Annotated in this window: 45 protein-coding genes, 1 tRNA gene and 1 riboswitch; of the genes, 26 read left to right on the top strand and 20 right to left on the bottom strand. The window is 64.8% G+C overall.

Going from position 1 to position 48375, the window contains the following annotated elements; translation table 11 throughout:
* Positions 1 to 149 precede the first annotated feature (149 nt).
* Complete coding sequence (locus AB4136_RS12350) at positions 150 to 878, top strand: Crp/Fnr family transcriptional regulator (RefSeq protein ID WP_024922590.1); 729 nt, start codon at positions 150 to 152, stop codon at positions 876 to 878.
* Positions 879 to 1016: 138 nt separating this feature from the next.
* Here AB4136_RS12350 and AB4136_RS12355 read toward each other — a convergent pair whose 3' ends face one another.
* Positions 1017 to 1424, bottom strand: a complete 408-nt coding sequence (locus tag AB4136_RS12355) for a hemerythrin domain-containing protein (protein WP_024922591.1) — start codon at positions 1422 to 1424, stop codon at positions 1017 to 1019.
* A gap of 265 nt (positions 1425 to 1689) precedes the next feature.
* Here AB4136_RS12355 and ccoN point away from each other — a divergent pair, with 265 nt between their 5' ends.
* From ccoN to ccoS, 8 genes are all read left to right on the top strand, one after another.
* A complete protein-coding gene (gene ccoN / locus AB4136_RS12360) occupies positions 1690 to 3300 on the top strand; it encodes a cytochrome-c oxidase, cbb3-type subunit I (protein ID WP_137900291.1) in 1611 nt (536 codons plus the stop codon).
* A 12-nt stretch (positions 3301 to 3312) separates the two neighbouring features.
* Positions 3313 to 4044: a cytochrome-c oxidase, cbb3-type subunit II gene (ccoO, locus tag AB4136_RS12365; RefSeq protein ID WP_024922593.1), complete on the top strand. Its 732-nt coding sequence runs from the start codon at positions 3313 to 3315 to the stop codon at positions 4042 to 4044.
* Positions 4045 to 4056: 12 nt separating this feature from the next.
* Entirely contained in the window at positions 4057 to 4215 is a 159-nt protein-coding gene (locus tag AB4136_RS12370) for a CcoQ/FixQ family Cbb3-type cytochrome c oxidase assembly chaperone (protein ID WP_024922594.1), read from the top strand.
* On the top strand, positions 4212 to 5075 hold the full coding sequence (ccoP, locus tag AB4136_RS12375) for a cytochrome-c oxidase, cbb3-type subunit III (protein WP_024922595.1): 864 nt from the start codon (positions 4212 to 4214) through the stop codon (positions 5073 to 5075). Before AB4136_RS12370 ends, ccoP begins: the two co-directional genes overlap by 4 nt.
* A 161-nt stretch (positions 5076 to 5236) precedes the next feature.
* Positions 5237 to 6796 carry a cytochrome c oxidase accessory protein CcoG gene (gene ccoG / locus AB4136_RS12380; protein ID WP_024922596.1) on the top strand — a complete coding sequence of 520 codons (1560 nt, stop codon included), beginning with the start codon at positions 5237 to 5239 and terminating at the stop codon, positions 6794 to 6796.
* A complete protein-coding gene (locus AB4136_RS12385; protein WP_024922597.1) occupies positions 6793 to 7290 on the top strand; it encodes a FixH family protein in 498 nt (165 codons plus the stop codon). The genes ccoG and AB4136_RS12385 overlap by 4 nt, the downstream gene beginning before the upstream one ends.
* Complete coding sequence (locus AB4136_RS12390; RefSeq protein ID WP_024922598.1) at positions 7287 to 9569, top strand: cation-translocating P-type ATPase; 2283 nt, start codon at positions 7287 to 7289, stop codon at positions 9567 to 9569. The genes AB4136_RS12385 and AB4136_RS12390 overlap by 4 nt, the downstream gene beginning before the upstream one ends.
* On the top strand, positions 9566 to 9721 hold the full coding sequence (gene ccoS, locus AB4136_RS12395) for a cbb3-type cytochrome oxidase assembly protein CcoS (RefSeq protein WP_024922599.1): 156 nt from the start codon (positions 9566 to 9568) through the stop codon (positions 9719 to 9721). The genes AB4136_RS12390 and ccoS overlap by 4 nt, the downstream gene beginning before the upstream one ends.
* A gap of 72 nt (positions 9722 to 9793) precedes the next feature.
* Here the strand turns inward: ccoS and AB4136_RS12400 are convergent, their stop codons facing one another.
* Positions 9794 to 10690 carry a D-alanyl-D-alanine carboxypeptidase family protein gene (locus AB4136_RS12400; RefSeq protein ID WP_024922600.1) on the bottom strand — a complete coding sequence of 299 codons (897 nt, stop codon included), beginning with the start codon at positions 10688 to 10690 and terminating at the stop codon, positions 9794 to 9796.
* 306 nt (positions 10691 to 10996) lie between these two features.
* Here AB4136_RS12400 and dnaK point away from each other — a divergent pair, with 306 nt between their 5' ends.
* The 6 genes from dnaK to AB4136_RS12430 all read left to right on the top strand — a co-directional run bounded on the left by dnaK (position 10997) and on the right by AB4136_RS12430 (position 16761).
* Complete coding sequence (gene dnaK, locus AB4136_RS12405; RefSeq protein ID WP_024922601.1) at positions 10997 to 12919, top strand: molecular chaperone DnaK; 1923 nt, start codon at positions 10997 to 10999, stop codon at positions 12917 to 12919.
* Positions 12920 to 13139: 220 nt separating this feature from the next.
* Complete coding sequence (dnaJ, locus tag AB4136_RS12410; RefSeq protein WP_024922602.1) at positions 13140 to 14270, top strand: molecular chaperone DnaJ; 1131 nt, start codon at positions 13140 to 13142, stop codon at positions 14268 to 14270.
* Positions 14271 to 14388: 118 nt separating this feature from the next.
* Positions 14389 to 14997: a phospholipid N-methyltransferase PmtA gene (pmtA, locus tag AB4136_RS12415; protein ID WP_024922603.1), complete on the top strand. Its 609-nt coding sequence runs from the start codon at positions 14389 to 14391 to the stop codon at positions 14995 to 14997.
* A 64-nt stretch (positions 14998 to 15061) separates the two neighbouring features.
* Positions 15062 to 15652 (top strand): NADPH-dependent FMN reductase, encoded by a 591-nt coding sequence (locus AB4136_RS12420; RefSeq protein WP_024922604.1) that lies wholly within the window; start codon positions 15062 to 15064, stop codon positions 15650 to 15652.
* Positions 15649 to 16341 carry an orotidine-5'-phosphate decarboxylase gene (pyrF, locus tag AB4136_RS12425; RefSeq protein ID WP_024922605.1) on the top strand — a complete coding sequence of 231 codons (693 nt, stop codon included), beginning with the start codon at positions 15649 to 15651 and terminating at the stop codon, positions 16339 to 16341. Before AB4136_RS12420 ends, pyrF begins: the two co-directional genes overlap by 4 nt.
* Before the next feature lie 132 nt (positions 16342 to 16473).
* Positions 16474 to 16761: a DUF1330 domain-containing protein gene (locus tag AB4136_RS12430; RefSeq protein ID WP_024922606.1), complete on the top strand. Its 288-nt coding sequence runs from the start codon at positions 16474 to 16476 to the stop codon at positions 16759 to 16761.
* A gap of 12 nt (positions 16762 to 16773) precedes the next feature.
* Here the strand turns inward: AB4136_RS12430 and AB4136_RS12435 are convergent, their stop codons facing one another.
* On the bottom strand, positions 16774 to 17862 hold the full coding sequence (locus tag AB4136_RS12435; RefSeq protein WP_024922607.1) for a citrate synthase/methylcitrate synthase: 1089 nt from the start codon (positions 17860 to 17862) through the stop codon (positions 16774 to 16776).
* A gap of 78 nt (positions 17863 to 17940) precedes the next feature.
* Here AB4136_RS12435 and AB4136_RS12440 point away from each other — a divergent pair, with 78 nt between their 5' ends.
* Positions 17941 to 19080, top strand: a complete 1140-nt coding sequence (locus tag AB4136_RS12440; protein ID WP_024922608.1) for a citrate synthase — start codon at positions 17941 to 17943, stop codon at positions 19078 to 19080.
* Between the two features lie 2 nt (positions 19081 to 19082).
* On the opposite strand, the gene AB4136_RS12445 is transcribed toward AB4136_RS12440, so the two are convergent.
* The 7 genes from AB4136_RS12445 to AB4136_RS12475 form a co-directional block, all read right to left on the bottom strand.
* The gene (locus tag AB4136_RS12445) at positions 19083 to 20129 is read right to left on the bottom strand and encodes a polysaccharide deacetylase family protein (protein ID WP_024922609.1); all 1047 of its coding nucleotides are present in this window, start codon (positions 20127 to 20129) and stop codon (positions 19083 to 19085) included.
* A 232-nt stretch (positions 20130 to 20361) separates the two neighbouring features.
* On the bottom strand, positions 20362 to 20835 hold the full coding sequence (locus AB4136_RS12450; RefSeq protein ID WP_024922610.1) for a hypothetical protein: 474 nt from the start codon (positions 20833 to 20835) through the stop codon (positions 20362 to 20364).
* Between the two features lie 34 nt (positions 20836 to 20869).
* Positions 20870 to 21940 (bottom strand): D-TA family PLP-dependent enzyme, encoded by a 1071-nt coding sequence (locus AB4136_RS12455; RefSeq protein ID WP_024922611.1) that lies wholly within the window; start codon positions 21938 to 21940, stop codon positions 20870 to 20872.
* A 38-nt stretch (positions 21941 to 21978) separates the two neighbouring features.
* Positions 21979 to 23403: a GH1 family beta-glucosidase gene (locus AB4136_RS12460; RefSeq protein ID WP_024922612.1), complete on the bottom strand. Its 1425-nt coding sequence runs from the start codon at positions 23401 to 23403 to the stop codon at positions 21979 to 21981.
* Positions 23404 to 23405: 2 nt separating this feature from the next.
* A complete protein-coding gene (locus tag AB4136_RS12465) occupies positions 23406 to 24287 on the bottom strand; it encodes a MurR/RpiR family transcriptional regulator (RefSeq protein WP_024922613.1) in 882 nt (293 codons plus the stop codon).
* Positions 24284 to 25345 carry an ABC transporter ATP-binding protein gene (locus AB4136_RS12470; protein ID WP_024922614.1) on the bottom strand — a complete coding sequence of 354 codons (1062 nt, stop codon included), beginning with the start codon at positions 25343 to 25345 and terminating at the stop codon, positions 24284 to 24286. The genes AB4136_RS12465 and AB4136_RS12470 overlap by 4 nt, the downstream gene beginning before the upstream one ends.
* A gap of 6 nt (positions 25346 to 25351) precedes the next feature.
* On the bottom strand, positions 25352 to 26119 hold the full coding sequence (locus AB4136_RS12475) for an SDR family oxidoreductase (RefSeq protein WP_024922615.1): 768 nt from the start codon (positions 26117 to 26119) through the stop codon (positions 25352 to 25354).
* A 180-nt stretch (positions 26120 to 26299) separates the two neighbouring features.
* Between AB4136_RS12475 and AB4136_RS12480 the strand changes: the two genes are divergently transcribed.
* The 6 genes from AB4136_RS12480 (at position 26300) to AB4136_RS12505 (ending at position 32341) form a co-directional block, all read left to right on the top strand.
* A complete protein-coding gene (locus AB4136_RS12480; protein ID WP_024922616.1) occupies positions 26300 to 27529 on the top strand; it encodes an ABC transporter substrate-binding protein in 1230 nt (409 codons plus the stop codon).
* 284 nt (positions 27530 to 27813) lie between these two features.
* The gene (locus AB4136_RS12485; RefSeq protein WP_024922618.1) at positions 27814 to 28683 is read left to right on the top strand and encodes a carbohydrate ABC transporter permease; all 870 of its coding nucleotides are present in this window, start codon (positions 27814 to 27816) and stop codon (positions 28681 to 28683) included.
* Positions 28680 to 29507 carry a carbohydrate ABC transporter permease gene (locus tag AB4136_RS12490; RefSeq protein ID WP_024922619.1) on the top strand — a complete coding sequence of 276 codons (828 nt, stop codon included), beginning with the start codon at positions 28680 to 28682 and terminating at the stop codon, positions 29505 to 29507. The genes AB4136_RS12485 and AB4136_RS12490 overlap by 4 nt, the downstream gene beginning before the upstream one ends.
* Positions 29508 to 29524: 17 nt before the next feature.
* Positions 29525 to 29896 (top strand): RidA family protein, encoded by a 372-nt coding sequence (locus AB4136_RS12495; protein ID WP_024922620.1) that lies wholly within the window; start codon positions 29525 to 29527, stop codon positions 29894 to 29896.
* 72 nt (positions 29897 to 29968) lie between these two features.
* A complete protein-coding gene (locus tag AB4136_RS12500; RefSeq protein ID WP_137900290.1) occupies positions 29969 to 31453 on the top strand; it encodes a M81 family metallopeptidase in 1485 nt (494 codons plus the stop codon).
* A 336-nt stretch (positions 31454 to 31789) separates the two neighbouring features.
* Positions 31790 to 32341: an invasion associated locus B family protein gene (locus AB4136_RS12505; protein ID WP_244431155.1), complete on the top strand. Its 552-nt coding sequence runs from the start codon at positions 31790 to 31792 to the stop codon at positions 32339 to 32341.
* Positions 32342 to 32452: 111 nt separating this feature from the next.
* Here the strand turns inward: AB4136_RS12505 and AB4136_RS12510 are convergent, their stop codons facing one another.
* From AB4136_RS12510 to AB4136_RS12535, 6 genes are all read right to left on the bottom strand, one after another.
* Positions 32453 to 33484 carry a DUF6925 family protein gene (locus AB4136_RS12510; protein WP_024927244.1) on the bottom strand — a complete coding sequence of 344 codons (1032 nt, stop codon included), beginning with the start codon at positions 33482 to 33484 and terminating at the stop codon, positions 32453 to 32455.
* Positions 33471 to 34280 carry an ABC transporter ATP-binding protein gene (locus AB4136_RS12515; RefSeq protein ID WP_024924415.1) on the bottom strand — a complete coding sequence of 270 codons (810 nt, stop codon included), beginning with the start codon at positions 34278 to 34280 and terminating at the stop codon, positions 33471 to 33473. Before AB4136_RS12515 ends, AB4136_RS12510 begins: the two co-directional genes overlap by 14 nt.
* Positions 34277 to 35278 carry a FecCD family ABC transporter permease gene (locus AB4136_RS12520; RefSeq protein WP_024924416.1) on the bottom strand — a complete coding sequence of 334 codons (1002 nt, stop codon included), beginning with the start codon at positions 35276 to 35278 and terminating at the stop codon, positions 34277 to 34279. The genes AB4136_RS12515 and AB4136_RS12520 overlap by 4 nt, the downstream gene beginning before the upstream one ends.
* Positions 35275 to 36162, bottom strand: coding sequence for an ABC transporter substrate-binding protein (locus tag AB4136_RS12525; RefSeq protein ID WP_137900289.1), 888 nt, complete (start codon positions 36160 to 36162; stop codon positions 35275 to 35277). The genes AB4136_RS12520 and AB4136_RS12525 overlap by 4 nt, the downstream gene beginning before the upstream one ends.
* Positions 36163 to 36182: 20 nt before the next feature.
* The gene (locus AB4136_RS12530) at positions 36183 to 38045 is read right to left on the bottom strand and encodes a TonB-dependent receptor domain-containing protein (protein WP_441931241.1); all 1863 of its coding nucleotides are present in this window, start codon (positions 38043 to 38045) and stop codon (positions 36183 to 36185) included.
* A gap of 184 nt (positions 38046 to 38229) precedes the next feature.
* A riboswitch (cobalamin riboswitch) is annotated at positions 38230 to 38434 on the bottom strand.
* Positions 38435 to 38502: 68 nt separating this feature from the next.
* Positions 38503 to 38796, bottom strand: coding sequence for a PilZ domain-containing protein (locus AB4136_RS12535; RefSeq protein WP_137900288.1), 294 nt, complete (start codon positions 38794 to 38796; stop codon positions 38503 to 38505).
* A gap of 549 nt (positions 38797 to 39345) precedes the next feature.
* Here AB4136_RS12535 and AB4136_RS12540 point away from each other — a divergent pair.
* Both AB4136_RS12540 and AB4136_RS12545 read left to right on the top strand, forming a co-directional pair.
* Positions 39346 to 40017 (top strand): response regulator transcription factor, encoded by a 672-nt coding sequence (locus AB4136_RS12540; protein ID WP_137900287.1) that lies wholly within the window; start codon positions 39346 to 39348, stop codon positions 40015 to 40017.
* Positions 40014 to 41438, top strand: coding sequence for a sensor histidine kinase (locus tag AB4136_RS12545; RefSeq protein ID WP_137900286.1), 1425 nt, complete (start codon positions 40014 to 40016; stop codon positions 41436 to 41438). The genes AB4136_RS12540 and AB4136_RS12545 overlap by 4 nt, the downstream gene beginning before the upstream one ends.
* A 72-nt stretch (positions 41439 to 41510) precedes the next feature.
* Here the strand turns inward: AB4136_RS12545 and AB4136_RS12550 are convergent.
* Positions 41511 to 41586 (bottom strand) — tRNA-Thr (locus AB4136_RS12550).
* 106 nt (positions 41587 to 41692) lie between these two features.
* On the bottom strand, positions 41693 to 42640 hold the full coding sequence (locus AB4136_RS12555) for an NAD(P)H-dependent flavin oxidoreductase (protein ID WP_137900285.1): 948 nt from the start codon (positions 42638 to 42640) through the stop codon (positions 41693 to 41695).
* A gap of 229 nt (positions 42641 to 42869) precedes the next feature.
* On the opposite strand from AB4136_RS12555, the gene AB4136_RS12560 reads away from it, so the two are divergent.
* Positions 42870 to 44003, top strand: a complete 1134-nt coding sequence (locus tag AB4136_RS12560) for a hypothetical protein (RefSeq protein ID WP_137900284.1) — start codon at positions 42870 to 42872, stop codon at positions 44001 to 44003.
* Between the two features lie 6 nt (positions 44004 to 44009).
* Here the strand turns inward: AB4136_RS12560 and AB4136_RS12565 are convergent, their stop codons facing one another.
* Positions 44010 to 45605: a cisplatin damage response ATP-dependent DNA ligase gene (locus AB4136_RS12565; RefSeq protein ID WP_137900283.1), complete on the bottom strand. Its 1596-nt coding sequence runs from the start codon at positions 45603 to 45605 to the stop codon at positions 44010 to 44012.
* Positions 45602 to 46612, bottom strand: a complete 1011-nt coding sequence (locus tag AB4136_RS12570) for a ligase-associated DNA damage response exonuclease (RefSeq protein WP_024924429.1) — start codon at positions 46610 to 46612, stop codon at positions 45602 to 45604. Before AB4136_RS12570 ends, AB4136_RS12565 begins: the two co-directional genes overlap by 4 nt.
* A 203-nt stretch (positions 46613 to 46815) precedes the next feature.
* Between AB4136_RS12570 and AB4136_RS12575 the strand changes: the two genes are divergently transcribed.
* Entirely contained in the window at positions 46816 to 47721 is a 906-nt protein-coding gene (locus AB4136_RS12575) for a class I SAM-dependent DNA methyltransferase (RefSeq protein WP_024924430.1), read from the top strand.
* Positions 47722 to 48375: the final 654 nt, after the last annotated feature.

The following is a 48375-nucleotide window of genomic DNA, read 5'->3' on the forward strand; positions in this document are numbered from 1 at the left end:
ATCATGAGTTCGACACGCTGGCAACAATGGCGCATTGGCCGGCATTGGCCTTTGACCCAGATCAACTTGCGGTGGAGACAAACTGACGCGGGATTTCTCGAGCCGGAGGGGATAGAACAAGGGCATAGGCAAGGCGGGGTGCGAGTGGCATGAACCTGCGAGAAGATGTTCATACGGCGGGAATTCCGGTCCTGTGCCAGGCATGCGAGGCCCGGCATCGCGGTGTCTGCGGCGCGCTCGATCCGAACCAACTGGTGACGCTGGCGAAAGCCTCCTCGAAACAGACGATCGAAGCCGGAGCCGAACTGGTCGGCGATATGGAAACGGTCGATCACTATTCCAATGTGCTCGCCGGCGTGGTGAAGCTGACCAAGACCTTGTCCGACGGCCGCCAGCAGATTGTCGGCCTGCAATTCGCGCCGGACTTCCTCGGCCGCCCGTTCAAGTCGGAAAGTGCGGTCAATGCCGAAGCGGCGACGAATGTGTCGCTGTGCTCGTTTCCCAAAGGCGCCATCGAGCGGATGATGCGGGAGAGCCCGGGACTGGAGAACCGGCTGCTGCGGCAGACACTGAAAGAACTGGACGAGGCCCGGGACTGGATGGTGACGCTTGGCCGCAAGACCGCGGCGGAGAAAGTGGCCAGTTTCCTCCTGCTCATCGCAAATCATATTGATCCGAGCTCGGGCGACGAGGGGCGCGCGACAACGTTCGACCTGCCGCTGACCCGCGCGGCTATCGCCGACTTCCTCGGCCTGACCATCGAGACCGTCTCGCGGCAATTGTCCAAGCTGCGCGCCGAAGGTGTCATCTCGATCGAAAACAACCGCCATGTCAGCGTGGCGCGGCGCGATCGGCTGGAGGCAAGGGCCGGGCATTAAGGGGCGGGATAAAGTGGTCGGGGTAGATCGATAAACCGCAGCCTTCCCTAAGCGGCGTCCGCGTTTTGGAGCCTTTCCGCTCAACCCAGATCGCTTTCCAGCGAACAGCGACGATGCCAGAACCGGCCCAAGAACGCACTAGTCCCCCACAATCACCGGCAGTACATGCTCGCGTTCGAAGGCGATGTGGCGCCGCAGCGTTTCGAACAGGCCGCGCAACATGAAGCCGAACGCTTCGGGGTTCTCGATCGGCTTGCCGTGGCCGACCGCCAGCAGCACCTCCGTCACTTCGTCGGCAAAACTTTCGTCCTCGACATGTTCGACGCGTAGCCGGTGAAGGGTGGGGTCGGTGTCGCTCCGCCCGGTCGCACTGGCAAAGGCGGGGAAGATGACGTCGCCCTCGTAGTTGTGCGCGTCGCGCAGCATCGGCACCAGGATACTGGCGATACGCAGGCATTCGAGCCGGCACACAGCATCCGGCAAGGTGTCGGCGATCGTTTCCAGCGCCGCGCACAGCGTGAGCTTGTCTTCATGGATGCGCTGCATCTCCAAAGCGGGATGTCTCGACCGGTCTTGCCCCGGTATGGCCGCGAGCGGGCCAGGCGACGGGCCGACCGCGATGGATTTCAGGAATTGCTCGCACCGCACAGGTCAGCCTCTCCGCCTCTCGCCAGTCACGAAGGCTGACAAATCGAACCTCGGAAGGCTTTGACCTGGATCAAGGCAAAGCGTCGCGCGCTGGTGGAGATGAAGGCGTCAAGGAACGCATGGGGATGCGGGATCCGAAGCAACCAATCCATGGGGTCGCCCAATGAGATACGGCGCTGAAATTGTCTGGATGAGCCTGGCGACGTTCCTGGCGTTGCTGGGTGCCGGCTTTGCCGCCGACGATCTGTTCAGAGCGCATATGTGGGTGCTGTTCGCCGTATTGGCGATCGGCACGATCGTTCTGTTGCGCAATGTCAGTTTCGAGCCGGAGCAGCCGGTCGATCCGTCCACCTACATGGACGGGCCGATACGCTACGGCTCGGTCGCGACGGTGTTGTGGGCGGTCGTCGGCCTTCTGGCCGGCCTGGTCATTGCCATGCAGCTCGCCTATCCCGACCTCAATCTCGAGCCCTGGTTCAATTTCGGCCGCATGCGGCCGCTGCACACTTCGGCGGTCGTCTTCGCCTTCGGCGGCAACGCGCTGATGGCGACATCCTTCTATGTCGTGCAGCGTACCTGCCGCGCGCGCCTCTTCGGCGGCAATCTCGCCTGGTATGTGTTCTGGGGCTACCAGCTGTTCATCGTGATGGCGGCCACTGGTTACCTGCTCGGCATCACCCAGAGCCGCGAATATGCCGAGCCCGAATGGTATGTCGACGTGTTCCTCACCGTCGTCTGGGTCGCCTATCTCGTTGTGTTCCTGGGCACGATCCTGAAGCGCAAGGAACCGCATATCTACGTCGCCAACTGGTTCTATCTGTCCTTCATCGTCACCATCGCGATGCTGCATGTGGTCAACAATCTGGCGGTGCCGGTCTCCTTCGTCGGATCGAAAAGCTATTCGCTGTTTTCGGGTGTGCAGGACGCGCTGACCCAATGGTGGTACGGCCACAACGCGGTGGGCTTCTTCCTGACCGCCGGCTTCCTAGGGATGATGTATTATTTCATCCCCAAGCAGGTGAACCGGCCGGTCTATTCCTACCGGCTGTCGATCATCCACTTCTGGGCGCTGATCTTCCTCTATATCTGGGCGGGTCCGCACCATCTCCATTACACCGCGCTGCCTGACTGGGCGCAGACGCTGGGCATGGTCTTTTCGATCATGCTGTGGATGCCGTCCTGGGGCGGCATGATCAACGGCCTGATGACGCTGTCGGGCGCCTGGGACAAGCTGCGCACCGACCCGATCGTGCGCATGATGGTGACGGCGGTCGCCTTCTACGGCATGTCGACCTTCGAGGGGCCGATGATGTCGATCAAGGCGGTCAACTCGCTGTCCCACTACACCGACTGGACCATCGGCCACGTGCATTCCGCCGCCCTTGGCTGGGTCGGGCTGATCTCCTTCGGGGCGGTCTATTTCATGGTGCCGCGCCTGTGGAACCGCGAGCGGCTCTATTCGGTGCGCATGGTCAACTGGCACTTCTGGCTGGCGACGCTGGGCATCGTTGTCTACGCGGCCGTCATGTGGGTGTCGGGCATCATGCAGGGCCTGATGTGGCGCGAATACGACGAGCAGGGCTTCCTGGTCTATTCCTTCGCCGAGTCCGTCGCAGCCATGCACCCCTATTACGTGATGCGCGCACTCGGCGGCGGGCTCTATCTGGCCGGCGCGCTGGTGATGGCCTGGAACATCTTCATGACCATACGCGGCCATCTGCGCGAGGAAGCCCCGACGACGGGCGTCGCTCCCGCTTTGCAGCCGGCCGAATAGGAGTTCCCAAAAATGTCTCTCCTGGACAAACACGCCCTCATCGAGCGCAACGCCACGCTCCTGCTCGTCGGCTCCTTCCTGGTCGTCACCATCGGCGGCATCGTCGAGATCGCCCCGCTGTTCTATCTCCAGAACACCATCGAGAAGGTCGAGGGCATGCGCCCCTACTCGCCGCTGGAGCTGGCGGGGCGCAACATCTACGTCCGCGAAGGCTGCTATCTGTGCCACAGTCAGATGATCCGCCCCTTCCGCGACGAGGTCGAGCGCTACGGGCATTACAGCCTGGCCGCGGAGTCCATGTACGACCATCCCTTCCAATGGGGATCGAAGCGAACCGGTCCGGATCTCGCCCGCGTCGGCGACCGCTATTCCAACGAATGGCATGTCCAGCATCTGAGCGACCCGCGCTCGGTGGTGCCGGAATCGATCATGCCCCGCTACGCCTTCCTGAAGGACGTGCCGCTGTCGCCGAAGGGCTTCTCCACGCAACTGGTTGCCAATGTCGATGTCGGCGTTCCCTACACCAAGGACATGATTGCCAATGCCGAGGCCGACCTGATCGCGCAGGCCGATCCGAACGCCGATACGTCGGGCCTCACCAAGCGCTATCCGAAGGTGAAGGTTGGCGATTTCGACGGCAATCGAAGCCAGGTGACCGAGATGGACGCGCTGGTTGCCTATCTGCAGATGCTCGGCACGCTGGTCGATTTCTCGACCTATGACGATGCCGCCGGTTACCGCTGACGGAGTCGCACCATGGAAACCTACACCGCCATGCGTCATTTCGCCGACAGCTGGGGCCTGCTGGCCATGGCCGTATTCTTCGTCGGCGCCGTGCTCTTCACCCTTCGTCCGGGCAGCCGAAAGCAGGCTGATGCCGCCGCCAGGATCCCACTCGAGGACGACACGCCATGACCGACAAGCACATAGATGATGTCTCCGGCGTCGCCACCACCGGCCACGAATGGGACGGCATTCGCGAACTCGACAATCCGATGCCGCGCTGGTGGCTGTGGACCTTCTACGCCACCATTGTCTGGGCGATCGCCTACACGGTCGCTTATCCGGCATGGCCGCTGCTGACCTCCGCAACCAAGGGCGTGCTCAACTATTCGAGCCGCGGCGAGATCAAACAGGAAATGGCCGCGGCCGGCGCCGCCCAGGAAAAATACCTGGCCGCGATCCAGTCGAAGACGGTCGCCGAGATCGATGCCGACGAGAAGCTGCGGGAATTCGCTTCGGCGGCGGGCGCCGCTACATTTCGCGTCAACTGCGTCCAGTGCCACGGCTCGGGCGCGCAAGGCTCACCGGGCTTCCCCAACCTCAATGACGACGAGTGGCTATGGGGCGGTTCCGCCGAACAGATCTACAAGACGATCACCCACGGCATCCGCTTTGCCGACGATTCCGACACCCACACCTCCGAGATGCCGCCATTCGGCGACGTGCTCAATGCCGGGCAGATCACTGATGTCAGCATCTATGTCGCGAGCCTGTCCGGGCCGGTCAGCGATGCGTCCCGGGTGGCCGACGGTGCCAAGGTCTACACCGACAATTGCGCGGCCTGCCATGGCGGCGATGCCAGGGGCAACCGCGATCTCGGCGCGCCGAACCTGACCGACGCGATCTGGCTCTACGGCTCCGGCGAGCGGGCGATCGCCGCGCAGGTGCGGGCGCCGAAGAATGGCGTCATGCCGGCCTGGGGCGCTCGCCTCGGCGACGTCAAGGTCAAGGAATTGTCGGTCTACGTGCATTCGCTGGGCGGCGGAGAATAGAGACTTGCAAAGGGGGACATTCTCCCCGCCCGGCGACGGGGCCCGTCTCATGGCGGCGGGCCCCGACATGCATCGAGCGGGCCCGGTCTTGACCTGGGTCAAGGCGGGTCGCGCCTCGAAGATGCAAGTACGATTGCTGGAACAGCAAACGAGCGCATGTCATGCTTGATATCGGGCAGGTTGAAACGCTGGAGGCGGAGGCGGTCAATTCCGCCAAGGTCCGCCAGCCCCTCTATGCGTCGCGCAGGAAGATATTTCCCAAGCGCGCTGCCGGGCGTTTCCGCTCCTTCAAATGGATCGTCATGGCGGTCACGCTGGGCATCTATTATCTGACGCCGTGGCTGCGCTGGGACCGTGGTCCCTACGCGCCCGACCAGGCCGTTCTGATCGACCTCGCCAACCGTCGCTTCTATTTCTTCTTTATCGAAATCTGGCCGCAGGAATTCTTCTTCGTAGCCGGCCTTTTGGTGATGGCGGGCATCGGCCTGTTTCTCATCACCTCCACCGTCGGCCGCGCCTGGTGTGGCTACGCCTGCCCGCAGACCGTCTGGGTCGACCTCTTCCTCGTGGTCGAGCGCGCCGTCGAGGGCGACCGCAATGCGCGCATCAAACTCGACGAGAGCCCGTGGACGGCCCGCAAATCGGTGCTGCGGCTGACCAAGCACGCCATCTGGCTGTTGATCGCGGTCGCCACCGGCGGCGCCTGGATCTTCTATTTCGCCGATGCGCCGACGCTGTTGGCCGACGTCGTGACCGGTCAGGCCGCGGCCGTTGCCTACATCACCGTCGCCGTTCTCACCGCCACGACTTATGTCTTCGGCGGGCTGATGCGTGAGCAGGTCTGCACCTATATGTGCCCGTGGCCGCGCATCCAGGCGGCGATGCTCGACGAGAATTCGCTGACAGTCACCTATAATGACTGGCGCGGCGAGCCGCGTTCGCGCCATGCCAAGAAGGCGGCCGCCGCCGGCCACAGCATCGGCGACTGCGTCGACTGCAACGCCTGCGTCGCCGTCTGCCCGATGGGCATCGATATTCGCGACGGCCAGCAGCTCGAATGCATCACCTGCGCGTTGTGCATCGACGCTTGCGACGGCGTCATGGACAAGATCGGCAAGGAACGCGGCCTGATCTCCTATGCGACGCTGAACGACTACAACGCCAATATGGCGCTCGCCACCGGCAACGGCGCGCATGTGCCCGATCCGGCTTCGATACGGCAGGCTGACGGGCGCCTGTCTGAAAAGGTCGCGCAGTTCCATCCCGGCAAGATCTTCAGGCCGCGCACCTTCATCTACACCGCCGTCTGGGCGCTGATCGGCCTTGCCATGCTCTACGCGCTCATGACCCGCGAGCGGTTGCAGCTCAATGTCCTGCACGACCGCAACCCGCAATTCGTCGTTTTGTCGGATGGGGCGATCCGCAACGGCTACACGGTGAAACTGCTCAACATGATCCCCGAGCCGCGCACCATCCAGCTCTCGGTCGACGGCTTGCCGGATGCTGCCATCACCGCGGTCGGTGTCGAGCAGATCGAGGCGGAACCGCTGGCGATCGAGGTCGAACCGGACAGGTTGAGATCGGTCAAGGTCTATGTGCGGCTGCCGCGCGATCGCGTCGCCGGCACGAACACCGTCTTCCGGTTCGTCGCCAAGGATGCCGCCGGCGCCGAAACAGCCAGCTACGCCGCCACTTTCATCGCTCCGGAGGCATCAAGATGACGACGCGCCGCCATTCGCCTCGCGAGTTCACCGGCTACCACATGCTGGCACTCATCCTCGCCTTCTTCGGCGTCATCATCGCCGTCAATCTGACGATGGCGACGCTGGCGCGGACGAGCTGGACGGGACTGGTCGTGCAAAACACCTATGTCGCCAGCCAGGAGTTCAACCGCAAGGCCGAGGAGGGACGCGCGCAGGCGGCGCTGCATTGGCAGGGCAAGCTGACGCTGGCGGACGGCACCCTTCGCTACGAACTTGCCGACGCCGCGGGCAAGGCGATCTTGCCCACGGGCGTGAAAGTGGCATTCCGCCATCCCGCCTATGACGCGGAAGACCGGGTGATCGACCTCGTTCGCCAGGCGGATGGAGGCTTCAGTTCGCAACAGACCATAAGCGACGGCGTCTGGATCGTTGAGGTCGACGCCCAAACCGGGCGCGAGCGTCCCTATCGGCAGGTGCGGCGTGTGATCGTGCGCAACGGAGCGATCGAATGAGCTGCTGTGCGCCGGGCGCCGAATCCGCGCTCGATCTGGATCGCGACGCCAGTGCCGACCCGTCGGACGATGAGATCAGGCTGGCCAGCCGCTCACTTGGCGGCGGGCTGTCGCAGGTCGATCTCGCCGTTCCCGGCGTGCATTGCGCCGCCTGCATCCGTTCGGTCGAAGGCGGCCTGCGGAAACTGCCGGGAGTGGTTGGCGCGCGCGTCAATTTGTCGACCCGGCGTGTATCGGTTCGCTTTCGCGAGGGTGAGGTGCCGCCTCTAGTGGCGTCGCTCGCCGGGCTGGGCTACGAAGCGCATCTGTTCGATGCCGAAGGCGGCGACGGCAAGGACCCTATCCTTGCCGAACTCATCCGCGCCGTCGCCGTGGCCGGTTTCGCCGCCGGCAACATCATGCTTTTGTCGGTTTCGGTGTGGTCCGGAGCGACGGACGCCACGCGCGACCTGTTCCACTGGATCTCGGCGTTGATCGCCATTCCCGTTCTGGTCTTTGCCGGCCGCATCTATTTCCGCTCGGCCTGGAACGCGCTTCGCCATGGCCGCATGAACATGGATGTGCCGATCGCCGTCGGCGTCGGCCTCGCCTATGGCATGAGCCTTTACGAAACGATCAATCACGGCCCGCACGCCTATTTCGACGCCTCGGTATCGTTGCTGTTCTTCCTGCTAATCGGCCGCACGCTCGACCATGTCATGCGCGAAAAGGCACGCACCGCCGTTTCCGGCCTGAGGCGGCTGGCCGCGCGCGGCGCCATGGTGATCGCCAAGGACGGCAGCCACATTTATGTGCCGGTCGAGGAGATCGCCGAGGGTGACATGCTTCTTTTGGCAGCGGGCGAACGCGTGCCGGTCGACGCGCGTGTCGTGAAAGGTGCCTCCGAGGTCGATCGCTCGCTGGTCAGTGGCGAAAGCGAGCCGGAAGCGGTGCGCGAGGGTTCGCTGCTGCAGGCGGGCGCGCTCAATCTTACCGGCGCTTTGACCGTGGAAGCGATCGCCGCCGCAAAGGATTCCTTCCTGGCCGAGATGGTGCGCCTGATGGAGGTCGCCGAAGGTGGCCGCGCGCGCTACCGCCGCATCGCCGACCGCGCGTCGGCGCTCTATTCGCCCGTGGTCCATTTGACGGCGCTGTTGACCTTCGCCGGCTGGATGCTGGCCTCCGGCGACTGGCACCGCTCGATCACCATCGCCATTGCCGTCCTCATCATCACCTGCCCCTGCGCGCTTGGCCTCGCCGTGCCGATCGTGCAGGTGGTGGCGGCGCGCCGGCTGTTCGAGAACGGCATCATGGTCAAGGACGGTTCGGCGATGGAACGGCTCGCCGTCATCGACACGGTCGTCTTCGACAAGACCGGGACGCTGACCCTAGGCGCGCTGCGGCTGACCAATGGCGGCGAGATCGCGCCGGTCGACATGACTGTCGCGGCGCAGCTGGTGGCGCATTCCCGCCATCCCGTCGCGCGCGCCATCGTGCAGGCCAATCAAGACGGCTCCCCGCGGTCCGGTCCATTCGATACGGTCACCGAAGTTCCCGGCTACGGGCTGGAGGCGCAAATCGACGGTTCGGTCTGGCGGTTGGGCCGCGCGCAATGGGCGCTTGGCGATGCGGCAGGCGCGGCGGACGATGGCACCGTGCTTGCCCGCGACGGTGTCCTGCGGGCGCGCTTTGTCTGCGAGGACCAGCTGCGCGCCGGCGCCACAGGCACGGTGAGTGACCTGTTGGGCCAAGGCCTCGCGGTCGAGATGCTGACCGGCGACCATCGGCGTAACGCCGAAGCGACTGCAGCACAGGCCGGCATCGCCAACTATCGTTTCGGCATGCTGCCCGGCGAGAAAGTGGCGCGGATCGCCGAACTCGCGAAGGATGGCCACGAGGTGCTGATGGTGGGTGACGGCTTGAACGATGCCCCCGCGCTCGCTGCTGCCCGCGTCTCGATGGCGCCGGCCACCGCCGCCGATGTCGGTCGCAACGCTGCTGATTTCGTTTTCCTGCGCGAAAGCCTGTCGGCGATCCCCTTCGCGCTGGACATCTCTCGTAAGGCCGGCCGGTTGATCCGCCTGAATCTCGCTTTCGCCATCGCCTATAATTTCGTTGCCGTGCCCATCGCCGTGCTCGGCTATGTCACGCCGCTGATCGCGGCGATCGCCATGTCGTTGTCGTCGATCATCGTCGTCGCCAACGCCATGCGGTTGCATGGCGGGCGTTCGGTTGTCGCGGGCGAGGGGCGGACCGCTGCTCCGGCGATGGTCGGATTGGCCGAAAGGTCCGCCTCATGAGCAACCTTGTCGTGCTGATCCCGGTTGCGCTCTTTCTCGGCGGGCTCGGCCTTGCCGCCTTCCTGTGGGCGCTGCGCAGCGGTCAGTACGACGATATCGAGGGCAGCGCCGAACGCATCCTCATCGATGAGGATGGTGCCGATCGGAGCTAACGACAGGTGCCGGACGCGCCCGTTTGGCCCGTCACAGGCGAAGATACGGAGGCTCAGATGTTGCGTCAGGCGCTATTGCGCGCCGTTGAACACCAGCTTCGCCTTGTCGGACGAAGGGGAAAGGGCCCGTTGCAACAGGGTTTCGACATGGGCGTTGCGCTGGCGTGCGGTATCGGCCCCCATCACCACGATGACGAAGCGTTTGCCGTCGGCGTCGTAGGAGGTGACGATGTTGAAGCCGGAGGCGCGGATATAGCCGGTCTTGATGCCGTCGACGCCGCGCACACGCCCCAGCATGTCGTTGTGGCCGCGCACCAGCTTGCCACGGAACATGAAGTCGGAGGCGGAGAAGTAGTGATAGTGCTGCGGGAAACGCGCCCTGAGCGCCAGTCCCAGCACCGCCATGTCGCGCGCCGTGGTCTGCTGGCCATCGTCAGGCAGGCCCGATGCATTGCGGAATGTGGTCGCACGCATGCCGATCTGGCGCGCCTTGGCGGTCATGGTGCCGGCGAAAGCTTCTTCGCTGCCGCCCAGATATTCCGCCACCGAGACGGCGACGTCATTGGCGGATTTCACCACCAGCGCCCGGATGGCGGAATCGACGTCGATCGTCTCGCCCGGCCGGAAGCGCAGCTTGGTCGGCGGCTGCGAGGCGGCATTGGCCGAGACCGGTATCTGCGTCTGCTTGGTGACGCGGCCGCTCTCCAAGGCTTCGAACAGCAAATAGAGCGTCATCATCTTGGTCAGCGAGGCCGGAAAACGCGGCGTCGTCGAATTGGCCTCGAACAGCGTGCCGCCGGTTTTGGCGTCGACCACGATGGCGGCATATTTTTGCGCGGGAGCCGGCACGGCCAGCAGCTGTTCGGGCGGCGTCGCCGTCGTACAGCCGGCCACGAACGTCACGATGGCGAGCGCGTAGATGCATTTCTGGGCGAGGGCGAACAGGCGCGAAACGGGCTGGGAGGGCATTTCCAAGGGCGGGAAGACGTTGCTGAGATCGCCGGACCCTATCCTAGCCCGTTGTCCACGTCCATTTGGTTTGCTGGGTTATCACCGGCCGTTGTATGGTGAGGGCGGTATCTTTCCGGCCGCGACAGGCAGTGGAAAAGCCACAACGCAGAATGCTTGCGTGCCGGGCGACCTGTTCTTATATACGCCGCAACCGTGCGGCCCGCCCCTGAAGGCGGTCTGGCGCGGAATTTCTGTGAACAGGGGCTTTCGCCGGAACGCCTGACAGGGTCCTTGAAAGCCTGCTTAGTGGAGAGACTAGACAAGATGGCAAAAGTAATCGGCATCGACCTGGGAACAACCAATTCCTGCGTCGCCGTCATGGACGGCAAGGACGCCAAGGTCATTGAAAACGCGGAAGGCGCGCGCACCACGCCTTCGATCGTCGCCTTCAGCGGCGACGGCGAACGCCTCGTCGGCCAGCCGGCCAAGCGCCAGGCGGTCACCAACCCTGAAAACACCGTCTTCGCGGTCAAGCGCCTGATCGGCCGTCGCTACGACGATCCGGTCACCGCCAAGGACAAGAAGCTCGTCCCCTACGAGATCGTCAATGGCGACAACGGCGACGCCTGGGTCCATGCCGGCGGCAAGAACCAGTCGCCCAGCCAGATCTCGGCAATGATCCTGCAGAAGATGAAGGAAACGGCGGAAGCCTATCTCGGCGAGAAGGTCGAGAAGGCGGTCATCACCGTTCCGGCCTATTTCAACGACGCCCAGCGCCAGGCCACCAAGGATGCCGGCAAGATCGCCGGCCTGGAAGTGCTGCGCATCATCAACGAGCCGACCGCGGCAGCCCTTGCCTACGGCCTCGACAAGAAGGACGGCAAGACCATCGCCGTCTACGACCTTGGCGGCGGCACCTTCGATATCTCCGTGCTCGAAATCGGCGATGGCGTCTTCGAGGTGAAGTCGACCAATGGTGACACCTTCCTCGGCGGCGAAGACTTCGACATGCGCCTGGTCGAATACCTGGCGGCCGAGTTCAAGAAGGAACAGGGCATCGACCTGAAGAACGACAAGCTTGCCCTGCAGCGCCTCAAGGAAGCCGCTGAAAAGGCCAAGATCGAGCTGTCGTCCTCGGCCCAGACCGAAATCAACCTGCCCTTCATCACCGCCGATGCTTCCGGTCCGAAGCACCTGACCTTGAAGCTGACCCGCGCCAAGTTCGAATCGCTCGTGGATGATCTCATCCAGCGCACCGTCGAGCCGCTCAAGGCGGCGCTGAAGGATGCGGGCCTCAAGGCCGGCGAGATTGACGAGGTCGTTCTGGTCGGCGGCATGACCCGCATGCCGAAGGTCCAGGAAGTTGTGAAGCAGTTCTTCGGCAAGGAGCCGCACAAGGGCGTCAACCCGGATGAAGTCGTCGCTCTCGGCGCCGCCATCCAGGCCGGCGTTCTGCAGGGCGACGTCAAGGACGTGCTGTTGCTCGACGTGACCCCGCTGTCGCTGGGCATCGAGACGCTGGGTGGCGTGTTCACCCGCCTGATCGAGCGCAACACCACGATCCCAACCAAGAAGAGCCAGGTGTTCTCGACCGCCGAGGATTCGCAGAGCGCGGTGACCATCCGCGTCTTCCAGGGCGAGCGTGAAATGGCGGCCGACAACAAGATGCTCGGCCAGTTCGACCTGGTCGGCATTCCGCCGGCGCCGCGTGGCGTGCCGCAGATCGAGGTGACCTTCGACATCGACGCCAACGGCATCGTCAACGTCTCGGCCAAGGACAAGGGCACCGGCAAGGAGCACCAGATCCGCATCCAGGCATCTGGCGGTCTCTCCGACGCCGACATCGAGAAGATGGTCAAGGACGCCGAGGCCAATGCCGAGAGCGACAAGAAGCGCAAGGCGCTGGTGGAAGCCCGCAACCAGGCCGAAGCCCTGGTCCATTCGGCTGAGAAGTCGCTGAAGGATTATGGCGATAAGGTTTCGGAGGCAGACCGCACCGCGATCGCCGACGCCATCGCCGCGCTGAAGACCGCCGCCGAAGGCGACGACGCCGCCGAGATCGAAGCCAAGAGCCAGACGCTCACCGAAGCCTCGATGAAGCTCGGCCAGGCCATGTACGAGGCTTCGCAGAAGGAAGCCGCCGAGGCCGACGCCAAGGCGGACGCTGCCAAGGACTCGGATGTAGTCGACGCCGATTTCGAGGAAATCGACGAGAACGACGACAAGAACAAGAAGAAGTCGGCCTAAGTGGCCTGACGGCCCAAAATTCAGAAAAGCCCGGCGCCAAGCCGGGCTTTTTTGCAACCATGCACTGGAAAATTGCGGCGTCTCCTTGCCGGTACTGGCATTGCCACCGCATCGTTACTAAATCGGAGATCAGTCTTCTTTAGTTGACTGGTCAAAACAATGCGCAAGGACGTTGGCTGTTGCTTGAGCCATTAGTCAGCGGGATTGGAACAGGCTCTCGATGAAAGCTGATTTCTACGAAACGCTCGGCGTGCAAAAAAGCGCCGACGAGAAGGAACTCAAGAGCGCCTTCCGCAAGCTCGCTATGCAGTTCCATCCCGATCGCAACCCGGGCGATGCGGCTTGCGAGCACAAGTTCAAGGAAATCAACGAAGCCTACGAGACGCTGAAGGACCCGCAGAAGCGCGCGGCCTATGACCGTTTCGGCCACGCCGCCTTCGAAAATGGCGGCATGAATGGCGCCGGTGCCGGCTTTGGAGCCGGCGGCTTCGCCGACATCTTCGAGGATATCTTCGGCGAGATGATGGGCGGCGGCCGCCGTCGCTCGTCCGGCGGGCGCGAGCGTGGCGCCGACCTGCGCTACAATATGGAAATCAGCCTGGAAGAGGCCTTTGCCGGCAAGACCGCGCAGATCCGCGTGCCGACATCGCTGTCCTGCACCGATTGTTCGGGTACGGGCGCCAAGCCCGGCACGCAGCCGGTCACCTGTTCGATGTGCCACGGCCACGGCAAGGTGCGGGCGAGCCAGGGCTTCTTCTCGATCGAACGCACCTGCCCGCAGTGCCAGGGCCGCGGCCAGACTATCAAGGACCCGTGCCCGAAATGCGCCGGCCAGGGCCGTGTCACCGAGGAGCGCTCGCTGTCGGTCAACATCCCGGCCGGTATCGAGGACGGCACCCGCATCCGGTTGGCCGGCGAAGGCGAGGCCGGGCTGCGCGGCGGTCCGACGGGCGATCTCTACATTTTCCTCGCCATCAAGCCGCATGAATTCTTCCAGCGCGACGGCGCCGACCTCTATTGCAAGGTGCCGATCTCGATGACGACGGCCGCCCTCGGCGGCTCCTTCGAGGTGGCGACGCTTGACGGTTCGCAGACCCGCGTGAAAGTGCCGGAAGGCACCCAGAACGGCCGCCAGTTCCGGCTCAAGGGCAAGGGCATGCCAGTGCTGCGCCAGACGCAGATCGGCGACCTCTATATCCAGACAGCGGTCGAGACGCCGCAGAGCCTGACCCGGCGCCAGCGAGAACTGCTCGAGGAGTTCGAACAGCTTTCGTCCAAGGAGAACAGCCCGCAGTCGAGCGGCTTCTTCACGCGGATGAAGGATTTCTTCGAATCCTTCAGCGAGCGTTGAGGGCGACAAATTCTGTCTTGTCCACGACATTGGTGGGCGGATACCTTGTCTACCCCGGCGTAACTGGTAAGTAGCGTCTGAACAGTGGGTTCCGGGGGGAGCCGGTCGGGAGAGCTTGATGGGAAGAGGTCCGGGACTGAGGAAGTCGCTCGCTGAAAAGTTCGACGACGAGCTGAAATTCTTCAAAGGGTGGATCGACAAGCCGAAAACCGTCGGTTCCATCGTGCCGACCAGTTCGGTCACCGCGCGCAAGATGGCCTCGATCGTCAATCCGGACTCCGGGCTGCCGGTGCTCGAGGTCGGGCCTGGCACCGGTGTCATCACCCGCGCCATCCTGGCGCGCGGGATCAAGCCGCAGAACCTCTACGCCGTTGAATATTCGACCGATTTCGTGCGCCATCTGCGCACGCTCTATCCCGGCGTGAACGTCATCGAGGGCGATGCCTTCAATCTCGACGCGACGCTGGGCGAGCACAAGGACGTTGTCTTCGATTCGGTGGTGACGGGCGTGCCGCTGCTCAATTTCCCGGTCGACCAGCGCATCCGCTACATCGAGAGCCTGCTCGACCGCATCCCGGCCGGCCGGCCGATCGTGCAACTGTGCTATGGCCCGCTGTCGCCGATCCCGCCCGGTCGCGGCAACTACACGGTGGAGCACTTCCATTTCGTGCTGCGCAACATTCCGCCGACCCGGCTCTGGATCTACCGCCGTCCGGCCAGGAACTGAGATCGGTCTTGGCGTTGATTTGTGCCTCGCTTCGCCATAGGAAGGCGAAGGAGGCAGTCGCCTGATGATCCCCAAAATTCTCGTCTTCGCGGGTTCGGTCCGTAGCGGCGCGTTCAGCGGCAGGACCGCCGACGCAGCGCAGAAGGCGCTGGCCTTGCAGGGCGCCGACGTGACCCGCATTTCGCTGGCTGATTATCCGATGCCGATCTTCGACGAGGATCTGGAGCGGGAAGAGGGCATCCCCGAAAACGTCATGAAGCTGGCGCGCATGATTGGCGCGCATGACGGGCTGCTCATCGCCACGCCGGAATATAACGGGTCGCTGCCGCCGCTGCTCAAGAATGCCATCGACTGGGTAAGCGTGGTCAGGCATGACGGCGGCCGGCAGTTGAAGCCGCTGGCCGGCAAGGCGGTGGCGCTGTGCTCGTCGTCAAAGGGCCAACATGCCGGCGTGCGCGCCATCAACCATCTGCGCGCGGTGCTGGTACGCTGCCATATGGAGATCGTGACGCCGGAATGCTCGGTGCCGAACGGGGGCAGCGCTTTCGATGCAGAAGGCGGTTTCGCCGACGAGCGGTTGCGCCATGCCATGGATATCGTTGCGCAGGTTCTGATCGAACGCGCCCGAATGCTGTCAGCCAGGGGAGACATATGAGCGATATGCGCGACAAGCTGATCGTCGGCCTCGACCTTCCGACCCTGACCGAGGCCGAGAAGGCGGTGCGCGAACTGGGCGACACCGTCTCCTTCTACAAGATCGGCTACCAGCTCGCCTTTGCCGGCGGGCTCGACTTCGCCCGCGAGCTTGCCGAGGACGGCAAGAAGATCTTCCTCGACATGAAGCTGCTCGACATCGACAACACCGTGGCCAAGGGCGTCGAGAACATCGTCAAGATGGGCATGACCATGCTGACGCTTCACGCCTACCCCAAGGCCATGCGCGCGGCGGTGGAGGCGGCCAAGGGCAGCAATCTGTGCCTGCTGGCGGTGACGGTGCTGACCTCGATGAACGAGCAGGACGTCATCGACGCCGGTTATGAATATGACCCGCATACGCTTGTGCTGCGCCGCGCCGAACAGGCGCTGACCGCCGGCATGGGTGGCATTGTCTGCTCGGCCGAGGAAGCATCGGCGGTGCGCAAGATCGTCGGTCCGGCGATGGCGGTGGTGACGCCGGGCATCCGCCCCGTGGGCTCCGACCGTGGCGACCAGAAGCGCGTGGTGACGCCGGCGGATGCGATCCGCAACGGCTCCAGCCATCTCGTCGTGGCACGCCCGATCGTCGCGGCATCGAACCGCAAGGCCGCGGCCGAGGCGATCCTGGCGGAGATGCGCTCGGCCTGAGCCTTTGGCCCACAAACTTGGCGACGAAGTGGATCACCGCTTTGACGCAAGGGCTTGCGCAACGGCGGTAACTCGGCTCTGACTTGGATGAAACCGCATCTGGACGGCGCGGCGGAGAGCGAGGAGAAGCAGATGCCCAAGGGATATTGGATCGCCCGCGTCGATGTGCGCGATGCGGAGGGTTACAAGGCCTATGTCGAGGCCTCGAAGCTTGCCTTCGACCGGTTTGGCGCGAAGTTCCTGGCGCGCGGCGGCCAGCACGAAAAGGCCGAAGGGCAGGGCCGCGGCCGCAATGTCATCATCGAATTCGAATCGCTGCAGGTAGCGCATGACTGCTACCATTCGCCCGAATATCAGCGTGCCGTGGCCATCCGCCAAAAGGTGGCGGACGGCGAGATCGTTCTGGTCGAAGGGGTCTGACGCCGTCGCCGGTCAGGCGACAAGGTCCGGCACAGGCCCGATATAACGCGATTGCGGGCGCATCAGACGGCCCGTCGCCAGCTGTTCGCGCGCATGCGCGATCCAGCCGGCCGTGCGTCCGGCCGCGAAGACGCAGGTAAAAGCCTCTTCCGGGAACCCCGCCGCCTCGAGCAGCAGCGCGGTGTAGAACTCGACATTGGTCTGCAGGACACGATCGGGCTTGGCGCGCTTCAGCGCGGCAAGCGCTGCCTGCTCGACCGTTTCGGCGAAAGCCAGGCGGCGTCCGGCCTCGCCATCGGGACCGAGCCGGCGCACCACGCTCTTCAGCACGTCGGCGCGCGGGTCGCGTACACGGTAGATGCGGTGGCCAAAGCCCATGATGCGGCGGCCTGCGGCCAGTTCCTTTGAGATCCAGCCGGCGGCGTCGCCGGAGGCGGCGATGGCATCCAGCATGGCGATGACCGGGCCGGGCGCGCCGCCATGCAGAGGGCCTTTCAAGGCGCCAAGCCCCGCGAGTGTCGCGGAGGTCAGGCCGGCCTGGGTCGAGGCCACCACGCGCGCGGCAAAGGTCGAGGCGTTGAGGCCATGATCGCAGACCGTGACGAGATAGGCGTCGAGCGCAGCCGCCAGTTCCGGTTTCGCCGGTTTGCCGGCCAGCATGCGCAGCATGTCGGCGGCATGGGAGGCCTTGGCATCGGGCGCGACCGTCGTTTTGCCCTGGCGCAGCCGCAGCAATGCGGGGGTCAACACCGCAGGCGCCGCGACCAGCCTCAGTGCATCGTCCAATGTGGCGCCGTCCGGCATCAGCGCTGTGCCGGCGCGCATGCCGTCATAGACATCCAATTTGGCAAGGGTCGGCAGCAGCGGGGCGATCCGCTCGAACACCTCGACGCGTGCCTGGCCAAGCCGCGCCGCCAGTTCCTTCGCATCCGGCAGGTCAGCGAAGAAGCCGTCGAACAGAAGGTGCACCGCACCGGCGAAGTCGCGGTGGCCGGCAAGGTCGCGTAGGGCATAGCCCCTTATGGTGAGATGGCCGCCGAGGCCGTCGACCTCGGATAGCACGGTTTCGGCTGCAATCACGTCGTCGAGCCCGCTTGTCATCGTCCGTCTCCTTGATCGTTGTTCGAGACGAGATAATGCTGCTATTGATTGTCATCAATCTTGATCAAGAGAATCAATATGAATGCCTGGCTGACCCGGGACGAAGCGCTGGACAGGCTGGGCGTGCGGCCGCAGACCCTTTACGCCTATGTCAGTCGCGGCCAGATCGGCATGCGGCCCGATCCGGCAGATCCGCGCCGCAGCCTCTATCGTTCCGAGGACATCGCTGCTCTGACCACGCGCCGCGCCCGCGGTCGGCGGGTTTCGGCGATCGCCGAAAGCGCGGTGGCCTGGGGCGAACCGGTTTTCGCCACCGCCATTTCCACGGTGATCGGCGGTCGGCTGATCTATCGCGGCAAGGATGCGGTGGAGTTTTCCCGTACAGCGACACTGGAGGAAGCGGCGCGCCTTTTGTGGGCGGCCGATGGTCCGGCGCGTTTCGCGACATCGGGCGCTCCGACCGAGACGGGCCTCGCCCAGGCTTTCGCCGTGCTCGCGGCCTTGGCCGCGAAGGGACAGCCTTCGCTTGGGCGCACGGCAACGGCATTGCAGGCCGACGCGATGCCGGCGATCGCGGCCCTTGCCGGCGCGCTCGGCGCGACGCCGGGAACCGAGCCGGTGCATGCCAGGCTTGCCAGGGGCTGGCGTGTCGAACCGGCGACCGAGGTGATCCGCCGGGTGTTGGTGCTTGTGGCTGACCATGAGCTCAACGCCTCGGCTTTCGCGGCACGGGTGGCCGCCTCGACCGGCGCGCCGCTGGCCGCCTGTCTTCTGGCCGGTCTTTCGACGCTTTATGGCCCACGCCACGGCACCGCCGCCGAAGCCGTCGCCATGCTGGTGGACGATGCGGCGCGGCTTGGCGCGAAAGCCGCCATTGCGCGCTGGATCGACCATGACCGGCCATTGCCGGGCTTCGGCCACATGCTCTACCCGAATGGCGACCCGCGCGCCGCCGGCCTGCTGGCCGACATGGTGCTGGAAGACAATGTCGAGGAATTGCGTCATGCAGCGCACGCCGCGACCGGCAGCGAGCCGACGATCGATTTCGCGCTGGTGGCGTTGACCCGGTCCTATCGCCTGCCCGCCGACGCGCCGATCAGGCTGTTCGCGCTTGGCCGCAGCGTCGGCTGGACTGCGCATGCCATCGAACAGATCGCTTCGGGCAAGCCGATCCGCCCGCGCGCCCGCTATGAAGGGCAGTTGCCGGCAGAGGGATGAATCTAGAGCAGGCGGAACGGAATGCCGGTCAGCAGCGCCTTCACATAGCGCCGCTTCTGGTAGTGGCCGTTGAGCGAGACCCGCGACAGCGCCGTCGGTCGCTCCAGGCTGGTCGCGTCGAGCACGCCGGGCCGCGTCGTCACCGCCAGCTGGATGCCCGCCTTGGCCACCGCGTCGAATTCGCGTGGCGTCACCGCGACCTTGGTTCCATAGGGATAGGCGAAGGTCGTCGGCCGGCGCCCGATATAGGTTTCCACCGCCGCGATCGACCCGGAAATCTCGTCGGCGAGGCGGTCGGCGCCGACACGCGCCATGTTGATATGGGTCTGCGTATGGGCCCCGAAACGGGCGAGCGGGTCGGCGGCAAGCGCGCGCAGTTCGTCGGCGTTCATGATCAACTGGTCGACGATGGAGAGCGGTTCGATCATGCGCGAGCGCGCGGCCCGGTCGATCTGCGCCACCGCAACGTCTTCGTCGTTTGAGTGGACGTAGTGTACGATGCGCTCATAGGCGTCCTGCTTGCGGCTTGGCGTGTCGGTCAGCACCGTCTCGCCGCCACCGCCGAAGTCGAATTCGAACTTGTCCTTCGAGCGGGTCAGCACCTTGGCGGTCTCCCACCATATGGAGCGGGTGCGCTCGACGAAGCCCTTGGCGATGAAGATGGTGTAGGGCACGTGGTGCCGGCGGAACACCGGCGCGGCATGCTCGGCATTGTCGCGGAAGCCGTCGTCCAGCGTGAACACGACGAAGCGGCGCTTGTCCTGCCTGTCGGCGAGCAGTGCCGGCAGATCGTCCAGCGCCACCGGCGTCAGGCCGGTTCCGACGCAGACCCGGATCGCCTCGTCCAGGAATTCAGGCGTCACCGACAGCGTCGCGTTCGGGTCGAAGCCGCCGCGCCGGGCTGGGCGCACATGATGCAGGGTGAGAATGACGCCGCGACCCGCCGCCGCCGGCCACAGCGCACCTGCCCTGGTCAGGGCTACCCCTTCGAGGCCAGCGCGGATGGCGCCATGTTTCAGAAACCGCTTGGCCGAATTTTTCAGCGACATGCCGGCGCCCCGTCCGCGAAGCTGGCGGCATTGGCAAGGCGGCCTTCCGATCCAGGATGGCGTTGCACGGACATTCCTCGGCTCTGCTACGCGCCCGCGGAATGCAGGACGCGTCGATGGCCGATGGCACGGCCGCTGAAAGCCTATTCCAGCGCCAGTTAATAAACTGCCCGTGCAGCGCTACGTTTTGGGTGTCATCGCCTTGCCGGGCAAGGCGATGCCCGCAACCGCCTCAGCGGTATTTCATGTAGCCGACAAAGCCGGCGATGCGCCAACGGTCGCCATCGTTGCGGCAGAAATAGAGCGTCTGCCAGTTCAGCCGGTCGCTGCCGCCATCGGCCAGCGGCACGGTGCCGTCGAACTTCTTGTGCGCCACCGCGACATTGCCGTTGATCTCGATGCGGTTGAGCGTCACCGCCTTGAGCAGGGCCGATGGCAACGGCTCGGCATAGGCGACGGCGGCGGATTCGGCCGCCTGGCGCAGCCATTCGTCGCGATAGGCCTGCAGCGTCGGGAAGGCGGCGTTCCAATCGTCCTGGTTGGGAGAATTGTGGGCATGGATGCCGAGGAAGCGCACCTCGTCGAAATCATTGGCCACCATCGACCAATCCTGCGCGGCAAAGGCCTCGAAGTCGCGCGGCATCAGCATCTCCCAGATGAAGGCGCGGTCGGCGTCGCCGGCAAAGGGGTTCTTGGTCTCGGTCATGTCGGCTCCGGTAAGGTTCGTCTGCAGAAATGGTTCAGGAGAGTTTGCCGCGCGCGGCGACGGGCAGGATGTCGACGACGCGGTCGCCGGAAATCAGATAGACCTCGTCGAACAGATTGGTGACGACGCAGGCATGGTCGGGCAACACGCGCACGCGGTCGCCGACGGCAAGCCTGGCGCCGCCGCTGAGTTCGACCTTGCCATGCTCTTCGCTCAAGGCCGTGACGCGCGCGCCGGGGATGCCGACCAGTTCGCCATGGTCCGGCAGGCCGAGCAGGTCGCTCGACAGTGCCTTCGAGCCGCTGTCGAGGATGGCGCGGGTCGGCGTTGGTGCGGAGACGACGGTGGCGAGCACGGTCAGCGCGCAATCGTCCGCGCTGGCCGCACCCTTCTCGACCTGGTAGCGGTCCATATAGATGTAGGTGCCGGGCCGGTATTCGGTAACGATGGCTGCGTCCTGCCTGCGCCACATGTCGGGCGTGCCGCCGCTGGTCACGGTCTCGCAGGCGAAGCCTTCCTTTGCCAGCAGGTCGCGGGCGTCGGCGAGCCAGGTTTCCGCGGCTTCCGGCGCGCCGGCGGCGGGATAGGTCATCAGGCCGCCGAAGGTCAGGCCGGGCGCCGAAGCGATCTGCTTTGCCAGCGTCAGCGCTTGCTCAGCCGTCTGCACGCCGCAGCGGGCGGCACCCGTGTCGCATTCGATCAGCACTTTCAGCGGGCGGCTAGCGTCCGTGAACATTTCAGCGAGCCCGGCGACGGTGGTCGCGCTGTCGGCGGTCACCGAAAGCGTCACGCGCCGATGCAGGGCCAGCAGCCGCTCCAGCTTCGCCTTGCCGATGATGTTGTAGGGCAGGAAGATGTCGGTCAGCCCGGCATCCGCCATCACCTCGGCCTCGCCGATCTTCTGGCAGGTGATGCCGGCGGCGCCGGCTTCGACCTGCTTTTTCGCGAAATAGGGCAATTTGTGCGTCTTGATATGCGGCCTGAGCTTCACGCCCGCCGCATCGGCAGCAGCCTGGGCGCGGGCGATGTTGCGCTCGGCGCGGTCGAGATCGATCAGCACGGCAGGCGTGTCGATTTCGGCGATGGTTTTCGGGCGTGGGCTCATCTTTTTGTCTCTTGTCGGCAGAAACGGTTGTCGATCTTTCAAACCTGGCCGGTGGCGGAGCGCCAGCTCTCGATCAGCTCCCGGTACCAGCGGGCACTCGATTTCAGCGTTCGCTGCTGGGTGGCGAAATCGACATACACGATGCCCCACCGCTTGGTGTAGCCAAGTTCCCATTCGAAATGGTCCAGGAACGACCAGACGAAGTAGCCATCGACACGAATGCCGGACCGCATCGCTTCAGTCAGCACCTGCAGGTGGCCCGACAGGAAGCGAATTCGCCCCGGATCGTCGACACGGCCGTCTTCGGAGAGCTGGTCTGGCATCGAACAGCCATTTTCGGTGATGACGACAGGCGGCAGCTTATCGCCGTAACGGTCGCGGAGGGCGGTCAGGACCTCGCCGAGGCCACTGGGCACGATCGGCCATCCCATCGTTGTTTCCGCGGCGCCGCCCGTCACCTCAACCTCGAAAGGCTCAAGGGCGGGCGTGGCAGCGGGTTTCAGCGCGGTGACCGTGAGCGGGTGGAAATAGGTCAGACCGAGCCAGTCGATCGGCGCCTTGATGATGTCCAAATCGCCTTCCCGCACCGCGGACCAGTTGGCGTCGGGCAGGGCCTCCAGTTCCTTCGGATAGCGGCCGAGCAGAACGGCATCGGTGACGAGGTTGTTGCGCAGCGCATCGAACAGGACGGTCGCGGCTCTGTCTTCGGGAGCATTCGAGGCGGGCCGGCAGGGTGAGGAATGATTGGTCAGGCCGATTCTGGCATTCGAATGCGCGCGGATCGCCCTTGTCGCCAGGCCATGGCCGAGAAGCAGGTGATGCATCACCGGCAGCGCCGCGCCGGTCGACAGTCGAAAGCCCGGCGCATGCTCGCCAAGCACATAGCTGTGGCGCATCAGCGTATAAGGCTCGGCAATGGTGAACCAGCTGCGGACCCGGTCGCCGAGCCTCCGTGCCACATGTTCTGCGAAGTCGGCGAAGCGTGTGCTGGTTTCACGCGCACACCAGCCTCCGTTCTCCATCAGCGCGGCGGGCATGTCGGAATGGAAAAGCGTGGCGATGGGTTCGATGCCCCGTTCCAGAAGACCGTCGACGAGCCGATCGTAAAAACCGAGGCCCGCTTCATTGACCGCGCCGCTGCCGGTCGGCTGGACCCGGGACCAGCAGACGGAGAAGCGATAGGCGCTGAGGCCCAGTTCGGTCATGATGCCGAGATCCTCGCGCCAGCGATGATAGTGGTTGGCCGAGACGGAACCGTCGCTGCCGTCGACGACGCGGCCGGGCTCTCGCAGGAATCGATCCCAGACCGATTCACCACGCCCATCCTCGGCGAGCGCGCCTTCGACCTGATAGGCGGCGGTCGCGACACCAAACAGAAAGTCGCGCGGGAATGTGGCACCGAGTGCTGCTGGTGTTTCAGCAATCACGCGAGACTGGCCGGAAAGGGTGGAGGGAAGTGCCACGGTCAATCTCCGAGCGGCAGGCGCGGATCGGCCACCTTCAGCGTGTTCACGCTTTGCTTGATCCGGCGCAGATTTTCCAATGCCTTCGATCCCCGCGCTTCGGCGGTTGCCGTGGCGATGATGTCGAGGATGGCCAGCAGCGCGTAGCGCGACGAGGTCGGCTTGTAGATGTTGCCGTCCTCGACCGCCTGGAACGGGATCACCGTTTCGGCCGCCTTGGCGAGCGCGGACTCCGGCGGCGTGACGGCCACGGTGACGGCGCCGTACTGGCGGGCCACCTGCACGGCCTCGACCGTCGAGCGCGCATAGCCCGACACCGAGAAGGCGACCACCGTGGTTTCGGGCGTCGCCACAGACGCATACATGCGCTGCAACTGTCCGTCGACCTGGGCGAGCGCCGACAGGCCGAGCCGGAACAGCCTGTTCTGCATTTCCGTCGCCATCATCGAGGAGATACCGCCGGAGCCGACGCACAGAATATTGCCGGAAACGGCTATGCGCTCGGCGATCTCGATCAGCTTTGGCATGGCGAGGCTGCCGGTGGCGCGCTGGATGGCGGCGATGGCGGATTCGGTGATGGCGGCCGCGATGCGCTGCTCGCGCACGTCGCTGCCGGGCGGCTCGGCCGACAGATACTGGCCGCCGATGGCGATGGCCTGGGCAAGGTAGAACTTGAAATCGCGCAGGCCTTCGCAGCCGAGGCTGCGGCAGAAGCGCGTCACCGTCGGTTCGCTGATGGCGGCCCGCGCGGCGATCTCGGAGATTGCCGCCTTGGAGACGAAATCGGGTTCGGACAGCACCATGCTGGCCAGCCGGCGATCCGACTTGGTGCCGTCCTGCGCCATCATTTGCAGGCGGGTGATGATGTCCGCCGGGCTTTTCACAGCGGCAGGCCCGTTGCCGTGTCGAAAAGATGGATGTTTCGGGGGGCGACGCTGACCGGAAGCTGGTCGCCGGGCTTCACTGCGATGCGGTCGCGGAACACCGCGCGCACCGGGTCGCTGCCGATGGCGCCATAGACATGGGTCTCGGAGCCGGTCGGTTCGACGACGTCGACACGAATGGTGATGGCGCCATCGCCGCCGGCGATAAAATGCTCGGGCCGAATGCCGGCCTCTATGGTGCCGCCAGCGGCTGCGCTGCCGGCAAGCTTCAGCCGGCCGCCGCCCGCAGGCTCGAACCAACCGCCGTCCGATGCCGCTTTCAGCGCCCCGGAAACGAAGCTCATCGATGGCGAGCCGATGAAGGAGGCGACGAACTTGTTTGCCGGCTTGTCATAGAGGTCGAGCGGCCTGCCTACCTGTTGGATACGGCCCTTGTCCATTACCACGATGCGGTCGGCCATGGTCATCGCCTCGATCTGGTCGTGCGTGACATAGACGATGGTGGATTTGAGCCGCTGGTGCAGCGCCTTGATCTCGGTGCGCATCTGCACGCGCAGTTGCGCGTCGAGATTGGAGAGCGGCTCGTCGAACAGGAAGACTGAAGGTTCGCGCACGATGGCGCGACCCATGGCGACACGCTGGCGCTGGCCACCTGAAAGCTGGCGTGGATAGCGGTCGAGATAGGAGAACAGGTTGAGGATGCCGGACGCTTTCTTGACCTTCTCCTCGACCACCGGCCCGCTCTCGCCGCGGATCTTGGGGCCGAAGCCGATGTTCTCCGCCGCTTTCAGATGCGGGAACAGCGCATAGGACTGGAACACCATGGCGATGTTGCGCTTCTGCGGCGGCAGGTTGTTGGACCGCACGCCGCCGACCAGCAGGTCGCCGGCATTGATCGTCTCCAGTCCGGCCAGCATGCGCAAAAGCGTTGACTTGCCGCAGCCCGATGGGCCGACCAGCACGACGAACTCGCCACTGGCGATCTCGAGATTGATGTCCTCCAGAATTTTGTGATGCCCGAAGGACTTTGACAGGTTGCGGAACGAGACGTCGGTCATGTCTGGCTAACCTCCCAGAATGTCGTCGATGAATGGCAGATAGCCCGCCGTCAAACCGGCATCGACAGGCATGACGACGCCGGTGATGCCCGAGGCGCGCTCTGAAGCGAGGAAGGCGACGGCTTCCGCCACTTCCTTCGCATTGACGATGCGCCCGAGCGGATAGAGCCGCTTCAGTTTGCCGAGAATGTCGGGGTTTTTCTCCAGCCGGTGATCCCAGGCGGCGGTGCGGATCGAGCCGGGGCACACGACATTGGCGCGCACGCCGCTGCGACCAAGCTCGACGGCAAGTGCCTTGGCATAGGCGTTGATGCCGGCCTTGGCGGCGGCATATGCCGGATTGCCGAAATGCGCGATGGCGTTGACCGAGGACACGAAGACGACGCTGCCGCCGCCGCGTTTCGCCATTGCCTTGGTCAGCGGGTCGGCGAAGGTCATCACGCCGGTCAGGTTGAGGTCGAGTTCGCGCTCGATGCTTGCCGCGTTGAGCGCGACAAGCGTCTCGGCGCGGGTCCAGCCGGCGTTGTTGACGAGGATGTCGGGCACGCCATCGCGTTCGACAAGGTTAGCCGCGGCCGTCTCCAGCGCGGCGCGATCCGTCAGGTCGAAGACATGGCGCGAGGCGATCGCCGGATTGCTCAGCGCCTCCATGGACTGGTCGCAGCCGACCACACGTGCGCCGCGCTCAGCAAGCAACGCGACCAGCGCCGAGCCCAGGCCGCCGCCCGCGCCGGTGATCACCACGGTCTTGCCCTGGAACTCTTTGTCGGACATCGCCCGTGCTCTCTCCCCCTGGCTGGACCTTTTCACGGCTAGGCGCAAAAATGTAATTAAGCAACAGAAAAATCTGCTTGAAAGGTGGATTTTGCACGATAATGTAGGAAAGTAACATGAAGGCAAAACCGCATGTTGCGACTCGGGCCGCCGGCCCGCAAAGACAATGGGAGAGATTTTATGAAACTGGCACGATGGACTGCCGGCCTCCTGGCCGGGTTGAGCATGCTGGCGGTGGCCGCACAGGCGGAAGCGGGCGAAGTGCGGGTGACCGTCGCCGAATACAGCTCCAAGACCGGCCCTTATTTCGAAGAGGTCAAGAAGGAATTCGAGGCGGCCAATCCCGGCACGACACTGAAGTTCGAAATAGTTCCGTGGGACGTGTTGCTGCAGAAGCTGACCACCGACATTGCCGCCGGCACCAATGCGGATCTCTCGATCATCGGCACGCGCTGGCTGATCGACTTCGTCCAGCAGGGCGTCGCCGAACCGCTCGACAGCTATGTGACGCCGGATTTCAAGGGCCGCTTCATCGAGACCTTCCTGTCGCCCTCGATCATGGAAGGCAAGACCTACGGTCTGCCGATCGCCGCTTCGGCGCGCGCGCTCTATTACAACAAGGACCTGTTCGACAAAGCCGGCATCAAGAACCCGCCAGCGACCTGGACCGAGCTTCAGGAGGACGCCCGCAAGATCAAGGCCAACGGCGCCTTCGGTTACGGCATCCAGGGCAAAGAGATCGAGACCGACGTCTATTATTATTACGCGATGTGGTCGTTCGGCACCGAAATCCTCAACAAGGATGGCACTTCCGGCCTGAGCACGCCCGGAGCGCTTGAGGCGGCCAAACTCTACAAGTCGATGATCGACGAAGGACTGACCCAGCCCGGTGTCACCTCGATGAACCGCGAGGACGTCATGGCCCTGTTCAAGCAGGGCAAGGTCGGCATGATGGTCACCGCGCCCTTCATGATGAACCAGCTCAAGGACGAGGCGCCGAACCTGAAATACGGCGTTGCCGCCATCCCGGCCGGTCCGACAGGCGCGCGCGGCACCTACGGCGTCACCGACTCCATCATCATGTTCAAGAATTCCAAGAACAAGGATGAGGCCTGGAAACTGCTCGACTTCCTGTTCACCACAAAGCAGCGCGCCAAGTTCACTCAGAACGAAGGCTTCCTGCCGGTGAACAAGGAAGAGGCCAAGATGCCGTATTATGTCGACAATGCCGGTCTTGCCGCCTTTACAGCACTGCTGCCCGAAGCCCGCTTCGCTCCGGTCATCCCGGGTTGGGAGGAGATCGCGCAGATCACCAGCGACGCTGTGCAGAAGATCTATCTCGGCCAGGGTGAGCCGGAGGCGACGCTGAAGGACGCCGCCGCCAAGGCAAACGGCGTGCTGAAGAAGTAGCAGCCGACGGCGCGCCCGGTTTCGCCGGGCGTGCCACGGCACGGCGAAGAATGCGGCACCAACCAGGCCGCCGCGCCTTCTCTCGCCCGATCTCCGCTTCGTCCGGCATCCTTCCGCATCAGAAGAGGGAACCGGTCAGGTCCACCGCGGCGCCGGTCTCGTTGCCTCCCTTCGAGGTCGTCGCCCAGGTGGACCTGATCGTTGGGCGGTCGCTTCCGCAGGACGGAAGCGGCTTCGTGAAGCGGGATCGGGCGAGGCCCCAACCGGATTAGACAGATTTTCGCATGCACAATCGCGCGCTGCCCTATCTGCTCACCTTGCCCAGCCTGTTTCTGGCTGCGGTGGTCATCTTCTGGCCGGTCTACGACCTGATCCAGATATCGACCCACGATGTCAGTCGTTTTGGCCAGCTGCGTGACTTCATCGGCTTTGCCAATTTCGCAGCCCTTGCGGGCGATCCCGACTTCATGGCCGCACTGTGGCGCACCGGCCTGTGGACGCTTTCGGTCGTCGCCGGCGCGCTGATCCTGTCGGTCCCCGTAGCGATGATCCTGAATTCCGACTTCTACGGCCGCGGTCTCGCCCGCATCATCATCATGCTGCCCTGGGCGGTCTCGCTGACCATGACCGCCGTGGTCTGGCGCTGGGCGCTGAACGGCGAAAGCGGCATGTTGAATTCGGCCCTGATCGGGCTCGGCATCATCGACCAGAACATCCAGTGGCTGGCCAGCGCCGGCACCGCCTTCCCGATGCAGGTGCTGATCGGTATCCTGGTGACGGTGCCGTTCACGGTCACCATCTTCCTCGGCGGTCTGTCCTCGATCCCCGACGATCTCTATGAGGCGGCCGCGCTCGAAGGGGCGTCCCCCTGGCAGCAATTCCGCACCATCACGCTGCCGCTGCTGAAGCCGTTCATCAACATCGCCATCGTGCTGAACATGATCTACGTCTTCAATTCCTTCCCGATCATCTGGGTGATGACGCAGGGCGGGCCCGCCAATTCCACCGACATCCTGGTCACCTATCTCTACAAGCTGGCCTTCCGCGTCGGCAAACTCGGCGAGGCCTCCGCCGTCTCGCTGGTGATGTTCGCCATATTGCTCATCTTCACCATGATCTATGTGCGGCTGGCCATGCGGGAGCGGCAGGCATGAAAAAGAGCAAACTCGTCCGTTCCATAATCGCCTGGCTTTTGCTGGCGCCGTTGATCGTCGTCACGCTGTTTCCCTTCGCGGTGATGTTCCTGACGGCGGTGAAGCCGCGCACCGAGGTTTTGTCTCCGACCTGGTGGCCGAGCGAATTCCGCTGGTCGAACTTCGCCGACATGTGGGTGGCGACCGGTTTCGGCCGGGCGCTCATCAATTCGCTCTACGTTTCGATCCTGGCCACCGTCGGCGCCATCCTGATTTCCATTCCCGCTGCCTATGCCATGTCGCGCTTCCGTTTCGCCGGCTACGGGCTGATGCGGCAGTTCCTGCTGGTCTCGCAGATGATCTCGTCCATCGTGCTGGTGCTCGGCCTGTTCCGGCTGATCGCCGCCTGGGGGCTGATCGAGAGCACGACGGCCGTTGGCGTCGTCTACATGGCCTTCAACGTCGCCTTCACCGTGTGGATGTTGCAGAGCTATTTCGACACCATCCCGCGCGATCTAGAGGAAGCGGCCTGGATGGAAGGGGCCAGCCGCTGGCTCACCCTGCGCAAGGTGTTCCTGCCGCTTTGCCTGCCGGCCATCGCCGTCACCGCCATCTTTACCTTCATCAACGCCTGGAATGAGTTCATCGTGGCATTGACGATCCTGCGCAGTCAGGAGAACTACACGCTGCCCATTCAGGTGTTCGCGCTGGTTGCCGGCCGCTACACCATCGAATGGCATCATGTGATGGCCGCGGCCTTGCTTGCCACGCTGCCGGTGGCGGTGATGTTTGCCTGGCTGCAGCGCTATCTCGTTCGCGGCCTCGCCATCGGCGCGGTCAAATAACAGGAGAAATTTGAGACATGTCACGCAAGCAGGTTTTCGGGTCCTCGCATGTGCCGCTTTCGCCGGCGGTCAGGGCCGGCGACTTCGTTTTCGTCTCGGGTCAGGTGCCGGTGCGCGCCGATGGCACGGTGGTCGATGGCGGTATCGAGCCGCAGACCCGGCAGGTGCTGGAAAACGTCAAGGCGGCGCTGGCGCTGGCCGGCGCCACCATGGACGATGTGGTGAAAACCACCGTTTGGATCGAGGACGCCCGCGACTTCGGCGGCATGAACAAGGTTTATGGCTCCGTCTTCGCCAAGGAGCCACCGGCCCGCACCACGGTGGAATCGCGGTTGATGATCGACATCAAGGTCGAGATCGAGGCCGTTGCCTACGCGCCGGTGAAATAAAGACCGGCACTTGCGCTAGCTTCTCCGCCCAAGCGGCGGAGGGGCACAACTCCCAAGCTGATAGAGTACCCCATGCGTATCTTCACCGCCTCGCTGGCGACCGAAACCAACACCTTCTCCCCCGTGCCGACCGACCGGGCATCCTTCGAGATGGCCTTTTATGCCGGGCCGGGCGAGCATCCGGAAACGCCGACTTTGTGCTCTTCGCCGATCGTCGCGTTGCGCCGTCGCGCCGCTGCCGAAGGGTTGACCGTGATCGAAGGTACGGCGACTTGGGCCGAGCCCGGCGGGCTGGTGCAGCGCCAGACGTTCGAAGCGCTGCGCGACGAAATTCTCGACCAGCTGCGCGCAGCGCTTCCCGTCGACGCCGTCATCCTCGGCCTGCATGGCGCGATGGTGGCGCAAGGCTATGACGATTGCGAGGGCGACCTCTTGGCGCGCGTGCGCGAGATCGTCGGGCCGGATGTCGTGGTCGCTTCCGAGCTCGACCCGCACAGCCATCTGACGCCGAAGCGGGTGGCGGCGGCCAACATCCTGGCCGCCTTCCTCGAATTCCCGCACACCGATTTCTATGAACGCGGCGAACATGTCGTCGAACTCGGCCTCGCCGCCGCGCGTGGCGAGATCAAGCCCGTCATCTCCACCTTCGATTGCCGCATGATCGAGGTGATGCCGACCAGCCGCCAGCCGATGCGCGGTTTCGTCGATCGCATCAAGGCGCTGCACGGCAAGGACGGCATCCTGTCGGTCTCCGTCATCCACGGCTTCATGGCCGCCGACGTGCCGGAGATGGGCGCGCGCGTCATGGTCGTCACCGACAATGACAAGAAGAAGGGCGACGCGCTGGCCGAGCGGCTGGGACGCGAGCTTTACGCGTTGCGCGGGCAGCTCGCCATGCCGATGCTGACGGCGGATCCGGGCATCGACCGCGCGCTTGTCGTGCGCGCTTCCGAGAGAGCAAAGCCGATGGTCATCGCCGATGTCTGGGACAATCCCGGCGGCGGCGTCGCCGGCGACGGCACGTCGCTGCTGCGCGCGATGCTGGCGCGCGGGCTCAAGAATGTCGGCGTCGCCACCATCTGGGACCCGCTCGCCGTCACCTTTTGCCACGCTGCGGGCGAGGGTGCCGTCATCGACCTGCGCTTCGGCGGCAAGGCCGGCCCGCTCGCCGGCGAGCCGATCGACGCCAAGGTGCGCGTGGTCAAGGCCGTCGACGAAGGGTGGCAGAGCTTCGGCCCGAGCCGTGTGACGCTGGGCGCCGCAGCGCTGGTGCGGCTGGAAGGCACCGAGATCGACGTCATCCTCAACACCAACCGCACGCAGACTTTCGAGCCGGATATCTTTTCCAACTTGGGCCTCGATCCGCTGACGAAGGACGTGCTGCTGATCAAGTCGACCAACCATTTCTACGCCGGCTTCGAACCGATCGCCGCCGAGATCATCTATGTGTCGGCGCCGAGCTCCTATCCGAGCGACCCCAGGGCGACCGACTACGCCAAACTGGTGCGGCCGATCTGGCCGCGCGTCAGCGATCCTTGGAAAGACGCGCAGAACTAGGCTGGCCTGGACGGTCGACGTCGCGACGGCCAAACACCCCGCGACGCTGCCCGGCAAAGAGCCGAGGTCGACGGATTGCAACAATGGTCAGGCCGCGCACGCCGGTCGAGATACGATACGGCGTGCGCGACCGAACCCATTCCACCCGAACCCCAGGCGCGGGAAGTCTAGCCAAATTTACCGCGCCAGCGAACTTCCCGCTGAAATACACCCAAAAATAGTTGGAAGTACTGCCGCGCTTGCCCGGGTAGAGCATACGTGTTTGCGTCCGGTTACACTTTGCTGGCGGTCCCGGCTGGTGTAGAGAACGCGCTCGAAACTTCCAGGGACGGGTTGATGACAATGTCGAAAAATATTCGCGGTTTTCTGTCCGGCGGGCGCCGGAGCGTTGCCGCGGCCCTCGTCCTGCTCGGCATGGCGATGCCGGCAATGGGCCAGGAGGCCAAGCTCGATGCGGCAAAGCCGGCCGACGGTGCGCCCTGGTTGATCAATTGCGCCAGCGGGGTTTCGAGCACTGATCTCGAGTGCCAGGCTTCGCAGAACTTGACCGAAACCAAGACCGGCCAGCGCGTGCTGACGCTGACGGTGCGGCGGCAGGGGGAAAAGGGCGAACTGACCTTGCTGCTGGCCTTGCCGCATGGGCTGTTCTTGCCGTCAGGGGTCTCCTACCAGGTCGACGAAGGCGAAAAGGCGACCGCCGCCATCCAGACCAGCGACCAGAACGGCGCCTATGCGGCCGTGCCGCTGGCGCCGGCCCTGCTGAAGACGCTGAAATCCGGCACGACGCTGAGCATCGGCATGGAAGCGGTGACGCGCAAACCTGTCACCATCCCCGTCCCGTTGAAGGGCTTCACCGCCGCCGTCGACAAGATGGTAGCAACGAAGTAGCGGCTTGAACGCCGCGCTTCCTGTCGGGCGCGAAAAGGACACTCCAGCAGTTTGGCACAGCGGCTGGTTCGTTCCGAAAAGCGAACCCGATTTTCGAGGTTGTGGGCCAGGTCAATGTCCGGGCGCCTCGTCTTCCTCAGCCTCAGGTTCCAGTTGATCGAACGCGATTTGCCAGTCGGCGACGATATCGGCGCGCGCCTTGTCACCGCCCTGGGCCGCAAGCCGCGCCTCCTGTCTCAGCGCGATGCGTGCGGCAGCCCGCGCAACGCGGCCTGACGGCGGCACCCACCCTCGAGGTTCGACGCCTGTCGCCAGCGCTTCGCCGACCGCGGCCTTTGCCTCCAATGCTTCGCCGGTGCCATACCGGGTGAGCAGCGCCTGAAACGCCACGTGCAGGTCCGGATCGAAGGCCTGTTCCTCGCCGAGCGCGCCGATCACCGGATTGCCGGGATGCAGGAAGGCCAGCGGCAAGAGGCCGGCCGGGATCGGGGTGTTGGCCGAATGGGTGCGGCCGCTGGCCAGCAGCTTCGGCAGGAGATGTGTGTGCGGGCCGGGCGGCGAAACACCGCCAGTGTCCGGTCCGCCGATCTTCTGATAGACCTCGACGCGGCCGAGCGCGGTCAGCGCCACACGATGCGGATGCGTCGACAGGATGGCGGCGGTCGCATTGTTGCCTGCCTCGAACAAGGAGCGGCCGAGATTGGCGCGCAGCTCGCCAAGCAGCTTCGGGTCGCTGGTGCGGATGCAGAAATCGCACTGCGCCAGGCCGAGCCCCATGTCGAACAGGATGCCGGTGCGGTCGATACCGCGGATCGCGTGGTCGTCCGGTCCGATCTCGGTCAGCACCTTGCGTTCCGCGCGCCGCGCATTGGCCTCCGGCAGGCAGAGTGCCACGGCATGGCTCCAGCGATGTCGTTTCGGGCTCAGCGTCTCATAGGCGATCGCGGTCACGTCGGCGAGGCGCCGCCGCTCCAGCCGGATGCCACCGCGCCGCGTCGCGCGCGCCAGTTCCAGCCCGTCGTCGATCACCGGCTGTTCGCCCTTGTCCTGGTGGAATTCGGCAATGGCGCCGAAGGAACCCATGCTCCAGCCGGACCGCCAGTCGCCGAGATGGGTTTGCAGCAGCGGCTCAAGGTCGGTCATGGTCTTCTTCCTGTTGTTGGGCTGGTTCGGCGAGGTCGAGCGGTTGGACGACGGCTCGCCCGTGCGCCGTGCCGAAATAGGCCTCGACGCCATAGACATCGCGCAGCGCCTGCGGTGTCAGCACCTGGTCCGGCGCGCCGTCGGCCACCAGACGGCCGCCGTCGAGGATGAGCAGCCGGCTGCACCAGCGCGCCGCGAGACCGAGATCGTGCAGCGAGGCGACGACGCTGCGGCCTTGCCCCGCCAGTTCGGCAAACAGCCGCATCAGCGTGATCTGGTGCGACGGGTCGAGGCCGGCGGTCGGTTCGTCCGCGAGCAGCAGCGGTGTTTCCTGCGCCAGCGCGCGTGCGATCAGCACCCGCGCCTTTTCGCCGCCGGACAGTTCGGTCGCTGCGCGGTCGCGGAAGCCGTCCACTTCCATGCGCCGCATCGCCCGCTCCACGGCGGCGCGGTCGTCAGGCGACGGGGCGGCAAATCCCGCGCGGTGCGGAGTCCGCCCCAGCGCCACCACCATCTCGACCGGGATTGCCCAGGCAAGTTCGCGCTCCTGCGCCAGATAGGCCACCGCTGCAGCCCGTTCTCGGGCGTTCATCCCGGCGGCATCGCGTCCGTTGATGACGATGCTGCCTCGTGCCGCGACGAGGCCGAGCACCGAGCGCAGCAATGTCGACTTGCCGGCGCCGTTGGGGCCGATCAATCCGACGAATTCGCCCGGCCGGACGGTGAAGGAAATGTCTTCCAGCACGCGCCGGGCGCCGAGCGAGGCGGAAAGGCTGGTGAGGGTCAGCAGGCTCATGCCAGCCTCCGCCGTTCGCGATAGACGAGCCACAGGAAGAACGGCGCGCCGACGATCGCGGTGAGCACGCCGAGTTTGAGGTCCTTGCCCGGTGCGATGACGCGCACGAGGATGTCGGCGGCGAGAACCACCGCCGCGCCGCCAAGGGCGGAAGCCGGCAGCAGCCGCGAGGGCCGTGCTCCCACCAGCGGTCGCAGCAGATGCGGCACCACCAGCCCGACGAAGCCGATGGCGCCGGCCACGGCGGTGGCGGCGCCCACGGAAGCGGCGGTGCCGAGCACCGCCAGGCGCTGCACGCGGCGTATGTCGATGCCCAGCGAGGCCGCGGTGTCGCTGCCGAGCGTCAAGGCGTCGAGCGCGCGGCCGAGTGTCAGCAGCACCGCCCAGCCGGCAAGCATGAACGGCGCCGCCAGCCAGACATGGGTCATCGAACGGTCGGTGAGCGAGCCGAGCATCCAGAACATGATCTCCAACGCCGCGAAGGGATTGGGCGACAGGTTGAGCGCCAGCGAGGTCATGGCCCCGGCGAGGCTGGAGACGGCGACGCCGGCCAGGATGATGGTAAGCGTGCTGCCGCGCCCTCCGGCGAGCGCCTGCACGACGATGACGGCGACCATCGCCCCCGCGAGCGCTGCCAGTGGCAAGGCGAAGGGAAACAGCATCGTCAGGCCGGAATAGATGGCGAGCACGGCGCCGAGCGAGGCCGAGGCGCTGACGCCGATCAGGCCGGGTTCAGCCAACGGGTTGCGCAGATAGCCTTGCAGGGCCGCGCCCGAAAGGCCGAGCGTGGCGCCGACCATCAAGCCGAGGAGCGCGCGCGGCAGCCGGATCTCGCGCATGATGAGTACGATTTCGTCCGCCTTGTCGGAGAACAGCGCGCGCATGCTGTCGCCGAAGGCGATGGCTGCCGGACCGACCGTCAGCGACAGCATGAACAGCAGCACGACCAGGACTGTCAGCGCCGCGAGCAGGGCGCGGTAGCGGGTCGTTTCACTCATGGCTTTTCGGCTCCCGAATGATCGCTGGCCGCCTCGACAAGCAATTGCACTGCCTCCGCCGTGAACGGGGTGCCGCAGATCGTGTATCTGGCCGGCACGGAAATGCTGCCGGTTTCCGCCGCCAGCGTTCTGTAGGCGGGGTGGACAAAGGTCTGCTGGGCAAGGGCCGGCGCGGCGTAGCGCGCCTCGCTGTCGACCAGCATGTCCGGCCTGGCCATGACCAGCAACTCCAGCGGCAATTGCTGGGTTCCGGACATGCCAAGCCTGGTGGCGAGATTGGTCAGGCCCGACGCGGTTACCACCGCGTCGACCAGGGTGCCGGCGCCGGAGGTGTAGGCATTGGCGTAATAGGTAGCGACGGTGATGTCGGGATGCGCCTTGGCCCTGGCCTCGGCCAGCTTGCGGTCGAGCTCGGCCACCAGCGCCTCGGCGCGGTTGCGGCGGCCGAGCATGTCGCCCATCCGCCTGAGGCCCGCCTTGACGTCGTCGAAGGAGGTTTCGGGCGCGAATTCCTCAACGCGGATACCGAGCCTCCTGAGCAGGCCGACCGTCGCTCGCGTCGTATAGCTGCCGGCAAGAACGAGGTCCGGCTGCATCAGGAACACTTCCTCGGCCAATCCGTGATTGATCGCGAAGCGCTGTGCTTCGTCCACCAGCACCGAGGTGTTGGGATCGGCGGCAAGATAGGAAACGGAATGAAGCTGGCCGTCGGCGGCCAACAGCATTGCCATCTGGTCGGTGCAGACATTCGTCGAGACGACGCGTCGCGGCGCCTCGCCGGCGCGCGCCGCGCCGGCAAACGCGACGAGGGCAAGGCCCGCTGTCAGTGCAAAGGCGGCGGCACGGTCGATCCAGCCGGTGTGGCTTGTGCTGTCTGGTGCCATCGCCTTGTCCTCGTTCACCGTCAGAATGTCCGGGTGAAGCTCAGATTGAAAGTCCGGCCGGGCGCGCGATAATCCGTCACCGTCGAATATTCGGCGTCGAACAGGTTCTCGACCGCGAACTTCACCTGCGAACGGGCGTCGAGCGCATAGAGCGCGGTGAAGTCCATCGTCACATAGTCCGGCAGTTTCACCGTGTTGGCCGCGTTGGCATAGCGCGCCGCGCCGTAGAGCAGACGGGCGGTCAGATCGAGCTGTTCGGTCGGGCTATAGGTGATCTCGGCCGTCGCCTTGAACCGGTCGCGATAGGGGATGTATTTGCCGTTGTCTTGGTTGAGCGGTTCGCGCACATCGACAGTCACCTTTCCGGCCCATTCAGTGTTGAAGCGGTGGTCGAGCGCCGCCTCGAAACCGGTGATGCGGGCCTTGGCCACGTTGAAGGGCCGATAAGTCGGCGGATTGGACGCGATCGCGTCGGCCAGCCAGGTCTGGTAGAAGGCGAGGTCGAGACTGGTGTCGGCGCCCGCCCGCCAGTTTAGCCCGACTTCGTAGGATTTGGATTTTTCCGGCTTGAGGTCCGGGTTGGAATAGCCCGGATAATAAAGCTCGTTGAAGCTCGGTGCCCTGAAGCCGGTGGCATAGGATGAGCGCAACGTGACGTCGGGCAGGATTTCATAGCTCGCGCCGACATTGTAGGTGGTGGCGCCGCCAAATTGGCCGTTGTGGTCATAGCGGATGCCGCTGTCGATCGTCAGCGCGTCGTATGATAGCGAGTATTGGCTGAACACCGCCGCCAGCGTACGCGCGGTCACGTCGAATTTGACGGTGGAATCCACCTGTTCGCGATAGGCCTCTACGCCGCTGGTCAGCACATGCGACATGGCGCCGGTGTCGAAACCCTTCTGGGTCGAGGCGAAGATGCCGTAGCGGCTGGAGTTGAAGCGGCTGTCGCCGGCGACGCCGTCGCGGAAATTGCGGGAGCGGTCGACGGAGCTCGACAGTTCGACGGTCGAGGACCAGTCCGCGCCATGCTTGATCTCGGTACCAAGTTTGCCGACGAAGCTTGTCGTGTCGACCTCGTTGGCGCCGGGATAGGAGGCGTCGTACTGGCCGCGACTGCGGGCAACCAGCGCATCGCCATAGATTCGGCCCCAGTCGAACTGCTTCGACAGCGAGGCGTTTACCGACCCCAACAGGAAGCCGTCATCGTCCGGCTCGTGGCCCCAGGCAGTCGGCATGGTGAAATCATAGCCGCGCGTGCCGATCACGCTGCCACCGAATGAATAGTCGACGCCGCTCGCGTTGTGACCGCGTACGTTGCCGGACAGGGTTCCGCCCCAGGGATGGCTGACGCCGGTGGTGATGGAGGCGCAACTGTCGCGGCCGTCGGCGCAGGGGCCGCCCTGCTTGGTGATGATGTTGACGACACCGCCCATGGCGTCGGAGCCGTATTGCGCCGAATGCGCGCCCTTGGCGATTTCGATGCGTTCGATCGAGTCGAGCGGAATGTTGCCGAGCGAGGCGGTGCCGGTGGTGACGGAACTGGCGCGGACGCCATTGACCAGCACCAGCGTCTGGCTGGCCGACATGCCACGCAGATAAAGATTGGCGCCGGCACCCTGACCTCCATAGGTGATGATGGAAACGCCTGTATAGGCTTTCAGCAGCGAGGGCAGATCGGGCGCGGCCGAGCGTTCGATGCTCTTGGCGTCGATCACCGTCACCGAGGAGGTCGAGCGCTCCAGCGTGGTTTCGCGTCTCAGCGGTGTGGTGACCACGATGCGGTCGAGCATCGTGACGTCGCCGCGGTCATTATTGTCCTGCGCGCCGGCATGGTTCGTCGAAGCCAGCGCCGCGGCACCAACCAGGAAAACAGTCTTTGTCACTTCCGCCCCCAAAAGGATCGACGGCGCAACGGCGCCGCAAGGTTCATCGCGAACCGCAGACGGATGTGGCGATGCGAGGATTTGCGACGGGTCGCATTTCACCTCTCGGCCGTTCCGGCACGCGGCAACACTTTGTCGTGTCACCGCCACGGAAGACCGCGCCTGATCACACCCCGTGATCAAGCATGGGTGACCGGAACAGGCAGGTCTCCTGACTTCCGTGTCATCGCTCTCTTCCGCCTTCCCGGTCGCGTCAGCGCCAGTGGCATCGTGGAAGAAGGCTCAACGGTTACAGTTGCGGGGGCAGTCGCGGCTTCGTCCGATTGCTCGGCCTCACCGTGTTCCCTTTTCATCCGCCTCGCGGCGGAACCAATTCCGATTCGGAAGCTAGCCATGGCTGCCCGACGCGTCAACCGGGCCGGCGAACGAATGCCGCGATGGCAGCGATGCCGCGACCTCAGCCGTAGTGGAGGCGCGGTTTCGGACCCTGGCCGACGAATTGCACGCCGACGCGGTCGTTGCGGCGCCAGCGCAGCACCGCTTCATAGGCGATGCCATCCACAGGCACGTAGAGGCTGAAGCGTTCGGGCACGACGACGTCGGCGGCCACCTTCAGTTCGGCACCGTTGGCATGCTGGTTGCGGATGACGCAGGGGATTTCCGATGTGTGGATACTGGTGATGATTGTGGCGCCCTTGAGCACGCGTTGCCGGTGCTCGCGCTCGCGATGTTCCGTTTCCTGTTCGGACATGACCGTCTCATCACCCGGCGCCATCGGGCTGCGGCGCGTCTCAATTAGAACCCGTGCAGGTAACCATGAACACCGACAATAGACAATTGCCGCGGTGTCGCGGCCAACAGCAATCTCCGATCGGGGTATCGAATTGATGAATCGGGACCGTGTCGTTTTCAGGACTTTCGCACCGGTCTGTGCGGCAGGCGGCGGGTGGCGTAGCGACAACATCGACCCGTAACATTGTTGCAATGTGACGACGCGAAGCAGGGCGACGGCATCTGGTGCCGCAATGATTTCGAGATGAGGCCTGCAATGCGCTTGTTATCTGTGGTGTGTATCGCTGTTGTTCTGTCCGGCTGTCAGAACACACGCGATCGGGAACGCTGTCTGTCCTACGGGTTTATCGACGGAACCCCAAGCTTCTCAAGATGTCTGCAGCAATTTGACCTGGACAGGGATCGCCGGGGCGACCGCCCGTTCGACGACGAGCGCTACGAATACTGACGGCATGGACCGCGACGTGATCTCCGGCTAAAGCACACCCCTCTCAAGCAACAGTGACCAATGCACGTATTGATCGTTGAGGATGATCGCGAGCTCGCATCCTCGTTGAAGCACATCATGGAAAGCGCGATCGGGGTGACCGACGCTTTTGCGACAATCGCGGAAGCCGAGGCGGCCTTGATCGCCCATCCGTTCGATCTGGTGATCATCGACCGCCGGCTTCCCGATGGCGACGGCCTTTCGCTGCTTCCGGTGCTGCGCCGGCTGCGGCCGCGGCCCGCCACCTTGGTCCTGACCGCGCTGGACGACCCTTTCGACATCGCATCGGCCCTGGACAAAGGGGCGGACGAATATGTCGGCAAACCCTTCGAGCCGACCGAGCTCGTCGCCCGCGCCCGCGCGGTCCTGCGCCGCTACAGCCTGGACGCGCTGGGCACCACGCAGATCGGCAATCTGGTGTTCGATCTCAACCACAGGTCGGCGAATGTGGGGCAGAAGGTGCTGGAGATTCCGCGCCGCGAACTGGCCATACTGGAAACCCTGGTGCGGCGCGCCGGGCGCGTCGTCCAGCGCGAGACGCTGGAAGCGTCCGTCTACAACATCAATGAGGACATCGAATCCAACGCCCTGGACTCGCATGTGAGCCGCCTGCGGCGGCGTCTGCGTGAAGCCGATTGCGACGCCGTGATCAAAAGCGTGCGCGGCATCGGCTACATGCTGGTGTCGGAATGACGCGGTTGCGCCGATCCATCGCCTTTCCGGTTGCCACCCTTTTGGTCGCCGGCATGCCGATCGTCATGATTTTGAGCACCGTGCTGACGCTCGCTGTTCTCGTCAGCACCAGCCTCGAGGAGCGGCTGCGCATCAACACGACTGAGCTTTCCAAGGTTCTGTCCGCGGCCATCACCTATGACGCGAGCGGACATCTCGTGCTCGACGGCAAGCGGCTTGCCACGAACATCGTCGACTTCGCCGAGGCGCAACCCACCTTCTGGTATGTCATCGGAGACGGGGTCCAGACCATAACACGCGGCACCCAACCGTCCTCGGCCCGGCGCGTCTTCGATCAGGTCCCTCCGGAGATCGGCTATTCGGAGTTCAGCTATCGGCAGGACGGTCGGGACATGCTCGGCATCAGGACCGTCACGCAAGGCGGCGGGCGCAAGACCGTTGCGGTCGGTGGCATCTGGCTCTCCACCTGGGAGACGATCCTCGTAGCCCTTATAGCGGTGCGTTCGCAGGGTCTGGTCCAGCTCCTCTGTCTCGTCTTGGTTGCCACCACCTCGATCGCCGTCGTCGTGGTCAAGCGCTCGATCGCGAGGCCAGTGCGCCGTGTCGTGGAATCGGCCGAGCAGATCGACGGCCTGCCCAATGGCCGCAGGATTTCCGACAGCCATACGCCGATCGAGCTGAAGCCCATGGTCGCGGCCTTCAACACCGCTCTGACGCGCATCGATACTGCCTTCGAGGCGCAGCGCAATTTCCTGGCGAACGCGGCGCACGAACTGCGCACGCCGTTGACCAAGATGCGCCTCAAGTTGGAGCAGGTGAACGATGCCGAACTGCGTGGCGTGCTGGTCCGCGACACGACGCGACTGGCCTCGATCGTGACCACGCTTCTGCAGCTTGCCCGCCTGTCCGGCCAGTCGCTGACCTTCGCGGAAATGGACCTGGCCACCATCGCCAAGGCCGTGGTGTCCGACCAGGTGCCGACGGCGCTGAAGCAGGGCATCGAGATCGAATTGCGGGCGCCGGGCCGGCTGGTGCCGGTTTCCGGGTCGGAAACGGCGATCCGGGTCGCTCTGGAAAACCTGATCCTGAATGCCGTGCGCCACGCCGCCGGCACCCGGCTGGTGATTGTCGAGGTGCTCGTGCCATCCGAAATCCGCGTGATCGATCATGGGCCAGGCATCCCGGCCGACGAACGCCTCGCGGTCCTCCAACCTTTCGTCCGCGGCAAGCGCTGCGACAGCGAAGGCACCGGTCTGGGGCTCGCCATCGTCGAACAGATCATGAGCGCCCATGGCGGCTCCATTGCCCTCGAGGAGACCAAGGGTGGCGGAACGACGGTGTGTTTGAGGTTTGCGCTAGCTGGGGTGTCGGCGAGGGGAGGTCGATCCGGCGTTCCGGCAACGAGCAGCGCGTCGGGATAAGGTCGCCCCGGGAGAGCGTCCACGGCGATAGGCCAACACGTCCAAGTCTTGATTGTGGTCGAGATTAAGAAGTGGTGCCGCTTAGGTGACTCGAACACCTGACCCCATCATTACGAATGATGTGCTCTACCGACTGAGCTAAAGCGGCCCGGCGAGCTTGGCGCCCGCGAAGATGGCTGGGTGATAGCCGCAAGCCCGCGCAAATTCAAGATGCGTCGTTGCCGATTCTCGCCAAAAGCTGGACGAAAGCGGCGTCAGGCAGCGAGCCTGTCCTTCGCCGCCCGGTATTCGCGCACCAGCCGCTCGACCAGTTCGGCCGCCGGCACCACCTTGTCGACGGCGCCGATGCCCTGGCCGCAGCCCCAGATCTGCTTCCAGGCCTTGGCGGCGCTGAAATCCATCGTCGAGGGGTCGGAGACCGGCAGATTGTCGGGATCGAGCCCCTGGGCGCGGATCGAGCCTTTCAGGTAATTGCCGTGCACGCCGGTGAAGAGGTTGGAATAGACGATGTCGGCGGCCTTCGATGCGACGATCATCTGCTTGTACTCATCCACCGCCCGCGCCTCGGCCGTGGCGATGAAGGGCGAACCGATATAGGCCATGTCGGCGCCCATCGCCTCCGCGGCAAGCACGGCGCCGCCATGGGCAATGGCGCCCGACAGGAGCAGCGGCCCGTCGAACCATTGCCGGATTTCCTGCACCAGCGCGAAGGGCGACAGCGTGCCGGCATGGCCGCCGGCGCCGGCCGCCACCGCGATCAGCCCGTCGGCGCCCTTTTCGATGGCCTTGCGGGCATGGCGGTCGTGGATGATGTCGTGCAGCACGATGCCGCCATAGGAATGCACCGCCTGGTTCACTTCCTCGACGGCACCGAGTGAGGTGATGACGACCGGAACCTTGTATTGCACGCAAAGCCGCAGATCGTGCTCCAGCCGGCCGTTGGTCTTGTGCACGATCTGGTTGACCGCGAAAGGGGCCGAAGGCTGGTGCGGATGGGCGGCGTCGTGGCGGGCGAGTTCCTCGGTGATCTCGGCCAGCCATTCGTCGAGCTGGGCTTCCGGCCGCGCATTGAGCGCGGGAAACGAACCGACGATGCCGGCCTTGCATTGCGCCAGCACCAGCGGCGGATGCGAGATGATGAAGAGCGGCGAACCGACCACCGGGATCCTGAGGTTTTTGCTGAGAATCTCCGGCAATGCCATGGTCGCGGGCCTCCCGTTCGTATTGACGTTTCCGTAAACGTCAATTTCATAGCGCAACCTCGCAGTGTCGGCAATCGCCGAAAATCGGGTCCGGAAAGTCACGGTTGGTGGCGAAAATGCCTGTTGTAGGCACCGGTTAGCGCGAAATGGCGGCATCCGCCCGTTGATTGATCGCCCTCCGACGGCTAACCATCAGCAACTTGTGACCGCCTGGCGGAAGGAAAGCGATTTGGACGCGATCGAAAAGGCGATCCGCAACGCCTTCGAAAAAGGCGACCCCGACGACCGCGCGTTCCGCGAGCGGGTCTATCGCTCGGCTTTCGCCGCACTCGACCGCGCGCTGCTGGCCAATCCGGGCGTCACCGTCGAGGTGGCGATCAAGCGCCGCAAGGCCATGCAGGCCAAGATCGCCGAGATCGAATCGGAATTCCTGCCGGCCGTGCCGGGCGCGGCACCCGAGGTTCACATCGGCGAACATGCGCCGGCCACGGAGGCGCCACTGGGTGCGCCGGCGACGCCGGAACTGCGCATTGAACCTTCCGTCGGAGCCGCTCACCGCCCGGAACCGGGCATCGACGCGCCGCGTTCGCGCGTGTTGCCATCGGTCCCCGACATCATGCCGGACCGCACCTTGCCGGGCGGGCCGTCGCCCGAGGACATCAGGCTGGCCGGCGGCCCGGAAGTGCGGCCAGACCGCGATGCGCGCCGGGTCGGGCGTCGCCTGCCGCTGACGGCGATCTTCTTCGGGATCACGCTGCTCGCCGCCGTCGGTATCGGCCTTTGGTGGGCGGTCCAGACCGGCGCTTTCAAGACGCTGGAGGAACTCGGCCAGCCGCCATCGCCCACGCCGACCGTGTCGGGCGAGGATTATACGCCTGACGCCGGTGCCAAGACGCCGAAACTGTCCAGCGACGGCGCCCAGAACCGCCACTGGATCAACGTCTTCTCCCCTGCCAATCCGGCGCAGGTCGCCACCCCTTCGGATGCCAAGGCAGCGGTGATGAAGGACGATTCCGGCTCTTTCCTGCGCATCACCTCCGGCCCTGCCGGGTCCGCCATCAGCTTCGATGTCGGCCAGGGCATATTGGAGCAGATCGCCGGCAAGCATGCCGTCTTCGATATCATCGCCCGCGCTGAGGACGGCAAGGAAACGCAGATGTCGGTCGACTGCAATTTCGGCGAGCTGGGCGACTGCGGACGCAAGCGCTACGCCGTCGGCAATCAGCGCAACGAATATCTGTTCGACGTGCAGATGCCGGCCAAGCGGCCGGGCGCTGCCGGATCCATCGCCATCAATTCCGACTTCGACAAGCAGGGCAAGTCGGTCGATATCTATGAGATCAGGGTGTCGGTGACCGAGTAAGGCACCTCAATCGAGCAGAGCCTGCAGCGTCTCGATGCGGTCGGCCTCGGCCGTCGGCTTGTCCCAGCGCAGCCGCGAAATGCGCGGGAAGCGCATGGCGACGCCCGATTTGTGGCGGGTCGAGCGGTTCAGCCCCTCGAAGGCGACTTCCAGCACCAGCCCGGCGGTGCGGTCGGCGCGCACCGAACGGACCGGTCCGAAACGCTCGATCGTGTTGTCGCGGACATATTTGTCGATCTGCTTCAGTTCCTCGTCGGTGAAGCCGAAATAGGCCTTGCCGACCGGCACCAGTTCCTCCGCGCCTTCCGGCCCGGCCCAGACGCCGAACGTGTAGTCGGAGTAGAAGGAGGAGCGCTTGCCGTGTCCGCGCTGGGCATACATCAAAACGGCGTCCACCGTGTGCGGATCACGCTTCCACTTGAACCAGAGCCCCTTCGGACGGCCGGCGAGATAGGGCGAATCCCAGCGTTTCAGCATCACCCCCTCGATGATCGGGTGTGGCGGGGTGCTGCGGCTGGTTTCGAGTTCGCCCCAACTGTTGAACGCGACGAAGGGCGACAGGTCGAAACGGGCGGGATCGAGCGTTTTGATAAACGCCTCGAGCCGGGCGCGCCGTTCGCGGAAGGGCAGGGTGCGCAAATCCTCCTCTCCCAGCTGCAAAAGATCGTAGCAGCGCATGAAGGCGGGATATTGCGCCTGGATCTTGGGCGACACGCTTTTGCGGTTCAGCCGCTGCTGCAAATCGGAGAAGCTGCCGGTGGCGTTGGGCGAGCCGACCAATAGCTCGCCGTCCAGCACCGCGTCAAAACTGATCGCTTCCATAAGGTCGGGAAAGGCCTGCGCCACATCCTCTCCGGTGCGCGAATAAAGCCGCCGCACACCGCCTTCCGCAGTGGCCTGCACGCGAATACCATCCCATTTCCATTCGGCGGCATAATCGGCCGGATCGAGCTTTTCGAAATCCTTGTCTTCGACCGGATGCGCCAGCATGACGGGGCGGAACAACGCCTTGGCGGCGCGCTCTGGCTTCTCTGCCTTGCCCTCCAGCCAGGCGAACAGCTCGGCATAGGGCGGCGTCAGCCCATGCCAAAGCTCCTCGATCTCGGCCACGTCGACCCTGCCGAGGTCCGCCACCGCCTGTTTGGCCAGCCGCGCCGAGACGCCGATGCGCAACCCGCCGGTGACCAGCTTGATGATGGCGAAGCGTGCCGAAATGCCGGCGCTGTCAAGCAGCCGGGTGAGCACTTTCGGCCCGTCGGAGCGGCTGGCGGCCTGCAGCTTGCCCACCACCTCGCCCAGCGTCGGCACATGGTTCACCCGCGCGGCGGGATCGGTGGGCCAGACCAGCGAAACGGTCTCGGCGAGATCGCCGACATAATCGTATGAATAGCCAAACAGTACGGGGTCCATGCGCTCGGTCACCAATGCGCGCAGCATGGCGGGCTTCACCGCTGCGATGGAAAGATCGCCGGTGATCGCCGCCAGTGCATAACCGCGATCGGGGTCCTCGACACTGCGGAAATAGTCGGTGAGCAGCCTCAGCTTGCCGTTGCGCGACGGCATCAGCACCAGCCGGTCGAGGAGTTCGGCGAAGCGGTTCATTGCCCCTCGTCCTCATAGCCGATGAGATGCAACGGTTTCCCGGTAAGACCTTCCAGCTCGCACCAGCGCACCAGCGCCTCTTCGCGGCCATGCGTGACCCAGATTTCCCGCGCACCGGTTTCCCTGATCGTGGTGGCCAGCTCGTCCCAGTCGCCATGGTCGGAAATGATCAAGGGCAGTTCGACGCCGCCCTGCTTGGCACGCTGGCGAATGCGCATCCAGCCAGAGGCGAAGGACGAGACCGGGTCGGGGAAGCGCCTTGCCCAGCGGTCGGAGAAGGTGGAGGGCGGGCCGATGACGATGGCGCCGGCGAAGTCGGGCTTCGTCCCGGTCTCCACGGTCGCCGGCTCCAGCACGCCGAGATCGATGCCCTGGCTCTGGTAGTAATCGGAGATCTTGGCCATGGCGCCGTGGATGTAGATGGGCCGATCGTAGCCGGCGTCGCGCAACAGCCGCATCACGCGCTGCGCCTTGCCGAGCGCATAGGCGCCGACCAGATGCGAACGCTCCGGAAACTGCGCCACAGAGCGCAGCAGCTTGGCGATCTCGTCTTCCGCCGGCGGGTGGCGGAACACCGGCAGCGCGAAGGTCGCCTCGGTGATGAAGACGTCGCAGGGCACCACCTCGAAGCCGGCGCAGGTCGGGTCAGCCTGGCGCTTGTAGTCGCCGGAGGCGACGATGGTGAGGCCGTTGTGCCGAACCGCGATCTGCGCCGAGCCCAGCACATGGCCGGCCGGATGGAAGCTGACGGAAACGCCGTTCAGCGTGATCGTTTCGCCGAGCCTTGCCGCCTGCGTCGTGCCGGCGAAATCCTCGCCGTAACGCAGGGCCATGATGTCCAGCGTCTCGCGTGTTGCCAAAACGGCGCGATGGCCGGAGCGGGCATGGTCGGAATGGCCATGCGTGATCAGCGCGCGGTCGACCTGGCGGACAGGGTCGATGAAGAAATCGCCGGGCGGGCAGTAGAGCCCTTCGGGACGGGAGCAGAGCAATTCGCTTGGGCGCATGGTGTCAGGATAGGTCATCGGCGGCGAGATGAAAGGTGGCCGGCCAAAGGCTGCTGCCAGATTTGGCAGGTGCCTATGCTGAAGCCAGGGTGTCAGGAGGGGGGTGGCCGCTGCCGTTCCCTTCTCCCGCAAGGGGAGAAGGGAAAAGGGGGGCTTGCGCGGAACGCCCCGCTACCGCTATGCGACGCGCCGGAGATCTCCTCATGAAACCGCTACCCGCCTCGTCGGGCGACCTGCTTGCCGACCGCCGCGCCGATTACGCCGAGGCGCTGTTCGCCTCGCAGGACTATGCCGACGCCGCCGAATTGATACTGGGTGCGCTGGAGCTGGCGCCCGACTGGGCGCTCGGCTGGTTTCGGCTGGGCGAAATGCAGGAAGCGGCCGGCAATCTCGACGCCGCCGCCGAGGCCTGGGCAATGGCGCTCAAGCTCGACCCGATCGACCGGCCGGGCTCGGCACTCAAGCTCACGCTCATCGGCCGCGCCCCGCAGGCAGACGCCCCGCCAAGCGCCTTTGTCGAAGCGCTGTTCGACCACTATGCGCCGAGCTTCGACACCTCGCTGGTCGAAAAGCTCGAATACCGTGTTCCCGAATTCCTGACCGAGGCGATCCGCGCGCAGGGCGAGCGCCGCTTCCGCCTCGCGCTCGACCTCGGCTGCGGCACCGGCCTGATGGGCGAGCGGCTGCGCCCCTTCGTCGACAGGCTCGAAGGCTACGACATTTCCGCCTCCATGCTACGCAAGGCCCGCGACAAGGGCGTCTACGATCATCTCGGCAAGGCCGATCTGCAGCAGTTTTCTTATGCCGGCGAAGCACCGGACCTGGTCACCGCCGCCGATGTCTTCATGTATGTCGGCGCCCTGGACGGCATTGTGAGAACCGTTGCCGGCCTGCTTTCGCCCGACGGCCTGTTTGCCTTTTCGGTCGAGAAGCTTTCCGCGGCGGGCGATTTTGCCCTTCAGCCCTCGCGTCGCTACGCGCATGCCGAAGCCTATGTCCGCGCCGTGCTGGCGGCGAATGGTTTTTCGGTCCTGTCGCTCGAGGAGCGCGTCATCCGCCAGGACCGCCGCGAGCCCGTCGCCGGGCTGATCGTTGTGGCGGCGCGGTAGCGGAGGCCTTTCGGGCGGGGCCGTCGCCGCCTTCACCCTGTTTCGGGCCGTCAGGGGGATGTGACGGAGCGGCACCCCAAGCACTCGTCATTCCGGGCAAGCGAGGCGAAGCCGAGCGCCGACCCGGAACCCATTGAGCAGCGCGGCCGGGAACGAAGGTCGCACGGACGACATGAAGCATGCGACGCCGGTCCGGTTGCGTGAACGGTCCAGGACGAGGACCGGGCCGGGCTCGACGATGGTGCGGCCAATGGGTTCCGGCTCTCGCTGCGCTCGGCCGGAATGACGGCGGTGGAGTTGTCGCGTCGACGCATAGTAGCGTTGATACACTTCTTCATCGCCACGCCCGCTTTCGCGTCTGGCCATTGTCAAAGAACACTCCCTCATTGGAGGGTGGGAAGCGGGGCGCCGGGTCGGTGCCTCTTAGCAAATAATACGTGGCGCCTTCCGGGCGCCCCGCCAGTGTTCTTGCCCCGGACCGACCTCGCCGTCCTTCGCGACGGCAGACTTCGGGCCTCGAAGCCGCCATTTTCGGCGGCCGGGTTTTTCCAGGGCCCGGACTTAGGGCTCGTCACCAGACAGCGCCACCGTTAGCGCTGCCAGTCCGGCACCGGCGCCCTCCCTGATACCCGGTGCGCACCAGGTTCCCGTGAG

It is taken from the genome of Mesorhizobium sp. 2RAF21 (assembly GCF_052115345.1).
Classification (GTDB): Bacteria; Pseudomonadota; Alphaproteobacteria; order Rhizobiales; family Rhizobiaceae; genus Mesorhizobium; species Mesorhizobium terrae.

Coding starts and splice junctions, on each gene's coding strand:
- ccoP (WP_024922595.1), top strand. CDS start 4,212: ATGACCGACAAGCACATAGATGATGTCTCCGGCGTCGCCACCACCGGC.
- AB4136_RS12515 (WP_024924415.1), bottom strand. CDS start 34,280: ATGAGCCTGCTGACCCTCACCAGCCTTTCCGCCTCGCTCGGCGCCCGG.
- AB4136_RS12570 (WP_024924429.1), bottom strand. CDS start 46,612: ATGCGCCCAAGCGAATTGCTCTGCTCCCGTCCCGAAGGGCTCTACTGC.
- ccoG (WP_024922596.1), top strand. CDS start 5,237: ATGCTTGATATCGGGCAGGTTGAAACGCTGGAGGCGGAGGCGGTCAAT.
- AB4136_RS12370 (WP_024922594.1), top strand. CDS start 4,057: ATGGAAACCTACACCGCCATGCGTCATTTCGCCGACAGCTGGGGCCTG.
- AB4136_RS12470 (WP_024922614.1), bottom strand. CDS start 25,345: ATGACCGACGTCTCGTTCCGCAACCTGTCAAAGTCCTTCGGGCATCAC.
- AB4136_RS12400 (WP_024922600.1), bottom strand. CDS start 10,690: ATGCCCTCCCAGCCCGTTTCGCGCCTGTTCGCCCTCGCCCAGAAATGC.
- AB4136_RS12575 (WP_024924430.1), top strand. CDS start 46,816: ATGAAACCGCTACCCGCCTCGTCGGGCGACCTGCTTGCCGACCGCCGC.
- AB4136_RS12450 (WP_024922610.1), bottom strand. CDS start 20,835: ATGACCGAGACCAAGAACCCCTTTGCCGGCGACGCCGACCGCGCCTTC.
- pyrF (WP_024922605.1), top strand. CDS start 15,649: ATGAGCGATATGCGCGACAAGCTGATCGTCGGCCTCGACCTTCCGACC.
- AB4136_RS12510 (WP_024927244.1), bottom strand. CDS start 33,484: ATGACCGACCTTGAGCCGCTGCTGCAAACCCATCTCGGCGACTGGCGG.
- AB4136_RS12555 (WP_137900285.1), bottom strand. CDS start 42,640: ATGGCATTGCCGGAGATTCTCAGCAAAAACCTCAGGATCCCGGTGGTC.
- AB4136_RS12475 (WP_024922615.1), bottom strand. CDS start 26,119: ATGTCCGACAAAGAGTTCCAGGGCAAGACCGTGGTGATCACCGGCGCG.
- AB4136_RS12525 (WP_137900289.1), bottom strand. CDS start 36,162: ATGGCACCAGACAGCACAAGCCACACCGGCTGGATCGACCGTGCCGCC.
- AB4136_RS12420 (WP_024922604.1), top strand. CDS start 15,062: ATGATCCCCAAAATTCTCGTCTTCGCGGGTTCGGTCCGTAGCGGCGCG.
- ccoO (WP_024922593.1), top strand. CDS start 3,313: ATGTCTCTCCTGGACAAACACGCCCTCATCGAGCGCAACGCCACGCTC.
- pmtA (WP_024922603.1), top strand. CDS start 14,389: ATGGGAAGAGGTCCGGGACTGAGGAAGTCGCTCGCTGAAAAGTTCGAC.
- AB4136_RS12455 (WP_024922611.1), bottom strand. CDS start 21,940: ATGAGCCCACGCCCGAAAACCATCGCCGAAATCGACACGCCTGCCGTG.
- AB4136_RS12435 (WP_024922607.1), bottom strand. CDS start 17,862: ATGACAAGCGGGCTCGACGACGTGATTGCAGCCGAAACCGTGCTATCC.
- AB4136_RS12385 (WP_024922597.1), top strand. CDS start 6,793: ATGACGACGCGCCGCCATTCGCCTCGCGAGTTCACCGGCTACCACATG.
- AB4136_RS12430 (WP_024922606.1), top strand. CDS start 16,474: ATGCCCAAGGGATATTGGATCGCCCGCGTCGATGTGCGCGATGCGGAG.
- ccoS (WP_024922599.1), top strand. CDS start 9,566: ATGAGCAACCTTGTCGTGCTGATCCCGGTTGCGCTCTTTCTCGGCGGG.
- AB4136_RS12545 (WP_137900286.1), top strand. CDS start 40,014: ATGACGCGGTTGCGCCGATCCATCGCCTTTCCGGTTGCCACCCTTTTG.
- AB4136_RS12500 (WP_137900290.1), top strand. CDS start 29,969: ATGCGTATCTTCACCGCCTCGCTGGCGACCGAAACCAACACCTTCTCC.
- AB4136_RS12390 (WP_024922598.1), top strand. CDS start 7,287: ATGAGCTGCTGTGCGCCGGGCGCCGAATCCGCGCTCGATCTGGATCGC.
- dnaJ (WP_024922602.1), top strand. CDS start 13,140: ATGAAAGCTGATTTCTACGAAACGCTCGGCGTGCAAAAAAGCGCCGAC.
- AB4136_RS12565 (WP_137900283.1), bottom strand. CDS start 45,605: ATGAACCGCTTCGCCGAACTCCTCGACCGGCTGGTGCTGATGCCGTCG.
- AB4136_RS12535 (WP_137900288.1), bottom strand. CDS start 38,796: ATGTCCGAACAGGAAACGGAACATCGCGAGCGCGAGCACCGGCAACGC.
- AB4136_RS12540 (WP_137900287.1), top strand. CDS start 39,346: ATGCACGTATTGATCGTTGAGGATGATCGCGAGCTCGCATCCTCGTTG.
- AB4136_RS12485 (WP_024922618.1), top strand. CDS start 27,814: ATGCACAATCGCGCGCTGCCCTATCTGCTCACCTTGCCCAGCCTGTTT.
- AB4136_RS12350 (WP_024922590.1), top strand. CDS start 150: ATGAACCTGCGAGAAGATGTTCATACGGCGGGAATTCCGGTCCTGTGC.
- AB4136_RS12445 (WP_024922609.1), bottom strand. CDS start 20,129: ATGTCGCTGAAAAATTCGGCCAAGCGGTTTCTGAAACATGGCGCCATC.
- ccoN (WP_137900291.1), top strand. CDS start 1,690: ATGAGATACGGCGCTGAAATTGTCTGGATGAGCCTGGCGACGTTCCTG.
- AB4136_RS12480 (WP_024922616.1), top strand. CDS start 26,300: ATGAAACTGGCACGATGGACTGCCGGCCTCCTGGCCGGGTTGAGCATG.
- AB4136_RS12490 (WP_024922619.1), top strand. CDS start 28,680: ATGAAAAAGAGCAAACTCGTCCGTTCCATAATCGCCTGGCTTTTGCTG.
- dnaK (WP_024922601.1), top strand. CDS start 10,997: ATGGCAAAAGTAATCGGCATCGACCTGGGAACAACCAATTCCTGCGTC.
- AB4136_RS12440 (WP_024922608.1), top strand. CDS start 17,941: ATGAATGCCTGGCTGACCCGGGACGAAGCGCTGGACAGGCTGGGCGTG.
- AB4136_RS12505 (WP_244431155.1), top strand. CDS start 31,790: ATGACAATGTCGAAAAATATTCGCGGTTTTCTGTCCGGCGGGCGCCGG.
- AB4136_RS12355 (WP_024922591.1), bottom strand. CDS start 1,424: ATGCAGCGCATCCATGAAGACAAGCTCACGCTGTGCGCGGCGCTGGAA.
- AB4136_RS12520 (WP_024924416.1), bottom strand. CDS start 35,278: ATGAGTGAAACGACCCGCTACCGCGCCCTGCTCGCGGCGCTGACAGTC.
- AB4136_RS12495 (WP_024922620.1), top strand. CDS start 29,525: ATGTCACGCAAGCAGGTTTTCGGGTCCTCGCATGTGCCGCTTTCGCCG.